Below are 42,328 nucleotides of genomic sequence, written 5' to 3' on the forward strand. Positions count from 1 at the left end.
AACACATTGAATACTTGACCAATGCTGCCAGCACCCCAACCTACATGGCTGATTTATGCTTGTTGATTAGTAGGGCATTTGGTGTGCGTTATTTTTGCACCCATACCCCCGCTTGTTACTTCTCAACAGCTAAAAATGTGGTGACGTTCTTTGGCCCAGCAGAACGGCCGCAGATTGCCGCCTATGCCTTTGATGTCTTGTCTCGGCAGATGATGAACGGTCGCCGTGAATATATCAGCGGGATGAGATCCAACACGAAACCAGCGACCAAAACCGCACGCGGGGACACGTTCTGCGAGTATTGGGTTGTCGGGGCTTACCAGGCAATTACCCCGCTGACGGTTACCGAAGCCGAAGAAACGTTAATAGCGGCCTACTGCCATAAAATGACGGAAAGCCTAGGGCTGACAACCAAAGATACGCGTCCAGCGAACAAGTGCCGGGGGGCTGATGGAGCGGCTAACGCGGGCTATACATCTGGTAAGAACGCGAAGCTAAACCAGGGTGTAGGTGCCGAACAGCTCAAAATTGGAGGGGCGGCCTGATGGAAAATTTAAACAAAGCCGAGTCGTTGCGCCAGGCACTGGCAATTTTAGGTCCAACTACCAGCCAGAAGCTTTCTCAGTTTACAGGATTTCCTGTTTCGATGATCAGCCCGCTGTTAGGTACTGATTTGAAATCTGGTCGGGTTGTTCGCGGTTGGAATGGCAAACAGCGCATTTACGGACTGGAGGGCACGATTGACAATCCCTCTCCATCCCGGCTTGAACTTCCCACTCCGGTTCGTACTAGAACTGAACGGTCCGATGGTAGGCATTTAACGTATGCCGAACAGGCTAGAGCGTTGGAACGTGCAGACGATTTTGATAGCGCCGTACCTCTTTGGTTTAGGGCAGCTAACCACGCAGTTAACCCGGAAAACGTGAATTTTTATCAATGCCGCGCTGAGTTCTGCGAAGTGGCACGGATCAAGAGCTGGAGCTATTGCCATGAGTAAAGAAAAGCAATTCATCGAAGATATGATCCGTTGCAGGGGTATCGACTTTGCCCGCCTTGGAATGATGGTTGAAGTCTATGGCGACCAGGGAACGATCGTGGGCATTAACAGTAGCGCTAATCTCGATGTCGTTTTCACCAATCAGTTGAAACATGGGAAGCGCAAACACAATTGCCACCCGACCTGTGAGATTAAGTATTTCGACGGCGAAGGGAAAGTCATTGCGGATTACACAAAATCCAGCGGTAGCGCGGGATGAATAAGCGACTAACAGCGGCGCGCAAGCGCCGCCATCGTGCCCGGATGCAACAGCATAGGAAATCTATCATGAGTAATAACGTTGTTACGGTAACCGTTTCTGGCCCTGTTGGTTGTGGTAAGTCGGCTGTCTATGGCGAAATTGAAATCGCTTTACGTGCTATTGGGTTAACGGTCCAACATGTTGATCCTGCCGCCGCTACGTCAGAAAAGCGTATGTCCGGGGCTGATTGGGCTACTGCCTTAGAGATGTATCAGCCTACTGTTTTGCTGGTTGAAAAACTGGAGAAGCCATCATGAAGCGCACCCCAAACATGCGCGGCCTGATTGGTGCGGTCAAGGCGGGCCAGGCTCACCTGGGCTGGGACGATGCGACCTACCGCACCGTTCTGGAGCGGCTTACCGGTAAAACCTCGGCCACCAAATGCACGCTAGACGAGTTGCAGACCGTGCGCGAGTACATGCACGAGCAAGGCTACCCGCGCAGAACGGCCAAGAAATCAGGACGACGCCCCAGCGTGGCCGCAACCCGTAACCCTCAATTGGGAAAAATTGAAGCCCTACTGACTGAGGCCGGGCGGCCTTGGGACTATGCGGTCTCAATGGCTAATCACATGTTTAAAATCCAGCGGGTTGAATGGCTGACAACCGAACAACTCACAAAGCTGATGCAGGCATTGATCATCGATGCCAAGCGCCACGGGCGCGGGGGTGGCTGATGGACCTTGAACAGATGAGCGGCCTGTTGCCGCCGATTGTTCTCGACCTGGTTAAGCTGATCGGCTACCAGGACACCGCGAAGTTGATCAGCAAAATCGGCGGGATCACTTTCCCCGTTAGCCAGGGGATGCGTAACAAAGATAACTTTCGCCGTGACTACATCGTCCAGGCCGTGGGCCAGGCCAGTGCGGAAAAAATCGAGCGGCAGCTCGGCGGCGATGTGATATATATACCGCGTTGTGATGCGGCGTTGCGTGAGTGGCGTAACCTGGAGCTGGTGCGAGAGTATCGGGCACTGTTAGCCACCGGGGTGTCTGGCCGTCGAGCGCTGTTGAAATTATGCCCGCAATACGGTATTTCTGATCGGCGCGCACAAATCATCCTGGCCCGCTATACCGATGCGGGAAAGCAAATGGGGTTGTTATGATGGATAACATCGAGCTTTTAGAAATCCTTCAACGTGCTGGCCGCTCTAGCCCTGGCGAGCATAAAATCAATCTTGGTTACACTATGCCGGTACTTAAAGAATCGCCGTGTAACAAGCTAAGGCTGCCAGCCATTTACGAAATGGAAAAGGGGTGGACTTATACCGGCCCCACTGAAACGCAATAGTTAATCTGACGAACCCCATCATCTGAATCATCCCCGCCCTAGCACCTAATCTGGCACCAGGATCAACAACTGGTGCCAACATCATGCCCGCCTACAAACTATCAGCCCGAAGTGAGCAACGTCTTACCGGCGTTCATCCCGATCTTGTCCGCGTTGTACGACGTGCCCTTGAGCTTTCACCTGTAGATTTTGGTGTTACCGAGGGGCTACGTACCAAAGCACGCCAGAAAGAGCTATACGACGCGGGCAAAAGCCAAACGTTAAATAGTCGCCATATTACAGGTCATGCTGTTGATGTTCTGGCATACCCCACGCCTGCCGGTTCCTGGGATATGGCGTATTACCGCCAAATAGCCGCTGCATTTAAACAGGCTAGCGACGAGCTAAAAATCCCTGTTGAGTGGGGTGGCAATTGGACATCCTTAAGGGACGGCCCGCACTTCCAGCTACCATTTTCTAGTTATCCGGCCAATTAACTATGCCCTTGAGAATGAAGTTGTTAGAGCTGATACAAAACCCCGAATCGCGGCGGCTATCAACGTCGGATTCAGCCTTGTTTGTGGCGCTATTGATTAGCTCGTTTGTCCTGGTTTGGGTGACGGTGACCGGCAAGGTTGAAGAGTGGCTCTATGTGGCTTACCTCACAGCCTGGGTGGTCCAGTCCCAAGGCAGTAAACAAGCGGCCTTACAGCACTATAAAGCCAGGAAAGCCGCCAAGGACAAAGAGCCAGAAAAAACGGACGGAGCCGAAAAGAGCGATGAATAACTATGTTAAATCAGGACTGGTTTTTGCCGCTGGCTTTGGTCTGGCCTGGCTGATTGCCAGGGCCGATATCAGCGATTTAAAGGCGGATATAGCGACGCTTAAACAGGGCCACGCGGAGTATAAAACAGCCCAGGCCACGGCCAGGAGCGACGCCCTGGAAACGTTGCTTGCCAAGCAACAGCGCGATCAGGAACGGGCGGACACACTGGCCGCTGAACTGGCGGTAACACAGGGCCAATTATTGGCCGTTAAACAGCAGTTAAAGGCGAGGATCGACCATGCGGTGGCAAATGATGGCGTTACTTATACCGGCCTTGGCCCTAGTGGGTTGCAACTCTACCGAGAGGCTCTCGGATACGCCAGTGATAACGCAGACGTGCCCGAAACCCGCAGCGGCAGCGCTCCACGTTCCGACACCGCCACCGGCCCCCACGTCAGGTAAACCGGAGGTACTCATTGAGCACGCCACGGAATACGGCGCTTATTGTTCTGGCTTGCGTAACCAGTTACTCAGCATTCAGCAGTTCTACATCGGTGGCGACAATGGACATCGGTAAAGCGTTTGAAATCGCATTGTCACTTGTCGCTTTTCTGGGCGGAATCTGGGTGTATCGCCAGCAGGGCGACATCAAAGAATTACAGAACGACAACCGGCAGATACGCGATCAGTATCAGCGGCGTGAAGATGCAAATCGGGATTTTAAAACAGTGCTGGATCATATCCAGGACGTAAAGCGAACCGTCGAACGTATCGACAATAAGCTCGATAGAAAAGCAGATAAGTAGAGGTTTTATATGAAACGCCAACGGCCAAGCCGCCCTCGCCAGGCAAAAACAGCAGAGATTGAGCTGTTGGAAGAAATCAACGGGCGACTGATGCGTATTGATGATCGTCTTGATGGTATTCACCGCGATGCTGTTCGCGGTGGTGCTTTTGCCGGTGCGGCCACTGGGGCTGTTACCGGTGGCCTGGTGGCCACCTGTTTTGCTCTGTTACGAGCGAGGCTGGGCATCTGATGGCCCACCCACAGGACGTGAAAGACAAACTCCGCCGGGCTTATGTGTTCAATAACCTGAGCCTGGAAATTGCGGCCGCCCAGCAGGGTGTGTCATTTGCCACAGCCCGCCGGTGGAAAAGCGCCGCCGCTGACAAGGGCGACGACTGGGATAAATTCAGGGCGGCAAACATGATCGCCGGTGGTGGTATGGAAGATACCGCTCGGGCGGTATTGATGAGCCTTGTGATCCAATGTCAGACCACGCTAGAGCTGATTAATACTACCGCCGATATACCCGCACAAAAGCGGGTGGACATGCTCGCCAGCTTGGCCGATGCCTTCAACAAAGCGACGTCAGCAAGCAAAAAAGTTTTACCGGAAACCAACAGTCTTGCCATTGCTATGGATGTGATCCAGCAGTTGGCCCTATTCATCAAGACCCACTATCCCCAGCATTTAGAGGCGTTCGCCGATGTGCTGGAACCATTCGGACACGAGGTAGAGAAACATTATGGCTAAGTTAATCAAACTAACCGATCGCACATCATACGATGCCAATCATATTATCGGGATTATCGCTAATCATAATGACAGTCTGGACGTGATGCTGTCAGATGGTTCTATTGTTTCCGCTGATAGGGGTTATGGCGAGTCTGTATGGAAAGCCAAGCAACGTTTGGAAGATGAGATCAACGCCGCTAAAGCCAACGGCGGCGCATGATGGAAAAGCAGACGATCGGCAATGCCACCCTGTACCGTGGCGACGCGCTAGAAGTCCTGCGCCAGCTTGAGCCTAACTCATGCGACGCCCTGGTCACCGATCCACCCTACAGCAGCGGTGGCTTGCACATCGGCACGCGCCAACAGCAACCCAGCCTAAAATATGTTTCCACCGGGACGACTGCCGCGCATAACGTGGACTTTCACGGCGATAACCGCGATGGCCGCTCCTGGACGTTCTGGTCCATGCACTGGCTATCCCTGGCTAATCCGCTCGTCGTCCCTGGCGGTTATGCCATGGTGTTTTCGGACTGGCGACAGCTCCCCGCCTCGACCGATGCTTTCCAGGGCGGCGGCTTCACCTGGCGCGGCATAGTTCCCTGGGACAAGACGCTATCCAGTCGAGCGCCTCACACCGGCTATTTCCGTCACCAGTGCGAGTTTGTTCTATGGGGTAGCCGTGCGCACCTGCCGAAATGTGCCCACGGTGGCCCGTGGCCGGGTATGTTTTCCCACCGGGTGATCCCGTCTGAAAAGTGGCATATGACCGGCAAGCCGATCGGGCTTATGGCTGACTTGATTAAGCCTATTGTGCCTGGTGGCGTCATTCTCGATCCTTTCATGGGCAGTGCATCCACCGGCGTGGCCGCGCTGCAATCCGGGCGTAAATTCATTGGGATCGAATTGAGCAGTTCAATCTTTGATACAGCGTGCGCCCGTCTGGAACAGGTGCAAGCGTCGTTAAAAAACTAACCGATTAATCTGGAGGCCGATTATGGCTGGTGAAACAAAAACAATTCCTGACCAAATTAAAGAACACAGTTTAATAGCTATAAAAGCGGCCGAATTAATCCGCAACGGACTTAATGAGAAAGAGCTAAAGATGTTGGTTTGCGGGGATGGTATGTGGTTGGTTATGCAAATGCTATGCAGCCCCTCTGGGGCTGCAAGTATTGTTTATCGCTCTTCTATCAATTCTTTTTTCAGCCGAGCATAAATCGCCTGGTAGACCTCCATTGGAGAAGAGACTGATGGCGTTATTTCGTCAGATATACCACTAAAGGGAAGGTTATACCGTGGGCTGTTCATTATTTGTAAAAGGTCTACAGCGATTTTAGCAATAGCAATATTGGTTTCAGTCTTATCCATTTTTGAGGCTCCATGTTGTTGATGGGTTGTGTTGTGCAAAACCATACTATCATCGGCTGGGGTCTCGTTTCTGAGGTGTCGTGTGGCAAAATTTACTGGCCGTGAGTTCCTTAAGGAACTGGCGGAGCTGAAAAAAGGGTTACGCCAGGATATCCAGGCGCACGCCAGCGGCCTGGATAATGACCCGGACGCCATCAAAGAACGCCGCCGCCGTGTGCTGAGCGGCGATTTTGAGTTTTTCGCCTACAACTATTTCCCCCATCACGTCCGGGGCGAGCCTTCTCTATTTCAGGCGCATTTTTGCCACCGGTTCCCGCAATTAGTCAGCGCTAAAGGCGGAGCAACAGAGTGGTGGATTGCCCCACGTGGTGAGGCTAAGTCCTCCTTGCTAACCAAAATCGGGCCAGTATGGTGCGCGGTCCAGGGGTTGCACCAGCGGCCAGACGTGCGCGCCGAACTGGGGTTAACAGACCAACCGTTGCCGCCGTTCGTGGACTACATCATCCTCTTGGGGGCCGAAACCAAGTTACCGACCAAGCTGTTAGAGGTCGCAAAAACCGAGCTGATCGTTAATGCGGCCCTAGCGCTGGACTTCCCGGAAGTGTGCGGCCGTGGCCCAGTGTGGAAGGTTGGCGAGTTTGTCACCCGCACCGGCGTAAAAGTGGAGCCGTTCGGCGCGGAACAAGCCATCCGTGGTACGTTCCACGGCGCGAGCCGTCCGAAGCTGTTGATGGGTGATGACTTGATCACCGATGCCGAGGCCAAAAGCCCCACCGAGCGTAACAACCGCTGGGACTGGGTAACAAAGGCGATCGAGTATCTCGGACCGCCGGATGGCAGCGTTAAATATATCGGCGTTGGTACTATGTTAAACCGCGATGATCCAATCAGCCGCGCCAAAAAGACGATCGGCCATATCGTCCACCATTTCCGGGCTATCGAGTCGCTCCCCAGCAATATGGACCTGTGGGAGCAATGCCAAGAGCTGATGCTTAACGTTGATAAAGCGGCCCAGGAAGCCGCCGCCGAGCGTGGTGTCGCCCTGGATGATTTATTCTTGCCGTCTTACCAGTTTTACCTGGCTAATAAAGACCTGATGGACGCGGGCGCGGTGACGTCCTGGCCCGCCGTTCGCTCGCTCTATTGGTTGATGCGCCAGCGTGCCAAGAATGGCCGCGCTTTTGCTACTGAAATGCAAGGCGACCCCCGTGATAATGAGGGTCGGGTATTTATCAATATTCAGTTTTGGGTTAACCGCCTGGCCGACTGGATGTTTTTTGGTTCGTGCGATCCGTCAATGGGCCGGGGCCAAACCTCGGACCCTTCAGCGCTCACTGTCGGTGGCTGGGACCGGGTAAAACAGCGTTTGGAAGTTATCCATGCAAGTAGCAAACGCCGCTTACCCTCGAAATTAGAAGCCGATTTAATTGACGTTCAAAAAGAGTTTAAATGTATTGCGATTGGTTTTGAGAATAACAACGCATACGAACATTCTCGGCAAACTTTTATCAGTGCTGGATTACGCCAGGGTGTCGCATTGCCGCTTATTGGTGTTACCGCAAGTGTACCGCTTGAAGTGCGTGTAGATTCGTTAGAGCCATTTATTAACGATCAACTTAATCCGCGTATTCGCTTTAATCCCGCTTTAACCCTTTTATTAGACCAGTTAAATACCTGGCCGGAAAAACAATCCGGGCACCACTACGATCTCTTATCCGCCTTACATATCTTATGGATGATTGCCGTAAGCCGTGGCGTCGTGGGAGGCTTTGTTGCTGCACCGGCTCGGAGCCGCAATGATGCCCCAGCAGACAGTTTTTATGATGATGACGACGACGAGTCAGACGACTATGGTCGCAGCATTTGGTAGGAGTAGCACAGATGGCAATTGTAGACGTTAACGGCAATCCGTTATCAATCAAGCAAGTTTTGGAATACCCGCAAACTGACAGCACGCGGGTAGGTAATGTGGTCAGCGAAATGGCGACCCACCCCAGCCAGCGGTTAAACCCACGACGGCTGCAGGGGATTTTTCAGGATGCGGAGAATGGCAACCTGATCGCCCAGTCTGACTTGTTCGCGGACATGGAAGAACGCGATAGCCAGATTTTTGCGGATATGCAAAAGCGCAAACTGGTGTTAACTACGCTTAAGCGTGAGGTCCAACCGTTGGCGAACGCCACCCCGGCCGAGGTGGCCGACGCGGCATACCTCAATGAAGTGATCCAGAGTCTGGACGGCTGGGAGGACTTGATCCTGGATATGGCGGACGGTATCGGCAAAGGGTTTTCTAATCAAGAGATCCGCTGGGGTATCAGTGACCGGGAATATTACCCGTATGGTTTTGACTGGCGGCCCCAGTCCTGGTTTACCATCGCCAAAGAGGACCAAAACAAGCTGTTGCTACGCACAGACAGCAGTACCGGCGAACCGTTGCGGCCATTTGGCTGGATAAGCCATAAACCCAAATCCCGATCCGGCTACGTAGCCCGCGCGGGCCTGATGCGTACCCTGGCCTGGCCGTATATGTATCGCAGCTTTGGTGGTCAGGGCTTGGCGGAAATGCTGGAGATCTACGGCCTACCTATCAGGATAGGTAAGTATCCAGCAGGCTCGGGGCAAACTGAGCGATCCGAGCTGATGAAAGCCGTTACCACCATTGGCCGCAGTGCAGGTGGCGTCATGCCCGATACCATGAAAATGGAAATCATAAACGCCGTTAGCGGTTCTCATGAACCGTTCCTGGCCTTGACCGACTGGGCCGAAAAGTCGATTTCTAAAACCATCCTGGGCGGGACGTTGACCAGCCAGGCCGATGGCAAAACCAGCACCAACGCTCTCGGCCTTATTCATAATGAAGTCCGGCTCGATTTGATGGATGCCGACGCACGTCAGTGCGGCACAACCCTGCGAAGTGATTTGCTGTATCCGCTCCTGGTACTCAACCGCAACCCGCAGGCCGATCCACGGCGCACGCCTAAGTTGGTATTCCCCGAACTGGAAGAGATCCGCAAGCGTGCCGAACAACCGGCCCCAGCCGCCGCCCGGTACGAAATAAATTTTAATCGCCCGCACCAGGATAACAGCACGGCATTAGTTAGCCTGGCGCGGGCCATGTTGCGCCAAAATTCGAAAGAACCAGCAAGTGAGGCCGGGATCGAGGACGCGATCTCCATCCTTATGGCATCATCTGAACCCGGCAAAGAGGTTGGCGCTATGTTGGCCCCCGCCCTGGAGGCCATCGCTAACACGCTAACGCCTACCCAAATGCTGGGCGCATTGGCCGAAGCCTTCCCACAAATGGACGTGCGGCCCCTTGCCGGTAACTTAGGTGACTATATGGCGATTGCGCGTTATATCGGGCATTACGCAACTGAGGCAGAGAGGACTTAATCGGAATGGAACAACTGACAGAAAAGCAGATTGCCACATTATTTACGATGAAGCCTTCAGCCGCTCTTCGCTGGCTGGAAAATAAAGGCTTACGTATTCGCACGGATGCAGAAGCCATGAGCGCCGCCGACCATGCCATGAGTTTTGGCTTTGCCAACCTGTCCCGCCTGGATATTGCCCAGGATATTGTTAACGGCTTAAAAGAGGCGTTGGATAACGGCCAGACCCAGCAGCAATTTATCAAAAACCTGGAGCCGGTATTGCGGGCCAAGGGGTGGTGGGGAACCCGTGAGGAAATAGACACCGAAACCGGGGAAATAAAGCAGATCAGAATGGGCAGTCCGCGCCGCCTGGCGACCATTTATGAAACCAACCTTGCATCGGCCTATAACGCTGGCCGTTTCGAGTCCATGACCGCCAACAGCGAAGATCGGCCGTATTGGAAATACACGGCCGTCATGGATGCCAGCACGCGTCCCTCACATGCTGCCTTGCATGATAAGGTTTTCCGCTTTGACGATCCCATCTGGAAAATCCTGTTTCCCCCGAATGGCTTTAACTGCCGGTGCCGTGTTGAAGCACTGACGCTCGAAGGAGTCAAAACGCGTGGTTACACCATCCACAGCACGGTGCGTATTGTGAGCCAGGAAATCAGCGGCCCTGCCGACGCGAACGGCGACAAATCCACAACCGTAGTCCGTGGGGTGGAGTATACCGATGGCGAAACTGTATCAACGTTTTACCCGGATGCAGGCTTTGATCACAACCCCGCGCTGACGGTTTACCAGGCTAACCCGGATACCTACTCGGTAGAGCTGGCTCGACCTTACACCTAGGCCGCGCTAACCGGTCCCCAGTTGGAACAGCTCTATCATGCCGTAGGCACCGGCGAAGCGTTACCGGCCGCCGTGCTCGATACCGCTGGACAGACACTTTATAACCTGAGTTCCCGCACTGTTTGGTTCAACGAACCCGCCATCACCGCGCAACGCGTTGCGGGAACATTGCCCGCGTTGCCTTTGCTCCCCACAGCCCAATCGGTGATTGAGTCACCGGCGCTCACCGTGCGCATGGGTGAACGGCTTGAATTCTACCGTCTGGTTGATGGCAATCTGGGGCGTGCGATTGTCAATCCCGCGACTATGGCCGTTGAGAGCTACATGATTGTTTCGTCTGATGAGATGTGGCACGCGATCAAGAACGGAGAGGTACTCTATGCCGAATAACATCACCTTGATTGTTACCGACAGCAACGTTAAATCGGAACTGGAGCGGGTGTTGGGTGTGCTTAAGCGCCCGCAACCGATGATGCTTAAAATCGCGGAGCAACTGGTCGAACAGACGCAACTGGTCTTTAACGATGAGGGCTACCCAGCTCAGACTTGGGCGGCATTACGCCCCAGCACACAACGCAGCCGGACACGCAAGGGCAAATGGCCGGGCAAAATTCTGCAAATGCGGGGTAACTTACTCAAGTCCATTCAGGCTGAGGCGGGTAATGACTTTGCCCAGGCGAGCACGAACCTGGCCTATGCCAGGATCCAACATCAAGGCGGCACAATCCAGCGTTCGGGAGAGGTGCGATTACGTACCACGGGTAAGAAAGGCAACCTCAAGCGCCAAAAGGGACACCCTAACCTGGCGATGTTCGCCAAAATATCACACAAACTGGCCGTAGCGCGAGCGGTCAATTATGCCATCACGATCCCCGCCAGGCCGTTCTTCCCGATCACGTCCGACGGCAATCTCACCCCACGTGCTTATGATGCCGTGATGGGGGTATTACGTGGCCGATTGTTCCCGTCCTTATAATTGTCTGTAAGCGCCGCCAGTGCCTTGGCGGCGTGATGTGATGCGTTGGCCCGCAAAAAAATCCTTAAACGCGCCACGGTCGATTTAAACAGGGTTTAAAATCGGTTCCATCTGTTGCCGAACCCTGCTACTAATAAAACAGCAGTAACCCCCTAACATGACGAACCCCATCATCTGAATCCTTTTTCACTGCCCCGAGATAATCCGGGGCATGAACAAAAATATCGCCATCGCCTCCCTCGCCCTGGAAATTACATCGGGCAACGTGATCCAACTCTTCCCGGCTGGAAAGTTTCGCTCGGGCGACATAAGACCAGAAGAATGTGCTCACTGGTTAATGGATGGCACTATCGCCAAACGCGTGATCGCCAAACTGGCCCAGCGCAAAAACCCCATTGTTATCGATTACGAGCACCAGACATACCACACCGAGCAAAACGGCGAACCCGCGCCCGCCGCCGGGTGGTGGTCCGGTAAAAACACGGCCTGGCGTGAAGGCGTCGGTCTGTTTGCCGAGGGTGTGGAGTGGACAGAAAAAGCGGCAGCACATATCGCCGCGAAAGAATACCGCTTTATTTCCCCTGTTTTTGCTTATGACGCCAGCACCGGCGAAGTGCTGGCCGTTGCCAACGCTGCACTGACCAATCATCCCGCTTTAGACGGTATGGCCCCGGTTCAACTGGCGGCCGCCCGTGCCTATCTCACCCAAGTAAACCCTGATGAGGATCCAGCAATGGACGAACTGTTAAAGATACTGCGCAAGCTGTTGGGCCTGCCCGAGGATGCCAGCGAACAAGACATCCTTAGCGCCTTACAAGCTATCGAAGCCGAAACGGCACCACCGGCTGAGGGTAGCGCAGCAGCTACCGCCTTGCTGGCTTTGCTTAAGGCTAATAAAGAAGAGATCACCGCGCTAAAAACGGCTGTTGTCGCTGCCACTGCGAAAACCACCGTACCAGCTGTAGTGGATCCGTCTAAGTATGTGCCGGTTGCCGTCGTTACGGACTTGCAAACCCAAATGGCCGCACTGACTCAACGCCTGAATGGTGGCGATATTAACGAGATTATCGCGGCGGCACTTGCAAGCGGGCATCTCATACCAGCGATGGAACCCTGGGCGCGTGATCTGGGTGCTAAAGATGTCGCGATGTTGCGTGATTACATCAAAAACGCCGCGCCGCTTGCTTTACTAACCCAGCAAAACGGCGGTATTCCACCAACTGGTGGAGATAACCACGGCCTAACGGCTACTGAGTTAAATGTGGCGCGTTTGTCCGGTCTGACCCCGGAAGATTTCGCCAAGGCTAAGGCCGACATGCCAGGAGCACAGCAATGATTATTACACCGGACTCTATCAGGGCGTTAAACGTCAGCTTTAACAAGGCGTTTCAGGACGGGATCAAGTTGGCCGACTCGCAATATAAGCAAGTCTCCACGGTGATCCCTTCAACGTCCCGCGCGAACGTCTACGGCTGGCTCGGCCAGTTCCCACACATGAAAGAATGGGTGGGCACGCGTACCCTGCGTGATATGGCCGCGCACGCCTACACCCTGGAAAATATCTTGTATGAGTCCACAGTATCAGTACCGCGCGTTGATATTGAGGATGACAACATCGGCACCTACACGCCGATTTTCCAGATGCAGGGCCAGGAAGCGGAGCAGTACCCGAACCGTGATGTGTTTAAGGTTCTGTCGAATGGTCACAACATCATTTGTTACGACGGCCAGAACTTTTTTGATACTGATCACCCGGTATTTCCAAAAGTAGACGGCACCGGCACCCCGGTATCCGTCAGTAATATTTTTACCGGTGATCCTGATGCCCCTGCTTGGTATCTGATGGACGTATCCAAACCCATCAAACCGTTGCTTTTCCAGGAACGTATTAGCCCGCAGATCACCAACAAACTGAGCGACGCCAACTCCGATAAAGTCTTTATGGATGATGTTTTCCTATATGGGATCCGCGCGCGTTCGGCGGCGGGTGTGGGCCTGTGGCAATTGGCTGTGAAGTCTACCAAGCCGCTCAATGCAGAGTCATACCAGGAAGCCTACCAGGCATTACGCACTATGAAAGCCGACGGTGGCGACCCGCTTAACGTTGTTCCTGGTCTGTTGGCTGTTCCGTCCCCACTGTTGCCAGCGGCAAAAGCCGTTGTCGGTTCTGAGTTCTTAACCGGCGGCGCAACCAACCCGAACTACGGCCTGAGCAAAATCATGGACGTGGCCTGGCTGAATTAACACCGGGTTAAACCGGCTTTAAATACGGGCGCGTCGGGGCGAGTGCCCCGGCGTTAACGATTAACGGAGAGTAGGAAACATGGCTACCAAAAATGACAAAAAAAACCTGGACGTTACGGCGACAACGGAATTACCGGTTCAAAGCGTCAAACAGCCGGAAGGCGCAGGCAGCGAGCAGTTACCACCGTTGCCTGGTGTGTTATCGACCAGCGTTGCCGGGGATTCTGGCGCGGCCACGGGTGGCGGCAACCAACAGCAGGTTGATCCAGGTAACACCTTGCAAACGGCTGGCTCGCTCCTGGTGGGCGACCCAACTGTTAATGCGCCTGGTGCAGTTATTCAGACAGAAGGCGCGGGCGTGGTAGAGCAACCTGAGTTTGTTCCTGAGTCGGTGCGCTTCACCGTCCAGGCCGTGGCGGTTCCAAACAAGCGGCGTATGCGTGCTGGGCATTTGTTCACTGACGAGCCGCAGACCTTCGTCCGTGAAGATTTCACCGATGAGGAGTGGAAGCTTATCGAAAACGATCCACACCTGAAAATCCGCAGGCTGGAGGACTAAATCATGGGCTATTGCACGCTGGACGACCTGATTAGCGATTTCGGCAAGGATGAAATCACCAAGCTATCGGCCCGGGCCAGGCCACCGAGTGGTCAGCTTGATCCGGCCGTGGTTGAAAAGGCAATCAACGATGCGACCAACGAGATCAACATGTATTTCGAGGCCCGCAATCTGTTGCCGCTTGCCAGCGTGCCGCCCGTTTTAGTGCGTATTGCCAGCGATATTTCCCGTTATTACCTCTACACCAACCCAGCGGCAGATCACCCGGTGACACTGCGCTACAACACACGGAGCGCGCAACTAACCAAAGTGGCAAACGGCACGCTTTCTCTTGGCCTTAACGCCGAGGGGGAACCGGTAGATCCGAAAGGTACGGTGGAGTTTCAAGCCGGGGATAACATGTTTTCCCGTCCTGGCGGGGGGCTGTGGTGATTACTGATTATCTGTTTTGCGAACCGCTGATCGTCGAGCGGCTGCGTGAGCAAATCCCCGACTTGGTGGAGGTCACGAACGCGGGCAGACTGGCGGCCATTGATACCGATAACCCGTTTTGCCCCTCGGTTTACGTCATCTATATGGGTGATGTAATCAGCCCAGGGCCAACAGCCACCGGTGGCGTGCAAGCTCAAGCGCAGTCGGTGACCCAGTTGTGGGCCACCGTGTTAACGGTCTATATCGCAGATGGTCGCGGTATCGGCCAAGGGGTAAATACCGAGGCTGGGCCATTGATGAGCAAAATCATTGAAGCCCTATCTGGGTGGGCACCCGATAACAAGTTATGCAAGCCGTTATCCCGTGCTGCGATGTCGTTACCTGTGGATTACGAGGGTGGCTATGGCTATTTCCCTATGGTCTTTCAGACACAGTTGATCTTTCCGAGTGGAGCGCAAAGCAATGCAGGAAAAAGTAACTTTTATAAAACCTCACACCCACAAAGATAAACGTTATCCCGTGGGCGAAAGTACCAGCGTAAGCCCGGAGGAAGCTACCTGGTTGCGTGACCAGGGCGTCATTCAACCAAAAGCGCCGGGTAAATCCAAACCGGTAACAACCAAAACTGAGCAGGAGAATAACGATGATCACGAATCAGCCTGAAACCTACTACTACGGGCAAGGCAGCGTCATGTTGGCGCGCCGTGATGCCAATGGCGAACCGGAGAATTGGTACTGGGTAGGTGATGTATCCGCGCTGTCCCTGGCGATTAACGTACAATCGTTTAACCACCTGGAATCTTACAGCGGCAATAAAACCCCGGTCCGCCGTATCAACACCGCCAAAGATGGCACGGTCACCAGTACCTGGCATGAGTTCGGGAGCAAAAACCTGGCGCTTTTGCTGTACGGCGAAGCGGCAATCATTCCAGCAGGTACAGTCACTGGCGAAACGCTGCCAAGTGCCATCACGGCCGGGCAAATGCTTGCGCTTAAGTACCAGCAAGTGAGCAATGTTATGATCGGCACCCTGGTTGAGGGCACGGACTACGAGTTAGATCCCGCGTTCGGCATGATTAAATTCTTGACCGCGCAACCTACTGCCCCCTCGGTTAATTACAGCTATGCCGAGTCGTTCAATACCACCATTTTTACCGACCAACCGCCGGAACTGGCATTCCGCTATCAGTCAATCAACTTGGCCGAAGGTGGGGCCAACGTCCTGGTCGAGTTGCATCGTATCAAGTTTGACCCAGCGGCCGCGATCGAACTCATCAACAACGGCAACGAACTGGCGGGGATGCAGACCACTGCCGGGTTGTTGTTCGACAGTGCCAAAGGCAAGGATCCGTTGCTCGGCCAGGTAGGTCGGTTCGTGCATATCGGCGCACCTGCGTAATCAATTTTAAGCGTTAATCGGGGCGGCTATGAGTGATGATTTAAGTATTCTTATTTCCACGCGGGAAATTGAAATAAACGGCGAGTCACTAACGGTACGGGAATATACGTTATCGGACAGTTTGCATTTATATAGCGATATTCAAACCCTGGTGCAGGGGCTGGCTGATGTTTTGAAAGTTAATGATTTGAATGTTGATGCTGTTTATCCCGTACTGGCTAAGGCCGAAGAAACGCTAAATCGGCTTATGGCTGCCGCTGTCAACAAGTCGGCTGAATGGGTAGCGTCGTTGCCCGCCGTGGAGGGCACTGTCCTGATGGACTGGTGGTGGGTATTGAACCGTGATTTTTTTATCAGTGCTGCGACACGCTGCGTAATGCTAAGCGATCGCAAGGCAAACAAACCCAGCGGCTAAGCTACAGCCGCTTGTTTTCGGAGCTGATCCGCGCGGGGCATGATGCGGCAAAACTGCCGCATTACACCGCCAGGCAGTTAAATCTTTATTACAGCGAAAGCCAGGCGTTGAACTGTGGCTATAGAGCGCAAAATATTGGTGATATTTCCGCAGCAACACACGGCGGAAATGCTGCTAATTCACTTTTACAGACGTTAGATAAGCTGAGTAAATAAGATGGCCGATAATTTAAATTTAGCATTAAAAATTACCGCTGATTTAAGTGAAGCCCAACGCGAAATAGCCTCCGTGGGTGAAAATCTGTCGTCTTTAATCTCAACCAGTAGCAAGGCAACCCAGGAGACACAAAACCTAACGGCCGCGCAAAACGAAAACGCTACGGCCAACATCAACTCGGCCAAGCGCTGGCAAGATGTTTACACAGCGCAGAATGAAGCCATGCGCCGTGGCCATGAGTACATGCAACAGCAGGAACGCACCCGTGCCGCACAAGAAAAGGCGACGGCAGAGACAGAAAAGCAGCGTGCAGGACTGAGCAAACTTCTATCACAGATCGACCCCCTGGAACGTAAGTTAGCCCGCCTTGATGAGCTGGAGATCAAACTCGCCCAATCGCATCGCGCTGGGGCGATTGACGCTGAAGGTTATGCGAATGCCTTGGGTAAGATCACACGCCAGCGTGACGCCCTGTTTGATGGCAATACGCAAGGTAATAACTCTCAGTCCGCTGGCGCTCAAAATGACGGCTCCGCGTTGATGGCAGTTGCAAAGCCATTGCTTGCCGCCATGAGTATCAATGAAATAAAAAAACGTTCTGATGCCTGGGCAGAGTTACAAAATCGGTTGCGCGGTGTCACAGAAAACAACGAACAACTGGCCGCAGCCACCGAGCAAGTGCAACAAGCTGCCGCGCGTTCTGCTCGGCCGTTAGAGTCCACGGCCGAACTGTACCAACGTATCGCGACCAGTGGTCAAAAGCTGGCGTTAACGTACCAGGACATTGGTCGATTAACCGAAACGGTCAACAAGGCTGTTACCCTGGATGGGCTGAGCGGCTCACAGCAAAATAGCATCATTGAGCAGATCGGCCGGTCATTTGCCGCAGGTACGCTCGAGGGGATGCGCTTTAATACCGTCCTTAAACAGACCCCCGCACTAACACAGGCTATCGCTACCGGGATGGGTGTTACTGCCGATTCAGTCCTCAAAATGGCGGCAAAAAATAAGCTGTCGTTGGAGGATGTCAGTAACGCGTTGAAGGGCCAGGCGGATGTCATAGACGAAAAGTACGCTAAAACCCAGACGACGATCAGCTCGGCTTTCGGCGTGCTTAATGACAGTCTGACCAGTGCTATCGGTAAACTAGACCAGGCTACCGGGGCTAGTAATCGCTTTACCAATTCCATCTTAGAAATCTCAGGCGCAATCAATCAACTTGCTGCCGAACCACTCGATTTTCTGCGTGGTGCGTCGGAGATGAAATCGCTGATTTCTGTCGATCGTGCTATTGCAGCCCAGAAAAAGGAAATCAGCGAGTTACAAGAAAAACAAAAAGAATATGCAGATAAAGGCGGTATTTGGAATATATCGGCCAAGGGGTATCAGACCCAGATTAATAATCTCTCAACTGAGCTAGATAAGTTGGAGAAACGCCGGACCGAACTGACCAAAACCGGTGCAGGGGCAGAGATGCCTGGCGCAAAAGCCGGTTCACAGTACAACCCCGAGTATGAGAAGTACCTCGAAACTCTCCAAAAGGCCGAGGTCAAGGTTCAAAAGCTTTCTTATGCTGAACAGGCCCGCGCAGATATCGCGTCTGGCAGGCTTGGGAAGTTGACCAAGGAACAACAGAATGATTTAGAGAACCAGGCGAAAGCGGCAGACAAGTTAAAACAAAACACCACGTTAGAAACGAATTTAGCCAACTTGCGCAAGGATGTGGCGGTTTCTGGGCAAAAAAACAGTAAAACGGCCGCGATCCAATATGAGATCGAAAACGGCTGGCTCAAGGGGGCCACCAAGGAAGTGCAGGCCAATGCGCTGGCCCTGGCTAAACAGGCAGATGCACAGCGGCAGAGCAAAACGGCATCAACCAAAACTGAGTCTGAAAACGAGCGTTACGTTAAATCACTGACGCAACAGGCGGCCAAGGTTGAAGAGTCCGCCGCCGCTATTCGTGAGCATGAAATCGCTACACGTAATCTTACTACGGCACAACGTACCCAAGCCGAAGCCGCTAACAAGGCGCTGACCGCCCAGGAAAACACCACCGCCAATCTCAAATTACAGATCGAGTTGTGGAAGGTTAACGGCGATACGGCCCAAGCCTCCGCCGCTGAAATTACCGAAAAATACCGCAAGTTGCGGGAAGAATTCGAGCGCGTTGGTAATACCGAGGGCGTGCAAAAAATTGATGTTCTCGTCACTACCGAGACGGCGATGGCCTCATTGTCTGAGATCAATAAGAAGATCCAGGAATTGAACCAGGCCCGAGGTAACGAGGAACAACTGTTACAGGCCCAGCGCGAAGCGGGATTAATCAGCGAGTACGACCTGGCCGAAAAAATTCTAGAGCTGCACAAAGCGACGGCGGCCGAGATTGCCAAGCTACGGCCAGACGTCGAGGCTTTAGCTCAACAACCTGGCACTGTCGGCAAGCAGGCCACGCAATCCCTTAAGCAGATGGATACACAGCTCGTCCAGTTGAACAACACTTCCAGCATGTTGGAAGCCTCGTTAAAAGAGGGTTTAACCACTGGTTTAAATGAGGCGATCAGTGGCCTGGCGAAAGGGACCATGAGCCTGGGCGATGCAGTTAAATCCCTGGGTAATGCTGTTCTGGATTCCCTGGTGAAAATGGCCTCCCAGGGGCTGTCCAGTTCTATCGTTAGCGGGTTGGGCCAAATGATGGGCGGAGCCAGTGCCGGTGGCGGTTGGGCCGGGATGGCATCCTCGATCGGTTCTCTGTTTTTTGCCGACGGCGGCCACGTTCGTGGACCTGGTACAGATACCAGCGATTCAATCCCCGCCCAGTTATCCGACTATGAGTATGTGACCCGCGCGGCCGTCGTTCGCCAGCCTGGTGCGCTGCCGTTCCTGGATGATTTCAACCGGCGCGGTATGGGGGCGCTCAACGATTGGGCTAGTCGGGTTAAACATGCCACCGGCGGCCTGGCGGGTATTCCTGCCCCACTGGCACCGGCACCAATGAGCGGTGGTGTGACCTTACCCGATGCCGCAACGCCAACTATTAGCAATGAGGTAAACAATAAATTCCAGCTTAACCTGATTGATGATCCGGCCCGGATGGCCGAAGTGTTGACCACCCCGGCTGGGGTAGAAGCGATAACCCTCGTTCTTTCCCGTGACCCTGGCAAATTCCGCCAGATTTTAGGGGGGCCAAACTAAGATGGCCTTACCGTGGATCTTCTCTCCAGACTGGGCCGAAGGTGTGACAGAGCGCCTGGAGTGGCTAACCGATATTCTCACCAGTCCGGCCGGGGTTGAACAGTGCCGTGCGTTACGTCGCTCGCCGCGCCGTACATGGAGCGCGGCGTTTATCCTCCAGGGCGCGGCCCGCACCCAGTTTACGCTGATGCTGGCCCGCAATGGCGCACAGCCCTGGTTGCTGCCTGTCTGGCCCGACGTCCAGTGGGTTAGCCTAGTATCCGGGCAGACCGTGATCACCTGTCAGACTGATGGACGTGATTTTGTTGCCGGTGGCCGTGTGTTGGTCCTGGCCGATAATGGTCCAGGCTATGAAGTGTTGACCGTCCAGCAGGTATCGCCAGGCGTGCTGACGTTGGCGGGGGCTGTTGCGGGTAACTGGCCTTATGCGCGTTTGTATCCGGTCCGTTCTGCCCGCTTGACCGACCAGCCACAGGCTAGCCGGGTGACTGATGATCTTATGTCATTCAGTGCCGAGTTTATCGCGGTTGAGGATTGCGACTGGCCTGTCACTGATATGGCCGCCTCATACCGTGGCTACCCCGTTCTGACAGAACAACCCGATGCGGCCGAGGATGTTACCGCGCAATATCAGCGCTTGTTGCTTGTCCTGGACAACAGCGTCAATTACCCACAAATCATCGATACGGCCAACATGGCATTTATTGCCCAGTCCTACCGCTGGCAATTGTTCGGCAGCGTCGAGCGTGCCACCTGGCGTTCGTTATTCTACCGGCTGCGTGGTCGCCAGGGCCGCATCTGGATCCCCTCGTTTAACCAGGACTTTAGCCTGGTTAGCGACATTCCCGCCGGTAATACGCTATTGGTGCAATACGTCGGATTCAGTGAGTACAGCGACCTGGTTAAGCCTGGTCAACGTGATTTGCAGATTACGTGTTATGACGGCCGCACCTATCACGCCCGCATTACTGGTGCCCGGATTGCCACTGCGTCCAGTGAATACCTCACCCTGGATCAGACCTTGCCCGCGATACCTTCAGCGGCCGTGGCTTCCATTTCATTTATGGCGCTGTCCCGCCTGGCGGACGACGGCGTCGAATTAACCCACTTTAGCGACAACGACGGCGCAGCCGAAAGCCAGGCTGTTTTCCGTTCCGTCCTGATGCCCGCTGATGAGGCCACGCTATGAGCCTGTTTGATGTTCTCGAAACCTCTCTAGATAACGGTCGGCCGACACGGCTTTACCTGTTTTTCCGGGGTGGTCTGCAATGGCGTTACACCACGCATACGCAAGCCATCACTTACCAGGGCCAGGTGTTTGAGGCCATTCCTGGTATCAGTGACGACGGGCTACGCCAGACCGGCCAGGCCACGGCCGACGCCATGCAAATTACCGCCCCCGCCGACTTTGGTGTGGCGCAATTGTGGCGCGGTACGCCACCAGGCGGAGCCGTAAACCTTACGGTGTATGACCTGCAATTCGACACGGCCAGCGGCCAGCTCGTTGGCATGGTTGCATGGGTGGGCCAGGTGACAGACGTCAAATGGACAGCCCAGGACCGCTGCAGGTTAACCAGTCAGTCAATCAGCGCATTGCTCGATAAGCAAGGCTTACGCCTCACCTGGCAACGAGAGTGCCCCCACGCGTTCGGGGACAAGAACTGCCGAGCCGACATCAACCTATATCGCGTTAGCGCGGCTATCAGCGCCTTGGACGGTGTCACCGTTACCGCGCCCGCCCTGGCAGGATTTCGCGAGGGGTGGTTCGTGGGCGGTTGGTTAGCCTGGTCAATCGGTGGCGGTGAAACCGAGTCACGCGGGATCGAGCGTTACCAGGGCGACGCCGTGACCTTGATCGGCGGCACGGGCGGGTTAACCGTCGGCCAGGTGGTTGAGGTCTTTCCGGGCTGCCCTGGCACGACTACAGCGTGCCAGGATGATTTTAACAACCTGGTGAACTATGGCGGTTGTCCGCTGATGCCGGGTGTTTCACCGTTCGACGGCACCCCTATTTTTTAAGGAGCGTTTCTATGTGGGTACAAATCGCAATTCTGGTTGTGAGTTACATCATTAGCGTGGTCACCGCCCCAAAAGCCCAGGGAAACCAGGCAGCGGCGGCAACAATGGATGATTTCGACTTTCCCCAGGCAGAAGAAGGCACCCCGCAAATGGTGATTTTTGGCGACTCCTGGTGCTCGGATTGGACAGTGATCGGCCTGGGTAATTTTAGCGTTCAGCCAATAACCAAGTCTGGCGGGGGCAAAAAGTGATGAATGACGATCTGCTCCTTGTTGGCCCTTGGCACTTGCATCACGTCCCGAGCTGGGGCGTGGTTGGGCGCGGTTACTGCGTTGATAAGACCCGCGCGTTCTGCGCCCGTTATGGCATCGATTATCGGGCACTAATGACGACGGGCGTCACGGCCAGCACGTTAGTGGCCACCGGCGATGCCCTGGCGATCCATCTGGTGGAGTTCGCCAGGGCAAACCCTCAACCGGAGAGCAAATAAATGGGCGGCGGTGGCGGTGGTGGCTCTCAGACGGTCGGGCATCGGTATTATATGTCCGTTCATATGGGAATATGTGCCGGAACGGTCGATGAAATCGTCGAGATCAAGGTGGGCGAGCGTACCGCCTGGAGCGGGAGCGTAACCCAATCGACAGAAATCTATATTGACCAGCCCGAACTGTTTGGTGGTGAGTCGATGGAAGGTGGGATCCGGGGTAGCCTGGACGTGATGATGGGCGAGGACGATCAGCCTATCAACATGAATATCGTTAACCGCCTGGGCGGTATTGTGCCTGCATTCCGCCGTATGGTGACATTGTTCTATACCGGTCTGATTTGCTGTAACAACCCCTATCCGAAAGCCTGGGACGTGCGCGTTCGTCGTAATCTTAAAGGTTGGGACGGCGAGGTTTGGGAGCCTGGCCTTGCCGTGATACCGCTTACTGATCCGAACGACGAAACCGGCGCGGGGATCCATGCCGCTAATCCGGCGCATATCTTGTTCCAGTGCAACACAAACCGCGACTGGGGCCGCACTATTGATCGCACCAGGCTGGACCATAATGTCTATTTAAAAGCCGCTCAAACGTTGTTTAACGAGGGGTTTGGGTTGTGCCTGCGCTGGAGTCGTTCGGGCACCGTTAGCGAGTTTATCCAATCTGTCCTTAATCACATCGGTGGTGCCCAGTTTATTAGCCGTAAAACGGGCTTGCTCACACTTCAATTAATCCGTGATGACTATGACGTTAATACTTTGCCGACGTTCGACGCGATGAGCGGCCTACTCGGCATTGATGAGGACAGCACGTCATCGGGTAACATCACAGCCAACGAGGTGATCGTTACTTTCCAAAGCCCGATTGATAATACTCCGCGCCAGGTTCGTGAGCGTAATATCGGTGCGATCCGTGCCGCTGGAACTGTTATTAGCACCAAGACTGATTACCCTGGAATACCTACCGCCGACCTGGCTCACCGCGTGGCCGCGCGTGATGTGCGGGCCAATACGTCAGGCATTCGTCGTTACAGTGTACGTTTAGACCGTCGCGGCTACGCCCTGGAGCCTGCCGGGGTATTTATTATTAAAGCCCCGGAGCGCGGGATCGAGAGCGTCGTGCTACGTGTTATCAGTATCGACTACGGCACATTATCAGCGGGTACAGTGACGGTCACCGCCACACAAGACGTTTTCGGGTTGCCTGTATCGGGGATGTCGCAGCCGCAAAACCCAAACTGGACACCGCCCGACACCACCCCGCGCCCGGTTCCCTATCACCAGCTCTATGAGGCCAGCTACCGCGACCTGATGCTACCAGGCTTCAACAGTACGGTGGTTAATGATGAGGACTCTAGCGGCTACCTGGTATCACTTGGCGCACGACCAACCAGTCTTGCCCTCAATTACCAATTAGAGGCCAGGATTGCACCAGAGGAATATACCGTCCAGGGCGTCGGTAATTTTACGCCGTTCGGCCGTCTATCCGCTGACCTGGCAATATTAGAATCGGATACCTATATCACCGGACTAACCCAGGACTGGGGGTTAATAGTATCCGGTAGTGCGGCCTTATTAGGCGACGAACTGGTGCGCATTGATGCATTCGATCCATTAACCGGCGCGATCACTTTTGGCCGGGGTTGTGTTGATACACAGCCTCGCCTCCATTTGGAAGGGACCATGATATGGTTCTATCAAAACTATAATGGCTTTAGTGGTTCAGCTTGGTGGAGCGGATTAATTATTGATGCACGTATGCGCACCCGTACCAGCTCCGCATTACTATCTGCGGACGATGCGCCGGTTGATTCCATCACCATGAATAATCGAGCACGTCGCCCCTACTTACCAGGGCGCATTCAATTTAATGGCATAGATTACCCTGCATCGGTTGAGAAGTCCGACAGTTATTTATTGAGTTGGGCGCACCGTGATAGAAGAATGCAAGCCGAGCAATTAATTGATTGCACCTTTGGAAATATCGGACCAGAAACCGGCGTTGAATATCATGTTACGGTGCTTGATGAAGATGGTGCAATCGCCTGGGAAACGACCACTGTCGAAAACTCGGTTGATATACCTTATCTTACTATTTCGGATCCACTTGGATTACTGAACCTCACTCCACACACGGTAACGCTAGCGGCTACCCGTGATGGTTTAGACTCGCTGCAATCCTACAGCGTGCAGTTACCACCAGGCTACATTTCCATTTTTGAGGAAATCGGAGCGGCCCTATGAAAAATGAAACGTACTATTACGGGCAGGGGAAACTATTCATTGCACCACGCACCAATGATGGACGTCCTGGTGCCTGGCGCTGGGTGGGTGACGTTTCAAGCCTGAATATTGCGTTAACAGCAGATTATAAAAGCAAACATATTAGCCAGGGCGGAAAGCGTGGTTTAGTACAACGACATAAAATAGCCGAGTCAGCCACGCTAACTGCGGTTTGGCATGAGATTATCAGTGAAAACCTGTCTGTTTATTTGCATGGCATTCATGAACAAGTGTCAGCAAAGAAAGCAAACACGACATTTACAGGAGTCATTAATGCCGGTGACCGCTACACACTGGATTATCCCGGCGTGTGGGATGTTTTAATTCCAGGTCTAACGTTGGGCTTGGATTATACCGTTGACGCGATGTGGGGTGCTATAGAGTTTTTAAAAGCCCCTAACATAAAACCGCTTACAGTGCATTATAAACACTCAGGCAGTGCTAACACGGCTATTTATACCCACGACCCACTCGAAGTGGCCGTGCGTTATGAAGGGATAAACCTAGCCGAGCAAGGCGATAGCGTGATTGTAGAATTATATCGCGTTGATTTTGACCCGGCCACGTTGATTGAGCTAATCAACAATGCTAATGAATTGCCCGGCGTTAATACTACGGGGACATTATTGTTAGATACGCTAAAATCCCCGCATGACGTTATGGGGCAGTATGGGCGTGTAATTACCATGACTGAAATGATATCAATTCATACCAGGTTAAATCCAATTTACACCACTGGCGGTGTCGGTGGCGAGTTTACGACTATTTACCCGAAAGCACTATAGAGAAAAATTATGGCTAACAATATGTACTATTCAATATTAACAACGGTCGGGACTGAAAAACTTGCCCAAGCCATAATTACCGAAATCCCGGTAAAAATCACGACAATTGCAGTCGGTGATGGTAATGGGCAGTATTACCAACCAACAGTAGATCAGACTCAGCTTAAGCGTGAAACTTGGCGCGGTGGCATTAATGATTTACGTGATGTCGAGGATGCAGCCAATCATGTATTGGCTGAAGGTATAGTCCCTTCGACAGTTGGTGGGTGGACTGTTCGCGAGATAGGATTGTTTGATGATTCAGGTGATTTAATAGCCATCGGTAATTATCCTGATACTATCAAACCGTTACCAACATCGGGTTCAGGTAAGCAACTCTATATTCAAATCATTCTTGTAATAGATAATGTTGCCGCACTAGAGCTGATTGTAAATGATGATATTGTCATTGCAAGTAGGAAGTATGTTGATGATGAAATTATCAAGGTAACCCTAAACTTAACGCGTATGTTTGCTGCACCCGATGGTCTAAAACACATCGGGCGGTGTAAAAATATAGCGCAACTTAGAACTATTACACCGACCTTTGATGGGCAAAAAATAGATGTCGCGGCGCATACTAGCGATAAAGATAATGGGAGTGGATATTTTTATTATGATGCATCTGACTCAACCACCAGTGATGATGATGGCTTTACCTGTGTTGTTCTATCTAATGGTATGCGCTGGAAACGAAAGATTTTACATGACCTTTATGTGGAGTGGTCCGGTATTGATACAACTGGATTAGTTGATATTTCCGCAAGGTTTCAGCAATTACTCGACGTTGCTGCTAAATTCAGCACAACAGCCAATGGCGTGACAACCAAAGCTATTTTGCACTTGAACGGTAATTTAAAAATAGCCTCAACGCGAACATTTGACGCTAGCAAGGTTGCCCTGCAAGGTCCAGGGACTGTCTATGTTGATCCTGCTGGCGTGTATTTAACTGGTTATGCATTTATGCTGACCAGCTCAACTGGAACCGCACTGGCTTCTTACACCAATAAAACAACGCCCGTGCTTAAGGATTTGATGTTTACTTCTGATGGCAAAGTAGTCGATTTACTTTATGGCATAAATACAACTGGCGATGCGAACAATAACCCAGCGGCGTTACAAACAGTGTTTAACTGCCAATTCAAAGGTTTTAATACGGTATACAGCAATGGGACAGGCGGTTGGGGTTGGGTATGGTATGCCAGCGGGTGCAATAGCTGTAATCATTGGATGAACATAACCGCCCAGCCAGATACCTATGAGCGATTCTCTTTTGATAGTTGCATCTTCCAAAATGGTGGATATGCCTTTTTACTCGATAATCCGGACGGTAAAATTTACTGGCATAAAGGCTCCATGGATTATTGTGATGGTGCGGCAGTTATCACGCGCGGATTCATGGAAATTAACTCGCACATTGAGTTCTCATACCGTACATTACCTTTTATCGATTTTAAAGGACCAAATACTCACGCTGTTGTTAGTGGTCTTGCTGCAATTAGGTTAAATACAACAACCAAATAAAATTTATTTAAGCAGTACGCACCTAATCAGGTGACCTTGAAAGACATTGATATTATTTCAGATGGTATTAATATTTCATCCTGTGTTTTATCTAACATGCCCTATTTGAAAACCAATATTAACTTTACGAATGATGCCGCCAAGGCAATTGCGCTTTATGATGCTGACGGCTCACTTAAAGCGCCTGGAGTTTCCTCTGTTGAGTATGTTGTTACTGGGACGGGGCTTTCGTCAGTAATTAATGCTGATGGTTCGATCACACTAACGTCATCTGTGAACCCAGGCGGCAGTAAGGGATTGGACTTTTTCATCCCTATTATCGGACATACCCAAATCGGCGTTGAATGGTTTGGTTCTAATACATCATCTTTAAGTAGTGTGTTTGTGCAAAAACTCATTTGTACCCAAGCTGTCCGCATGACAGGCGCAACCTCTGTTGGGTTGATAACGGACAACTCAACCAGCGGCACTACATCGATCCCCGTAGGAGCATCAAACGTCCGAGGTAGTTCGGGCACAATATGGGCAACACCAAAGAGCGCGTTTTATCTCCGCTTGAGGTTTAACGCCGATAACATTGGGAGCGGTGACAGCTTCACTATTCACTCACTTAAACTGGTTAGCTGTTAGAGGTGAACATGAAAATTGATGATCTGGTGGTCTGCGTTTCCGATGTCAGCGCCATCGAACTGAATGAAGGGGAAAGGTACATCGTAACCGAAGTAACCGGTGATGGTGGATTCATCAAGGTTAAAGGTATTGCTGGCCTGGAGTATACAGAGTTGTATTGCTCCTGGCGGTTCAAGCTTCTTGAATAACTTTATTGCATTTGATTTTGCATAGCGCCTGGCGGCCGTGGCCTATGCAAAATCACCTGCAAATCTATGCAAAATTGGCCGCCGCGCTACATTATCCGCTTGAGCGGATTGCCATGACCATTGGCGGTGATGCGATTAACGAAGCGACCATCATTAGCCGCTTGGGGCACAAAACGGCGTTGATCAGCAAAATCGGTGATGATGCGCCAGGGCAGTTTATTCTGGCGGCATGTCAACGGGAAGGCATTGATATCCAAAGCCTCAAGCAGGATGCCGGCATCGATACTTCGATTAACGTTGGCTTGGTGACCGCAGATGGTGAACGCACTTTTGTCACCAACCGCAACGGCAGCCTATGGCAGCTCAATATTGATGATATTGACTGCTCCAGGTTTAGTCAGGCACGGCTGTTATCGCTGGCCAGTATTTTTAACAGCCCGCGGCTAGACGGTAAGGCGCTGGAGTCAATCTTTGCCAAGGCCAAACAGCAGCACCTGATTATCTGTGCAGACATGATCAAGCCCAGGCTGAATGAAACGCTGGACGATATCCGCACCGCCTTGAGCTAAGTCGACTATCTGTTCCCGAACTATGAAGAAGCCTGTCTGCTGACGGGGGAAAGTGAACTTGCCGCCATTGCCGACCGTTTCCTGGCATGCGGGGTGAAAACGGTGGTGATCAAAACCGGTAGGCAAGGCTGTTATATCAAAAATAGTGAGTGCTTATTAACGGTCCCTGCGGTGCAGGGGATCAAGGCCATCGATACTATCGGCGCCGGTGATAACTTTGCCTCCGGGTTTATTTCAGGCATTTTGACCGGCCAATCGCTGCTTGAATGTGCGCGCCTGGCTAATGCGACGGCGGCCGTTTCGGTGCAAAGCGTCGGTGCAACCACCGGCGTCAGAAATCGAGCACAGGTTGAAGCACAATTACGCAGCTATAAGGGAGAATGAATTAATGAAAATGATACCGCTAGGTAAAACCGGCTTAAAGATATCGCAAATGGGGCTAGGTACCTGGGCCATTGGTGGCGGCCCGGCCTGGAGTGGCGATCTGGATACCCAGGTGTGCCTTGATACGATCGAAGAGGCCTATCACTGCGGCATTAATCTTATCGATACCGCTCCCGGCTATAACTTCGGCAATAGTGAAGTTATCGTCGGTAAGGCATTAAAAAAATTAAATCGCGACCAGATTATTGTCGAAACCAAGTGCGGGATCGTTTGGGAACGCCAAGGCAGCCTGTTTAACAAGGTGGGTGACCGCCAGCTGTATAAGAACCTGACGTCGGAATCGATCCGGGAAGAAGTCGAGGTTAGCCTCAAGCGCCTGGGTACTGACTATATCGATATCTATATGACCCATTGGCAATCCGTCGAGCCTTGTTTTACGCCTATTTCTGAGACCATAGGCGCACTCAATGAGCTCAAGAAAGAGGGCAAGATCCGTTCTATCGGTGCTGCCAACGTGGATATTCAGCATGTGGAAAGCTATCTGCAATATGGCGATCTGGATATCGTCCAGGCCAAGTACAGCATCCTGGACCGACAGATTGAACAAGATCTGCTGCCGCTGTGCGTTAAAAACGGCATAGTGTTGCAGGTGTATTCACCGCTTGAGCAGGGCTTGCTGACGGGAACGATCGCCAGGGATTATGTGCCAACCGGCGCGCGTGCCAATAAGGAGTGGTTCCAGCCGGGGAGGATGGGCAAGGTGATTGATATGCTGGAGCAGTGGCAACCCCTCTGTGACAAATACCAGTGCTCGGTACCGACGCTGGCGTTGGCATGGATCCTGGCCCAGAGCGAATATATCTCCATTCTCAGCGGTGCCACATCGCCGCAGCAGGTCAAAGAGAATGTTGCAGCGGCAGAGATCAATCTGGCCGCCGAGGATATTCTCTTGATGAGAAACATGGCTGAAGCATTGGGTTAAGCGCGATTAATGATCCGGTTTACCTCTGAATCAACATAATAAACTGTGTTTCAAATGGTTATCTTTGATACCAAAGATAGCGTATGGCATACTTATTGGCTTGTTATCTAATGGACTTAAACAGGGGTAAACACGTGTCAGCCAGAGATCGCCTTCAGACAATTAAGCAAATGGTAACCAACGATAAGAAGGTTACCGTTGCCCACTTAAGTACGCTTTTTCAGGTGACCGAAGAAACGATCCGTCGCGATCTGGAAAAACTTGAAGCCGAAGGGGTTGTCACGAGAACGTACGGCGGCGCGGTGTTAAATGCCAATAGCCTGTCGGATAACTTACATTTTTATAAACGGGCCAAGTATTGCCTGGAAGAGAAAAAGGTCATCGCCTTGAAGGCATTGCCCTTTATTAAAAATAAAACCACCATGGCCGCCGACTCCAGCACCACGGTGATGGAGCTGCTAAAGCTGCTGAAGGACAGAAGCGACCTGACGCTACTGACTAATTCATCAGAAGCTTTTCATGAACTCGCGCAGTCTGAGATTAAAGTGGTTTCTACCGGTGGTGAATTTAATAAAAATACCCTCTCACTACAGGGCCGGATCACCAAAGAGGTCATCAGCAAGTATCATGTAGATATTATGGTGATGAGTTGTAAAGGGCTGGATATTCAAAATGGTGCGCTTGATTCGAATGAAGCCGAGGCGGAAATCAAGAAGACCATGATCAGGCAATCGACCGAGGTCGCGCTGCTGATCGACCACTCCAAGTTCGACCGCAAAGCCTTTGTACGGTTGGTAGAGCTTGAGCATATCAACTACATCATTACCGATAGAAAACCCAGCGCCAAGTGGACTGCACTGTGCAATGAAAAAGGCATTCAGCTGATATTCTAAGCTGGCCGTGTTCGGGGTGTGTTGATATTAATTATTATTCGATTGTTGCGAGGCGCACATTAGTGTGCGGCCTCATATTGGCTAACGATAGAAATAATCTTCTATTTGCTGAGTTGAATCTCATTCAGCGTGCGCCAGAATATTCATTATAAAAAATCGTCTGTTTAAACTTTGCTGATCGCGCTGTTTTCATATCTAAAAAGTGGTCACTTCACCAGGTTAAACCATAAGGCATAATAATGATTAATAACGATGCAATTGGAGCGCGGCTCGATAGATTACCTTTAGCTTCCTTCCACTTTAAAATTTTTGGCATTATTGGCATGAGCCTGTTAGCCACCGGTTTTTTAAGCTATTCCGGCAACGTGGTGTTGGCCAAGTTGGTGAGCAACGGTTGGTCGAACAACTATCTCAATGCCACTTTTACCTCAGCCATGATGTTAGGCTATTTCATTGGTTCCCTGGCGGGGGGCTTTGTTGGCGACTGTCTGGGCCGTCGCAAGGCATTTCGTATCAACTTGCTGATTGTTGCCCTGTCGGCCAGCGCTGCCGCCTTTGCTCCGGATATGCTGTGGCTGATCTTCTTCCGCTGCCTGATGGGGATCGGCATGGGGGCGCTAATCATGGTCGGTTACGCCTCCTTCACCGAGTTTATCCCGGCGAGGATCCGCGGGAAGTGGTCAGCCAGGCTCTCCTTTGTGGGTAACTGGGCACCTTTGCTGTCGGCGGCAATTGGCGTGGTGGTTATCACCTTTCTCAGTTGGCGGTTGATGTTCCTGTTGGGCGGTGCCGCTATGCTCATTCTGTGGGTGCTTTCTGCCAACTATTTTATTGAGTCGCCGAGGTGGTTGACCGGTAAAGGTAAACAAGACCAGGCGGAGGCCAGCCTGCTGGCGATAGAATGCGGGATAGAGCAGGAGAAAAAACAGGTATTGGAACTGCCGCTGGTTACGGCCAATCTGTCAGCGCTAAAAACGGCACCAGACTCTTTCTGGATGCTGTTTAAAGGGAGAATGCTGCGCCGAACCCTGGTCGCTATTACCGTATTGATCGCCATGAACATCTCGCTGTATACCATCACCGTTTGGATCCCCACTATTTTTGTCAACTCGGGCATTGATGTGACCCAGTCTATTTTTATGACCGCCGTTATCATGATCGGCGCACCGGCCGGGATTTTTGTCGCCGCGTTGATTATCGACAAGTTCCCCCGCAAGTGGTTTGGTTCCAGCCTGTTGCTTATTATCGCCGTGCTGGGCTATTGTTACTCTATTCAACAAACCGACTACGGCATTATCTGTTATGGTTTGTTGATGATTTTCTTCCTGTATATGTATGTTTGCTTCTCGTCTGCGGTATATATTCCCGAACTTTGGCCAACGCATATGCGGTTGCGCGGTTCAGGCTTTGTCAATTCCATTGGGCGAATTATCGCGGTGTTTACCCCCTATGGCGTCGCCGCGCTATTAACGCATTATGGTTCGGTTACGGTTTTCGTGGTGTTGGGGGGCTTGCTGGTGCTCTGTTCAATGATCATTCTGGTCTTTGGGGTCGAAACCCGAATGGTGTCGCTTGAAGAAATTGCCAGCTTGTAGCGGTGTTTCCCCCTCGCTGAGGGCGAGGGGATTTCTCTTTAGTTATTTTTTATCGTCATCTCGACCGGATAATGGTCGGAGTATTGATCGGTAAAATCATCCTTAAGCACTTTGACGTCCACCAGATCGTTCTTCATGGCTGGGGAAACATAAATATAATTATAGCGCAGCGGGGTCTTGGCCTGGTCGTAGAAGATCTTGGTTGGTGCGGTGGCGACAAAGGTCGACGGGTATTTATGTTTCAGCACGTCAACGTAACCGCGATCCAGGATATTTTGCTGCACGGTATAGTCCATCTTGCCGTTGACCAGGTTATGCAGGATCGGCCGGGCCTGCTCTTTTTCCGCCAGATCCTTGGCCATCACGCTTTCGTTATAGCCACTTTTATCCAGAGGGGAGAAGGAGTTGAGATCGCCGGCGATAATCCATTTGCCGTTTGGATCGTTGCTGAACTTGATCGAGTCCAGGATCAGTTCCATCTCATCGATGCGTTTTGAGGTCCAGAACGGATTCATATGGGTGACAACAAAGTGGTATTTACCCACATCGGCAAAGAGTGCGCCGTGCCACAGGTTATCTACCTGTTTATTAACGTTGACGATCGGATATTTGGAGGTGATTGCGGTCGGGAAGAATTCGTCGTTGGTAGGGTCGTCAGACTCTTTGAGCAACACCGCATAGTTGTGCCCATAGCTGGCTGCAAACTTTTCTAAGGATCCTCGGGTGAAATGGTTCATTTCCTGCCAGGCGATAATATCGGCATCCTGCTTTTTGGCCCATGCAATAAATTTTTGTTTCCCTTCTGATTTATCAGACTTCATTCCCCAGTAAGCATTGTAGCTGATAATCTTTAGCTCTTTTTGATTGTCGAGTTTCTCCTGTGCAGCGGAAAAAGAGGAGTAACCCAATATGCTCAAACCGGCACAGACCGAAACCGTTATTAAATTCAGCTTTTTCATTTAAACTTCCTTATAGCAATGTATTTCATCCAAATATAATGATTATCTCCTTGAATAGCCTATAGTTTATTCGATGATTGAGTTTTAGCTTTTGATGCTGGATAGCGGGTATAACGACCGTTATGTGACAGGAATCACCGCTTGCAGCAGTGGTGCCGGGCATTTTCATTCGCACCGGCACATTAATTAACCTTTTGGCTCAGGGTGTTTTCTGAACAACTCACCTCGGGCCACCTTTATAACCCTTTCGATTTTAAACGTGCAACGTGCTCAACAAACAGTGTAATCGGGTCGGCGTCGGGCGTGACCATACCCGCGGTTTGATTAATAGCATCGGCATGATCCATGGAATAATCGGAACGGATAACTTTACCCAGGTGCATACTGTAGCGCCCGACCAATCCATCATTCTGCCAGCGTTCCTTGGTGAACAGAAGTGACAGAGCCACCAGCGCTGCATGCAGTGGGTCAAGGTTATTGAGACCCTGATCAAGCGGGTTGTAGTTAATGATCCCGCCCCAGGAGTAATAATAGACGCCGTTCTCCACTTCTTTACCTTCGCCCCCCCATGTGTTTGGCAAACCCTGCGGATATTTGGCATTAAACCTGGCCACGCCTTCGCTGGTCAGTGCATCCAGTGCCGCGACACTGTCTTGCGGTAAACAGGGGTGGCCGGTAATAAGGGAGAGGAATGAACCAACGGCATCCATCACTGTGCCAGCCAACGCTTCAGGCAGAGAGCCTGGCTCCACGGCTAAACGAACCAGCTCGGCAATTTCCGAGCCGAAGTTCACGCCAGACACTGAGGTGACAGAGGCTACCTGCTCTGGATGCATTGCTGCGGCATAGCGACAGGCCAGAGAGCCTTGGCTATGACCTATCAGATTGACCTTTTCTGCTCCGGTTACCGAGATCACTTGTTGCACAAATTTAAGTAACTGTTCACCACGTACTTCATTAGCATTTTCAGCCGAAATGGCAGCGGTGAATACTGTTGCACCGGCTTTTTCCAATGCTTGCTCAATACCATAAAAATAAGGATAGATACCGGCAACTTTGTCAAAGCCACTGAAGCCATGAACGAGAATAATGGGATATTTCAGTTTAGTGGTGGTAGACATAGTAAATACCTCCGAAGATAATTTGACCAAGTGGTCAATATGGAGGTTAAATTATTGTTACAATGGCGGCACTGCATTGCCGTTGTGTGGTTATTAATACAGCATAAAGTGATGTCCAACCCTTTAACGGGTTCATACTCAACCGCGGGTGATAAACTGACCGCAGCCTCCATCCAGCGCAAAGGGATAGTATGCCATCAGAAGAACAGCGCTTTTTTTCCGAGCTATTAAGTGGGTTGGCGCTCAATGCGCAAGAAATCAAGCCGGGTCATTTTGGTTGTCAGACCGTTCCAGCCCCGCAGGGGGAGGCCACGATAGCGTTTCCTCGCCTGCTAGTGGTGCTCCGGGGGGAGTATCCCATCTGGGGGGAAGGCGAGCGGCCCGTCACGCTGGAGCACGGCGACACCCTTTGGTTACCGGCTCATAGCTGGCATCAGCCCTGCTGGGGAAAAGATGTTCTGCTGCTAAGTATCCTGTTTGCTCCTGCCTGGTTAGGCTTTCAACTGATCGATCACCGAGTGGCCAAGGCGGGCCCCCAGCGCTTGCGTCAGATTGAAGTGCCGCAGCAGAATGCCGGTGAACTGGAGCACATTATCCAGGCGCTGAACTATCTGTCCGCCAGAGCCCATGAGCCGCAGATTGGCCGCCATCTGATTTTAAGCCTGCTGTTCGTTTGCCGTGCGCAAATTGCCACGCCGCTGGCGGATAAGGTCACGCGTAGCCAGTTTTTATACAAAAGTATCTGCATGTATATTCAGGATAATTACGCCAACGACCTCACCCGCGACCGTATCACCGCGCTGTTTAAAATATCCCCCAATCATTTGTCGCGGATTTTTCGTGAAGAGGGAACGATGAATTTCGTCAGCTATTTACGTTGGGTGCGATTGGGGAAGGCGAAGATGATCCTGCAAAAATACCATCTGCATATTAATGAGATTGCCCTACGCTGCGGTTTCCGCGATAGCGACTATTTTTGCCGTCAGTTCAAACAGCAATTTGGCATGACGCCCAGCGAATACCGCGATCGGTTTTTGTAAACCTGGCAGCGCGGCATTCATTGAACGGCCTGATTAATGCGTTTAAAACCGCTACATCTAAAGCCTGAGACAGGGGAGAGTCATTGCAGGTTAGCCGACCGTTGAGCGCAGGACGCGCGATTGCGAGCCCCCATGGACGGGTTTACGGCGTGTCGGCGTTCTGCATGACTCTCTCATGTAATACTATTCGGCGCAGCTAGTTAAAATTCCAACTCGTTTTGCAACAGTGCCAGCACGCCTTCTGCGCAGGACGCTTCGCGCATTGCCGCGCGGAAGTCCTTCTTCACCAACTTGCGGGCCAACTGTGAGAACACCTTCACGTGGCTGACGCCATCCTGTGCGCCCAAGGTCAGCATAATCACAAAATCGACCTCACCCATTTCCGATTGCCAGTCAATCGGCTGCGTCAGCCGTGCAATGCTGATGCTGGAATGCTTCACCTGAGATGATTTGGTGTGGGGAATGGCAAAGCCAAAGCCGACGCCGGTGGTAACAATATCCTCGCGTTGCCAGATATCGTCTTCCAGTTCCTGAGGATGATCGGTGCGCCCATTGATATACAGGTTGCCACACAGGTATTGGATCACCTGTTCCTTATTGGCAAACTCCGCCGGGATGATGATGTTTTCGATCGCCAGCAGCGCTTTTTGCTCTGCGGGCAGCACCAGCGCATCCAGCAACGCCTCGATTTCGGCCGTATTGCGACACTCACAGGCTTGCAGCGCCAGCGCTTGGCAGGTCGCCAACGGCAGTTGTCCCAGCAACTCTTTGACCGCCGGAATGCGGCCACCGCTCATACTGATTTCATCTAGCCCAAGGCCAAGCAGTAGAGGCAGGTAACGCGTTTCACCCCCCAGTTCGCCGCATAACCCCACCCAGCGCTCACGCAGATGCGCGGTGTCGATAACTTGCTTCAGCATCCGCAGGAACGGCGGGGTGATCGGGTTATAGAGATGGGCTACCTGCTGGTTATTGCGGTCCACCGCATACAGATATTGCGTCATATCGTTGGAGCCGATACTGAAGAAATCCACTTCATCACAGAAGTGATCGATGATGAAACAGACCGACGGCACTTCCACCATAATGCCCAGTTCGATGCGCTCGACATGGCGCAATCCTTCCTGTTTCAGCGAATCACTGGCGGCGGCAATCTGCTGTTTCAGCCAAATGATTTCATCCAGCGAGTGCACCATTGGGATCATCAAACGTGCGTAGCCATAAGTGGCGGCGCGCAGAATGGCCCGCAACTGCACACGCAGCAGGTTGGCAAACTCGGGATAGATCCGCACCGCGCGATAGCCCAGATACGGGTTTTCTTCCTGCGGAATATTCAGGTAGCTGATGCGCTTGTCGCCGCCGATATCCATAGTGCGGAAAATCACCGGACGATCGCCAGCGTTCATCAGCACCTGCTGATAGGCTTCAAACTGCTCTTGCTCATCGGGCGCCTGGTCACGATCCATAAACAACATTTCGGTACGGAACAGCCCGATACATTGTGCCCCATAGCTGAAGGCGGCGGGGGCTTCATGGGCGGTACCGATATTGGCACCAATCCCCAGCAGATGCCCGTCTTTGGTTTGTGCCGGTCTGCCAGCCTGATCCAACAGCCGTTTCTGCTGTTTTTCCTCCAGCTGTAGTGCGGTTTGGAAGTAGCCTCGTACTCCATCATTCGGTTCGGTGACGACGATGCCACGATCGCCATCGATAAAGACTTCCTGACCATCGAACGATCTGAGCGCCTCAATTTCTATCGCGGTTAATACTGGGACGTTGTAAGCCCTGGCCAGGATCAGGGTGTGTGAAGTACGCCCGGTTTTTGCCAGGATCAGGCCGCTCAGCAAGGTTTTATCGAGGCTCAAAAACTGGCTGGGGGTCAGGTCATCGGCCGCAATAATGGTTGGTCGCTGTAAATGAATGGTCCCGGTCACCCGCACCTGGGGATAGGCCACCTGCAATAATTGCCCAGTGATATCCTGAATATCCGAGACACGCTCGCGCAGATACTCACTGGCCGACAGCGCCAGCTTGCCGCAGACCTGCTCCATATTTTCAATCGCCGCTTCTGCCAGGCTGCATTTGAGCTGTTCCATGTGCTGGAGAATATTGCGGGTGAACTCCTTGTCCTGGATCAGGGAGAGATGCGCGTTGATGATGGTTTTACTCTGGCCTTCCAGGCTGGCGAGCCGGGCATTAAGCTGTTCTGCCAGTGTTACCACGCTGTGCTCTAACAGCACCTTGTCCTGCACGGTGGCGGGCTGTGTCCGATAAATATCCAAACTGGCGTGGCCGCCGATCAACAAGATCCCCCGGCCAATTCCCGCAGCCAGGCCACGGCCAGTAATCAACTGTGGATTAAAGCGGGCCAGAGACGGCGGTAGCGGTTGTGTGTTGTTCACCAGCGTCGGGACTTCCGGCTCGCTGTCGCTGTCGGCAAAACGGTGGCGAATATAGCTATCGAGCAAACGAAAGGCTTTTTCCTCATCGTTGCCCTGGATCTGCAAACTGCACCGATCGTTAAATAATGTTCCGGTGCCGATCAGCGCCAGGGAGCTTTTGGCATCGGCCTGCTGGTGCAAGCGATGGTTGATAAAGATAATCTCACTGTCGAACGGGTTGCACTGTTCTTTCAACTCATAGGCGGGACGGGCATGCAGGCCATTCGGCAATGGGCAGAGAAAGTCTATCTTGAGCATGGTTCATCTCCCTTATTACAAACGCATTCAGCAAGAAAAGTCAGTGAGTTGCTGAAAAATTTCACTATCGATACGGCCAACCAGGGCCAGCAACAACTGCCGGGCATGGTACAAGTCGTTCATATCCGCTATCGATGCCGCGCAGTGGCCATGACGGGTCGGCACGCCGATCACGGCGGTTGACACTCCCTGGCCGGTTAAATGGATGGTGCCACCGTCGGTGCCGCCGTTGCTGAACATATCGCTTTGCAGCGGGATATGTTGCTCGGCTGCCGTATCCTGAATCAAGCCGAGTAGCCGGGGGGAGGGCAGCAGACTTTTGTCATACATCACCAGCATCGGCCCTTGGCCGATTTGCCGATGATTGGCGGCGCTAAAGTCAAAATTCTTCGACCAGTTGGCGGTATCCAGTACCAGCGCCAGATCCGGGTTAATGCGCTGGGCCGCGGTTTTGCCCCCGCGCATCCCCACTTCTTCGCTTGAGGAGGCAACCAGCCAGACTTCACAGGCTACAGGCTGCTGCTGCAAGGCATGCATCAACTCGATCAATAACCAGCAACCGATGCGGTCGTCGAACGCTTTGCCCATGACCCGTGACTCGCCCGCCAGCTTTTGGAACGAGGTAGCGAAGGTCACCCGGTCACCAATGCGCACTCCGGCGTCTGCCACCTCTTGTGCGCTGCTGGCACCGATATCGACCCGCATATTTTGTGCGTCGCCACCCGCCAAATCGGCATCCAGCAAGCCATGCTGCTTGCGGCCATCCGCCGTGGTGATGCGCACCGGCTGCATAAAGCGGGCAAGCTGGCGTACATTGCCGATAGGAATGACCTCTACGGCCCCTTCCTTGGTGATATTACGCACCATAAAGCCCACTTCATCCATATGGGCGCAGAGCATCACCTTGGGGCCGGTTGATTCGTTCAGGCGGATCAGCACCGATCCCAGACGGTCGAACTCTACCTTCAACTGATAGCGCCGTGCATGCTCAAGCAGGATCTGGCGGACTTCCTGCTCCGAGGCCGCAATCGCATCGGCTTCGGATAACTGTTTCAGTAACTCAATGTTCACGGGGCAGGTCCTCACCGGTGGTCAGCCAGGTTTTCGGCATTTGATACAACACTTCACAGCCGCTCTCGGTGACCAGCACGACGTCCTCGATGCGCACACCACCCAGATTGGGCAGATAAATTCCCGGTTCTACCGTCAGAAGCATACCTGCCTGCAACAGCGTGGTATCGCTAAGGGAGAAGCGCGGGTTTTCATGGACATCGATGCCGATGGCATGGCCGGTATTATGGCCAAACTGTTCACCGTAGCCGTGGGCTTTAATCACATCGCGGGCGGCGGCATCCACCACCTGGCAAGACACGCCTGGGCGGATTGCGGCAATCGCAGCCAACTGGGCCTGCAGGACAATCTGGTAGATGTCATACAGCGGGTGGGGCGTTGCTGCCGCAGCGACTAAAAACGTACGGGTCATATCCGAGCAATAGCCCTGATACTGCGCGCCAAAATCCAGCGTCACCAGTTCACCGGCGTTAATCACTTTGTCGGAGGCTTTGCCATGCGGCATGGCACCGCGCACACCGCTGGCAACGATGGTGTCGAACGAGGGTTTTTCCGCCCCTTGCTGGCGCATAAACCACTCCAGCTCGGCGGCAACCTGCTGCTCGCTCATGCCCGGTTGAATAAACTGGCGAATATGTTCACAGGCGTTATCGGCAATGCGGCAGGCCTGCCTGATGGTGGCAATTTCCTGCGGCGTTTTAATCTGGCGCAGGCCATCAAGATTGGTGGACTGCAACGACCCAGCGAGTTGGCTGGCGAGGCGTTGGCTTTCGTCATAGCTCAGGTGATTACCTTCGAAGCCGATCCGTTGCAACTCTTCGGCAGCCACGATCTGGTTGATAATCTGCCAGGGAGTATGGGCCGCATCGCTGCAATGTAACTGGTAGTGCGTGGCCTTGGCCGCTAGCTCGGCGTAGTAACGGAAATCAACGATAATGTGTTGGGAACGAGCGGTGATCAGCACATAACCCGAGGAACTTAGCAGGCCGGTATGGCAAAACTTGTTTTGCCGTGAGCTAATCAGCACGGCGTCTAATTGCTGGCTGGCCAGTAGGCTGCGTATTGCCGATAGTTGGCTCATCTTATTTTGTCCTTCAGGCTGGCAGCACCCGGTGGGCACCGCCAGCGGAACGCTTAGATAGAATCGATGGTCAGTTTGCCGCGGGCATGCATCGAATTACGGATCAGTATGGTGATCAATGCGGTAATGACCGCGCCGACCAGAATGCCGAACATGTATGAGCCGAGATTAGTGACCAGCGGCCAGGCCCAGATTGCGGATTCCGGGAACCACTGCACAGCCCCCAGCGCGACGGCGGTGCTGGAACCGACAATAGCCCCCACCATATAAGCAGGCAGCGTAGCTAACGGGTTCTCCAACAGGAAAGGAATGGCCCCTTCGCTGATCCCCATGAACGCCAGGAACATGGCCGTCTTACCTTGCGGGTAGAGCTGGCTGCTGAACAGGCGTTTACCGGTCAACCGGCGGTCGATCATGGTTGCCAGACCCAGCCCGATAGGCGGAATGACAATGGCCACCGCACGGGAAGTGATCGGCAATACGTGGTCGGTGGTGAAGCTTAAGGCGATAAAGCCGGCGGCTTTGTTAATCGGGCCTCCAAGGTCGATGGCGGTGGCCGCAGAAATCCCTACCGCATACGCCATGGTACCGGCATTGCCAGCGGCCAACAGCAAGGTGCGCATCCCACCGTTAATCCAACCGCCCAGCGGGGTGATCACGTAGTACATGGCCAGCATGACAAACATGGCGGACAGGATCGGCAACAGAAACGTCGTTTTAAACGCCAGCAGGTAGGAAGGTAGCTGGACTTTCTTGTTAAGCCACTTCACCAGATAACCGGCGGCAATCGAGATAATCAATGCGCCAATAAAGGTGGACGGCACCGGCTTGGTGGTGACCCATTGCAGGGTATTGGCATCCAGCGCCAGCAACAGGGTTGGCTGGGTAGCGACCAGGCCGCCAATAAACCCGGCAGGGAATGCCAGTTTGCCGCCGATCGAGTTGGCAACAAAGGCCGCAAACATCGGGATGGCAAAGCTGAACAGCAGGCCACCGAATGATTCAGACAGATAGGCAAACTTCAGTAATGACAGATGAAAACCCGTGACCTTCCCGGAGTTCATCGCATCCAGAATGCCCATATCCGGCGGCAGTTCCAGCCAGACATAAGCAATCAGCTGCGAAATCGCGAGGATCACCCCACCCATGATCAGCGTAGGGATCATGCGCGAGATCCCCGACATGATGTGCTGAGGAAGCTCACTCCAGAAACTGGGTTCTGAAGCGGCGGCATTTGACCCAGAGGCCGCAGGGGCCGCCGAGGTGGTCACTGCGCTACGTTTTTTAATGGCCATAAATCCACCTTATTGCTGTACCGACGCGGTTATTTTTATTACTGCTCGGAGCGGATCATTGCTTCAATTTCGCTCAGGGTGCCGTCGGCATCTTTAATGGCATCCTGCAGCGAAATTTCATACACATCACGGCCTTCGAAACGCTCGTTATCCTCTGGGGTGATGGCGATGGCATGAATGATGACGTCGGCCTCGGCAATATCTTTGGCGGTCAGGCGGTTCTGGATACCGTCCGCTCCCTGGGTTTCGATTTTAATTTCGTCGTAGCCTGCCGCTTTTGCGGCATCCGACAAGGCTTCAGCCGCCATAAAGGTGTGAGCCAGCCCCATTGGGCATGCACATAGGGCAATAAATTTTTTAGTCATAATGGCCTCTGGATGGTTGCGGTTTGCTGGTGTCGTTAAAAAACTCAACCTGAGTATGTCGGTGGATAACGGCAGAGGGTTACAGGATAAAACGCACATTTGCTGGATTTTTATCACGCAAATCGGGAAGTGCGATGTGGGTCACATGGGGAGGATGGTTGTGGGGGATTTATTGGGGGGCGCCGCACGCAGCGCCCGTCTCACGCCTAAAGTTCCTTACTGTAACGTTGTCCTGCTGATAATCTCATTTTGTACATCCCGACACAGCTCGACAAAGAAGGCGCTGTAACCGGCGACACGGACAATCAGGTCGCGATGCTTTTCCGGGTATTGTTGCGCATCCAGCAATGTCTCTCTGTCCACGCAGTTAAACTGCATCTGCGCGTTCCCCAGAATGGATGCCGTGCGTAGCAGCGTTTGATGCCGCGCGCGATAAATGG

Annotated in this window: 51 protein-coding genes and 1 pseudogene; 44 read left to right on the plus strand and 8 right to left on the minus strand. The window is 52.7% G+C overall.

The window, feature by feature from the left end:
• The 43 genes and pseudogenes from U869_RS0121725 to U869_RS0121930 all read left to right on the plus strand — a co-directional run.
• The coding region (locus U869_RS0121725) for a hypothetical protein (protein ID WP_025122399.1) at positions 1-545 on the plus strand (545 nt) is incomplete at its 5' end.
• Complete coding sequence (locus tag U869_RS0121730) at positions 545-997, plus strand: ANR family transcriptional regulator (RefSeq protein ID WP_025122400.1); 453 nt, start codon at positions 545-547, stop codon at positions 995-997. The genes U869_RS0121725 and U869_RS0121730, both read left to right, overlap by 1 nt.
• Positions 990-1,256 carry a hypothetical protein gene (locus U869_RS0121735; protein ID WP_025122401.1) on the plus strand — a complete coding sequence of 89 codons (267 nt, stop codon included), beginning with the start codon at positions 990-992 and terminating at the stop codon, positions 1,254-1,256. Before U869_RS0121730 ends, U869_RS0121735 begins: the two co-directional genes overlap by 8 nt.
• A gap of 68 nt (positions 1,257-1,324) precedes the next feature.
• Positions 1,325-1,555: a hypothetical protein gene (locus tag U869_RS29605; protein ID WP_025122402.1), complete on the plus strand. Its 231-nt coding sequence runs from the start codon at positions 1,325-1,327 to the stop codon at positions 1,553-1,555.
• Positions 1,552-1,974, plus strand: coding sequence for a gp16 family protein (locus U869_RS0121745; protein ID WP_037408905.1), 423 nt, complete (start codon positions 1,552-1,554; stop codon positions 1,972-1,974). The genes U869_RS29605 and U869_RS0121745 overlap by 4 nt, the downstream gene beginning before the upstream one ends.
• The gene (locus U869_RS0121750) at positions 1,974-2,402 is read left to right on the plus strand and encodes a Mor transcription activator family protein (RefSeq protein WP_025122404.1); all 429 of its coding nucleotides are present in this window, start codon (positions 1,974-1,976) and stop codon (positions 2,400-2,402) included. The genes U869_RS0121745 and U869_RS0121750 overlap by 1 nt, the downstream gene beginning before the upstream one ends.
• Positions 2,399-2,587 (plus strand): hypothetical protein, encoded by a 189-nt coding sequence (locus U869_RS0121755; protein ID WP_025122405.1) that lies wholly within the window; start codon positions 2,399-2,401, stop codon positions 2,585-2,587. Before U869_RS0121750 ends, U869_RS0121755 begins: the two co-directional genes overlap by 4 nt.
• A gap of 83 nt (positions 2,588-2,670) precedes the next feature.
• A complete protein-coding gene (locus U869_RS0121760) occupies positions 2,671-3,063 on the plus strand; it encodes a M15 family metallopeptidase (RefSeq protein ID WP_025122406.1) in 393 nt (130 codons plus the stop codon).
• A gap of 83 nt (positions 3,064-3,146) precedes the next feature.
• Entirely contained in the window at positions 3,147-3,353 is a 207-nt protein-coding gene (locus U869_RS29610) for a hypothetical protein (RefSeq protein WP_232785385.1), read from the plus strand.
• The gene (locus U869_RS31565) at positions 3,346-3,795 is read left to right on the plus strand and encodes a hypothetical protein (protein WP_025122408.1); all 450 of its coding nucleotides are present in this window, start codon (positions 3,346-3,348) and stop codon (positions 3,793-3,795) included. The genes U869_RS29610 and U869_RS31565 overlap by 8 nt, the downstream gene beginning before the upstream one ends.
• Before the next feature lie 101 nt (positions 3,796-3,896).
• The gene (locus tag U869_RS0121775) at positions 3,897-4,139 is read left to right on the plus strand and encodes a hypothetical protein (protein WP_025122409.1); all 243 of its coding nucleotides are present in this window, start codon (positions 3,897-3,899) and stop codon (positions 4,137-4,139) included.
• Between the two features lie 9 nt (positions 4,140-4,148).
• Positions 4,149-4,370, plus strand: coding sequence for a hypothetical protein (locus tag U869_RS0121780; RefSeq protein ID WP_025122410.1), 222 nt, complete (start codon positions 4,149-4,151; stop codon positions 4,368-4,370).
• Positions 4,370-4,870 carry a DUF1804 family protein gene (locus U869_RS0121785; protein WP_025122411.1) on the plus strand — a complete coding sequence of 167 codons (501 nt, stop codon included), beginning with the start codon at positions 4,370-4,372 and terminating at the stop codon, positions 4,868-4,870. Before U869_RS0121780 ends, U869_RS0121785 begins: the two co-directional genes overlap by 1 nt.
• On the plus strand, positions 4,863-5,072 hold the full coding sequence (locus U869_RS0121790) for a hypothetical protein (protein WP_025122412.1): 210 nt from the start codon (positions 4,863-4,865) through the stop codon (positions 5,070-5,072). Before U869_RS0121785 ends, U869_RS0121790 begins: the two co-directional genes overlap by 8 nt.
• A complete protein-coding gene (locus tag U869_RS0121795) occupies positions 5,072-5,824 on the plus strand; it encodes a DNA methyltransferase (protein WP_025122413.1) in 753 nt (250 codons plus the stop codon). Before U869_RS0121790 ends, U869_RS0121795 begins: the two co-directional genes overlap by 1 nt.
• Positions 5,825-5,846: 22 nt before the next feature.
• A complete protein-coding gene (locus U869_RS32255; protein WP_157834753.1) occupies positions 5,847-6,068 on the plus strand; it encodes a hypothetical protein in 222 nt (73 codons plus the stop codon).
• Positions 6,069-6,302: 234 nt separating this feature from the next.
• Positions 6,303-8,090, plus strand: a complete 1,788-nt coding sequence (locus U869_RS0121805; protein WP_025122415.1) for a hypothetical protein — start codon at positions 6,303-6,305, stop codon at positions 8,088-8,090.
• A gap of 11 nt (positions 8,091-8,101) precedes the next feature.
• A complete protein-coding gene (locus U869_RS29620) occupies positions 8,102-9,613 on the plus strand; it encodes a DUF935 family protein (protein ID WP_025122416.1) in 1,512 nt (503 codons plus the stop codon).
• A 5-nt stretch (positions 9,614-9,618) separates the two neighbouring features.
• Complete coding sequence (locus U869_RS0121815) at positions 9,619-10,449, plus strand: phage minor head protein (protein ID WP_025122417.1); 831 nt, start codon at positions 9,619-9,621, stop codon at positions 10,447-10,449.
• 21 nt (positions 10,450-10,470) lie between these two features.
• The gene (locus U869_RS0121820; protein WP_025122418.1) at positions 10,471-10,839 is read left to right on the plus strand and encodes a hypothetical protein; all 369 of its coding nucleotides are present in this window, start codon (positions 10,471-10,473) and stop codon (positions 10,837-10,839) included.
• Positions 10,829-11,425 carry a phage virion morphogenesis protein gene (locus U869_RS0121825; RefSeq protein ID WP_025122419.1) on the plus strand — a complete coding sequence of 199 codons (597 nt, stop codon included), beginning with the start codon at positions 10,829-10,831 and terminating at the stop codon, positions 11,423-11,425. The genes U869_RS0121820 and U869_RS0121825 overlap by 11 nt, the downstream gene beginning before the upstream one ends.
• A gap of 211 nt (positions 11,426-11,636) precedes the next feature.
• Positions 11,637-12,761 carry a phage protease gene (locus U869_RS0121830; RefSeq protein WP_025122420.1) on the plus strand — a complete coding sequence of 375 codons (1,125 nt, stop codon included), beginning with the start codon at positions 11,637-11,639 and terminating at the stop codon, positions 12,759-12,761.
• Positions 12,758-13,669: a Mu-like prophage major head subunit gpT family protein gene (locus U869_RS0121835; RefSeq protein WP_025122421.1), complete on the plus strand. Its 912-nt coding sequence runs from the start codon at positions 12,758-12,760 to the stop codon at positions 13,667-13,669. Before U869_RS0121830 ends, U869_RS0121835 begins: the two co-directional genes overlap by 4 nt.
• Positions 13,670-13,748: 79 nt before the next feature.
• Positions 13,749-14,228: a hypothetical protein gene (locus tag U869_RS0121840; protein ID WP_025122422.1), complete on the plus strand. Its 480-nt coding sequence runs from the start codon at positions 13,749-13,751 to the stop codon at positions 14,226-14,228.
• Positions 14,229-14,231: 3 nt separating this feature from the next.
• Positions 14,232-14,660 (plus strand): gp436 family protein, encoded by a 429-nt coding sequence (locus U869_RS0121845; RefSeq protein WP_025122423.1) that lies wholly within the window; start codon positions 14,232-14,234, stop codon positions 14,658-14,660.
• Complete coding sequence (locus tag U869_RS0121850) at positions 14,657-15,169, plus strand: hypothetical protein (protein WP_025122424.1); 513 nt, start codon at positions 14,657-14,659, stop codon at positions 15,167-15,169. The genes U869_RS0121845 and U869_RS0121850 overlap by 4 nt, the downstream gene beginning before the upstream one ends.
• 134 nt (positions 15,170-15,303) lie before the next feature.
• Positions 15,304-16,059, plus strand: a complete 756-nt coding sequence (locus U869_RS0121855; protein WP_029988000.1) for a hypothetical protein — start codon at positions 15,304-15,306, stop codon at positions 16,057-16,059.
• Between the two features lie 28 nt (positions 16,060-16,087).
• Positions 16,088-16,474: a DUF6631 family protein gene (locus tag U869_RS0121860; RefSeq protein ID WP_025122426.1), complete on the plus strand. Its 387-nt coding sequence runs from the start codon at positions 16,088-16,090 to the stop codon at positions 16,472-16,474.
• 11 nt (positions 16,475-16,485) lie between these two features.
• The gene (locus U869_RS0121865) at positions 16,486-16,689 is read left to right on the plus strand and encodes a hypothetical protein (protein WP_025122427.1); all 204 of its coding nucleotides are present in this window, start codon (positions 16,486-16,488) and stop codon (positions 16,687-16,689) included.
• A 1-nt stretch (position 16,690) separates the two neighbouring features.
• The gene (locus U869_RS0121870) at positions 16,691-19,882 is read left to right on the plus strand and encodes a tape measure protein (RefSeq protein ID WP_025122428.1); all 3,192 of its coding nucleotides are present in this window, start codon (positions 16,691-16,693) and stop codon (positions 19,880-19,882) included.
• Position 19,883: 1 nt separating this feature from the next.
• Entirely contained in the window at positions 19,884-21,071 is a 1,188-nt protein-coding gene (locus tag U869_RS0121875; RefSeq protein ID WP_025122429.1) for a hypothetical protein, read from the plus strand.
• Positions 21,068-21,901 carry a phage BR0599 family protein gene (locus tag U869_RS0121880; RefSeq protein WP_025122430.1) on the plus strand — a complete coding sequence of 278 codons (834 nt, stop codon included), beginning with the start codon at positions 21,068-21,070 and terminating at the stop codon, positions 21,899-21,901. Before U869_RS0121875 ends, U869_RS0121880 begins: the two co-directional genes overlap by 4 nt.
• 11 nt (positions 21,902-21,912) lie before the next feature.
• On the plus strand, positions 21,913-22,152 hold the full coding sequence (locus U869_RS0121885) for a hypothetical protein (RefSeq protein WP_025122431.1): 240 nt from the start codon (positions 21,913-21,915) through the stop codon (positions 22,150-22,152).
• Positions 22,152-22,391 carry a hypothetical protein gene (locus U869_RS0121890; protein ID WP_025122432.1) on the plus strand — a complete coding sequence of 80 codons (240 nt, stop codon included), beginning with the start codon at positions 22,152-22,154 and terminating at the stop codon, positions 22,389-22,391. Before U869_RS0121885 ends, U869_RS0121890 begins: the two co-directional genes overlap by 1 nt.
• Positions 22,392-24,629: a hypothetical protein gene (locus U869_RS0121895; RefSeq protein ID WP_025122433.1), complete on the plus strand. Its 2,238-nt coding sequence runs from the start codon at positions 22,392-22,394 to the stop codon at positions 24,627-24,629.
• Positions 24,626-25,453 (plus strand): hypothetical protein, encoded by an 828-nt coding sequence (locus U869_RS0121900; RefSeq protein WP_025122434.1) that lies wholly within the window; start codon positions 24,626-24,628, stop codon positions 25,451-25,453. Before U869_RS0121895 ends, U869_RS0121900 begins: the two co-directional genes overlap by 4 nt.
• Positions 25,454-25,462: 9 nt before the next feature.
• Entirely contained in the window at positions 25,463-27,016 is a 1,554-nt protein-coding gene (locus U869_RS30175) for a phage tail protein (protein ID WP_025122435.1), read from the plus strand.
• 36 nt (positions 27,017-27,052) lie between these two features.
• Complete coding sequence (locus U869_RS32260; RefSeq protein WP_157834754.1) at positions 27,053-27,646, plus strand: hypothetical protein; 594 nt, start codon at positions 27,053-27,055, stop codon at positions 27,644-27,646.
• Positions 27,647-27,654: 8 nt separating this feature from the next.
• A complete protein-coding gene (locus U869_RS0121910) occupies positions 27,655-27,834 on the plus strand; it encodes a hypothetical protein (RefSeq protein WP_025122436.1) in 180 nt (59 codons plus the stop codon).
• A gap of 92 nt (positions 27,835-27,926) precedes the next feature.
• Positions 27,927-28,787 (plus strand): annotated as a pseudogene (locus U869_RS30180) (carbohydrate kinase family protein); the annotation flags it as partial.
• Between the two features lie 4 nt (positions 28,788-28,791).
• Positions 28,792-29,769 carry an aldo/keto reductase gene (locus U869_RS0121920; protein ID WP_025122437.1) on the plus strand — a complete coding sequence of 326 codons (978 nt, stop codon included), beginning with the start codon at positions 28,792-28,794 and terminating at the stop codon, positions 29,767-29,769.
• A gap of 134 nt (positions 29,770-29,903) precedes the next feature.
• Entirely contained in the window at positions 29,904-30,662 is a 759-nt protein-coding gene (locus U869_RS0121925) for a DeoR/GlpR family DNA-binding transcription regulator (RefSeq protein WP_025122438.1), read from the plus strand.
• Between the two features lie 239 nt (positions 30,663-30,901).
• Positions 30,902-32,257 (plus strand): MFS transporter, encoded by a 1,356-nt coding sequence (locus U869_RS0121930; protein WP_025122439.1) that lies wholly within the window; start codon positions 30,902-30,904, stop codon positions 32,255-32,257.
• Positions 32,258-32,295: 38 nt separating this feature from the next.
• Here U869_RS0121930 and U869_RS0121935 read toward each other — a convergent pair whose 3' ends face one another.
• On the minus strand, positions 32,296-33,216 hold the full coding sequence (locus U869_RS0121935; RefSeq protein ID WP_025122440.1) for an endonuclease/exonuclease/phosphatase family protein: 921 nt from the start codon (positions 33,214-33,216) through the stop codon (positions 32,296-32,298).
• Between the two features lie 236 nt (positions 33,217-33,452).
• Positions 33,453-34,337: a triacylglycerol lipase gene (locus U869_RS0121940; RefSeq protein WP_025122441.1), complete on the minus strand. Its 885-nt coding sequence runs from the start codon at positions 34,335-34,337 to the stop codon at positions 33,453-33,455.
• Between the two features lie 191 nt (positions 34,338-34,528).
• Between U869_RS0121940 and U869_RS0121945 the strand changes: the two genes are divergently transcribed.
• Positions 34,529-35,377 carry an AraC family transcriptional regulator gene (locus tag U869_RS0121945; protein WP_025122442.1) on the plus strand — a complete coding sequence of 283 codons (849 nt, stop codon included), beginning with the start codon at positions 34,529-34,531 and terminating at the stop codon, positions 35,375-35,377.
• 200 nt (positions 35,378-35,577) lie between these two features.
• On the opposite strand, the gene ptsP is transcribed toward U869_RS0121945, so the two are convergent.
• The 6 genes from ptsP to U869_RS0121975 form a co-directional block, all read right to left on the minus strand.
• Complete coding sequence (gene ptsP / locus U869_RS0121950) at positions 35,578-38,076, minus strand: phosphoenolpyruvate--protein phosphotransferase (RefSeq protein WP_025122443.1); 2,499 nt, start codon at positions 38,074-38,076, stop codon at positions 35,578-35,580.
• Positions 38,077-38,103: 27 nt separating this feature from the next.
• On the minus strand, positions 38,104-39,147 hold the full coding sequence (gene ypdE / locus U869_RS0121955; protein WP_025122444.1) for an aminopeptidase: 1,044 nt from the start codon (positions 39,145-39,147) through the stop codon (positions 38,104-38,106).
• Positions 39,137-40,228, minus strand: a complete 1,092-nt coding sequence (gene ypdF / locus U869_RS0121960; RefSeq protein ID WP_025122445.1) for an aminopeptidase — start codon at positions 40,226-40,228, stop codon at positions 39,137-39,139. Before ypdF ends, ypdE begins: the two co-directional genes overlap by 11 nt.
• A gap of 53 nt (positions 40,229-40,281) precedes the next feature.
• Positions 40,282-41,523, minus strand: coding sequence for a PTS fructose transporter subunit IIC (locus U869_RS0121965; protein WP_025122446.1), 1,242 nt, complete (start codon positions 41,521-41,523; stop codon positions 40,282-40,284).
• A 38-nt stretch (positions 41,524-41,561) separates the two neighbouring features.
• Positions 41,562-41,888 carry a PTS fructose transporter subunit IIB gene (locus U869_RS0121970; protein ID WP_025122447.1) on the minus strand — a complete coding sequence of 109 codons (327 nt, stop codon included), beginning with the start codon at positions 41,886-41,888 and terminating at the stop codon, positions 41,562-41,564.
• 216 nt (positions 41,889-42,104) lie between these two features.
• The coding region (locus U869_RS0121975; RefSeq protein WP_025122448.1) for a glycine radical domain-containing protein at positions 42,105-42,328 on the minus strand (224 nt) is incomplete at its 5' end.

The sequence above is a fragment of the Serratia sp. H1w genome, from assembly GCF_000633355.1.
Classification (GTDB): Bacteria; Pseudomonadota; Gammaproteobacteria; order Enterobacterales; family Enterobacteriaceae; genus Chania.

Excerpts from the sequence above, each read along its gene's own strand:
- U869_RS30175 (WP_025122435.1), top strand. The coding sequence starts at position 25,463 with ATGGCTAACAATATGTACTATTCAATATTAACAACGGTCGGGACTGAA.
- U869_RS31565 (WP_025122408.1), top strand. The coding sequence starts at position 3,346 with ATGAATAACTATGTTAAATCAGGACTGGTTTTTGCCGCTGGCTTTGGT.
- U869_RS29605 (WP_025122402.1), top strand. The coding sequence starts at position 1,325 with ATGAGTAATAACGTTGTTACGGTAACCGTTTCTGGCCCTGTTGGTTGT.
- U869_RS32255 (WP_157834753.1), top strand. The coding sequence starts at position 5,847 with ATGGCTGGTGAAACAAAAACAATTCCTGACCAAATTAAAGAACACAGT.
- U869_RS0121920 (WP_025122437.1), top strand. The coding sequence starts at position 28,792 with ATGAAAATGATACCGCTAGGTAAAACCGGCTTAAAGATATCGCAAATG.
- U869_RS0121885 (WP_025122431.1), top strand. The coding sequence starts at position 21,913 with ATGTGGGTACAAATCGCAATTCTGGTTGTGAGTTACATCATTAGCGTG.
- U869_RS0121875 (WP_025122429.1), top strand. The coding sequence starts at position 19,884 with ATGGCCTTACCGTGGATCTTCTCTCCAGACTGGGCCGAAGGTGTGACA.
- U869_RS0121895 (WP_025122433.1), top strand. The coding sequence starts at position 22,392 with ATGGGCGGCGGTGGCGGTGGTGGCTCTCAGACGGTCGGGCATCGGTAT.
- U869_RS0121930 (WP_025122439.1), top strand. The coding sequence starts at position 30,902 with ATGATTAATAACGATGCAATTGGAGCGCGGCTCGATAGATTACCTTTA.
- U869_RS0121880 (WP_025122430.1), top strand. The coding sequence starts at position 21,068 with ATGAGCCTGTTTGATGTTCTCGAAACCTCTCTAGATAACGGTCGGCCG.
- U869_RS0121780 (WP_025122410.1), top strand. The coding sequence starts at position 4,149 with ATGAAACGCCAACGGCCAAGCCGCCCTCGCCAGGCAAAAACAGCAGAG.
- U869_RS0121745 (WP_037408905.1), top strand. The coding sequence starts at position 1,552 with ATGAAGCGCACCCCAAACATGCGCGGCCTGATTGGTGCGGTCAAGGCG.
- U869_RS0121830 (WP_025122420.1), top strand. The coding sequence starts at position 11,637 with ATGAACAAAAATATCGCCATCGCCTCCCTCGCCCTGGAAATTACATCG.
- U869_RS0121845 (WP_025122423.1), top strand. The coding sequence starts at position 14,232 with ATGGGCTATTGCACGCTGGACGACCTGATTAGCGATTTCGGCAAGGAT.
- U869_RS29620 (WP_025122416.1), top strand. The coding sequence starts at position 8,102 with ATGGCAATTGTAGACGTTAACGGCAATCCGTTATCAATCAAGCAAGTT.
- U869_RS0121900 (WP_025122434.1), top strand. The coding sequence starts at position 24,626 with ATGAAAAATGAAACGTACTATTACGGGCAGGGGAAACTATTCATTGCA.
- U869_RS0121825 (WP_025122419.1), top strand. The coding sequence starts at position 10,829 with ATGCCGAATAACATCACCTTGATTGTTACCGACAGCAACGTTAAATCG.
- U869_RS0121775 (WP_025122409.1), top strand. The coding sequence starts at position 3,897 with ATGGACATCGGTAAAGCGTTTGAAATCGCATTGTCACTTGTCGCTTTT.
- U869_RS0121730 (WP_025122400.1), top strand. The coding sequence starts at position 545 with ATGGAAAATTTAAACAAAGCCGAGTCGTTGCGCCAGGCACTGGCAATT.
- U869_RS0121750 (WP_025122404.1), top strand. The coding sequence starts at position 1,974 with ATGGACCTTGAACAGATGAGCGGCCTGTTGCCGCCGATTGTTCTCGAC.
- U869_RS0121945 (WP_025122442.1), top strand. The coding sequence starts at position 34,529 with ATGCCATCAGAAGAACAGCGCTTTTTTTCCGAGCTATTAAGTGGGTTG.
- U869_RS0121970 (WP_025122447.1), bottom strand. The coding sequence starts at position 41,888 with ATGACTAAAAAATTTATTGCCCTATGTGCATGCCCAATGGGGCTGGCT.
- ypdF (WP_025122445.1), bottom strand. The coding sequence starts at position 40,228 with ATGAGCCAACTATCGGCAATACGCAGCCTACTGGCCAGCCAGCAATTA.
- U869_RS0121890 (WP_025122432.1), top strand. The coding sequence starts at position 22,152 with ATGAATGACGATCTGCTCCTTGTTGGCCCTTGGCACTTGCATCACGTC.
- U869_RS0121835 (WP_025122421.1), top strand. The coding sequence starts at position 12,758 with ATGATTATTACACCGGACTCTATCAGGGCGTTAAACGTCAGCTTTAAC.
- ptsP (WP_025122443.1), bottom strand. The coding sequence starts at position 38,076 with ATGCTCAAGATAGACTTTCTCTGCCCATTGCCGAATGGCCTGCATGCC.
- U869_RS0121795 (WP_025122413.1), top strand. The coding sequence starts at position 5,072 with ATGGAAAAGCAGACGATCGGCAATGCCACCCTGTACCGTGGCGACGCG.
- U869_RS0121855 (WP_029988000.1), top strand. The coding sequence starts at position 15,304 with ATGATCACGAATCAGCCTGAAACCTACTACTACGGGCAAGGCAGCGTC.
- U869_RS0121785 (WP_025122411.1), top strand. The coding sequence starts at position 4,370 with ATGGCCCACCCACAGGACGTGAAAGACAAACTCCGCCGGGCTTATGTG.
- U869_RS0121935 (WP_025122440.1), bottom strand. The coding sequence starts at position 33,216 with ATGAAAAAGCTGAATTTAATAACGGTTTCGGTCTGTGCCGGTTTGAGC.
- U869_RS0121910 (WP_025122436.1), top strand. The coding sequence starts at position 27,655 with ATGAAAATTGATGATCTGGTGGTCTGCGTTTCCGATGTCAGCGCCATC.
- U869_RS0121755 (WP_025122405.1), top strand. The coding sequence starts at position 2,399 with ATGATGGATAACATCGAGCTTTTAGAAATCCTTCAACGTGCTGGCCGC.
- U869_RS0121860 (WP_025122426.1), top strand. The coding sequence starts at position 16,088 with ATGAGTGATGATTTAAGTATTCTTATTTCCACGCGGGAAATTGAAATA.
- U869_RS0121840 (WP_025122422.1), top strand. The coding sequence starts at position 13,749 with ATGGCTACCAAAAATGACAAAAAAAACCTGGACGTTACGGCGACAACG.
- U869_RS0121815 (WP_025122417.1), top strand. The coding sequence starts at position 9,619 with ATGGAACAACTGACAGAAAAGCAGATTGCCACATTATTTACGATGAAG.
- U869_RS0121790 (WP_025122412.1), top strand. The coding sequence starts at position 4,863 with ATGGCTAAGTTAATCAAACTAACCGATCGCACATCATACGATGCCAAT.
- U869_RS0121940 (WP_025122441.1), bottom strand. The coding sequence starts at position 34,337 with ATGTCTACCACCACTAAACTGAAATATCCCATTATTCTCGTTCATGGC.
- U869_RS0121965 (WP_025122446.1), bottom strand. The coding sequence starts at position 41,523 with ATGGCCATTAAAAAACGTAGCGCAGTGACCACCTCGGCGGCCCCTGCG.
- U869_RS0121760 (WP_025122406.1), top strand. The coding sequence starts at position 2,671 with ATGCCCGCCTACAAACTATCAGCCCGAAGTGAGCAACGTCTTACCGGC.
- U869_RS0121870 (WP_025122428.1), top strand. The coding sequence starts at position 16,691 with ATGGCCGATAATTTAAATTTAGCATTAAAAATTACCGCTGATTTAAGT.
- U869_RS0121735 (WP_025122401.1), top strand. The coding sequence starts at position 990 with ATGAGTAAAGAAAAGCAATTCATCGAAGATATGATCCGTTGCAGGGGT.